Source organism: Isoptericola sp. NPDC056618, assembly GCF_042792715.1.
GTDB lineage: Bacteria > Actinomycetota > Actinomycetes > Actinomycetales > Cellulomonadaceae > Isoptericola > Isoptericola nanjingensis.
The window spans coordinates 1-55,711 of record NZ_JBHTVZ010000015.1 but is presented as its reverse complement, the minus strand read 5'-3'; the positions used below and the strand labels follow the sequence as shown (position 1 = coordinate 55,711).

General features: G+C 75.2%; 49 protein-coding genes (1 of these 49 cut by a window edge). 34 read left to right on the top strand and 15 right to left on the bottom strand.

Annotation, left to right across the window (positions count from 1 at the left end):
• Together ACFQ8T_RS16465 and ACFQ8T_RS16460 are read left to right on the top strand one after the other, a co-directional pair.
• Window positions 1-1,612 carry the 3' portion of a molybdopterin oxidoreductase family protein gene (locus tag ACFQ8T_RS16465; RefSeq protein WP_430547559.1) on the top strand. It extends 659 nt beyond the left edge of the window, so the window shows 1,612 of its 2,271 coding nt (coding positions 660-2,271); its start codon lies beyond the left edge, outside the window; it ends in the stop codon at window positions 1,610-1,612.
• Window positions 1,609-3,282, top strand: a complete 1,674-nt coding sequence (locus ACFQ8T_RS16460) for an FAD-dependent oxidoreductase (protein WP_430547558.1) — start codon at window positions 1,609-1,611, stop codon at window positions 3,280-3,282. The genes ACFQ8T_RS16465 and ACFQ8T_RS16460 overlap by 4 nt, the downstream gene beginning before the upstream one ends.
• Here ACFQ8T_RS16460 and ACFQ8T_RS16455 read toward each other — a convergent pair.
• Window positions 3,249-3,986, bottom strand: coding sequence for a class I SAM-dependent methyltransferase (locus tag ACFQ8T_RS16455; protein WP_430547557.1), 738 nt, complete (start codon window positions 3,984-3,986; stop codon window positions 3,249-3,251). The two genes, ACFQ8T_RS16460 and ACFQ8T_RS16455, sit on opposite strands and share 34 nt — an antisense overlap.
• Here ACFQ8T_RS16455 and ACFQ8T_RS16450 point away from each other — a divergent pair.
• The 5 genes from ACFQ8T_RS16450 to ACFQ8T_RS16430 all read left to right on the top strand — a co-directional run bounded on the left by ACFQ8T_RS16450 (window position 3,985) and on the right by ACFQ8T_RS16430 (window position 9,715).
• Window positions 3,985-4,482 carry an AAA family ATPase gene (locus ACFQ8T_RS16450; RefSeq protein ID WP_430547556.1) on the top strand — a complete coding sequence of 166 codons (498 nt, stop codon included), beginning with the start codon at window positions 3,985-3,987 and terminating at the stop codon, window positions 4,480-4,482. The genes ACFQ8T_RS16455 and ACFQ8T_RS16450 overlap by 2 nt on opposite strands.
• Before the next feature lie 176 nt (window positions 4,483-4,658).
• Entirely contained in the window at window positions 4,659-7,364 is a 2,706-nt protein-coding gene (gene nirB / locus ACFQ8T_RS16445) for a nitrite reductase large subunit NirB (RefSeq protein ID WP_430547555.1), read from the top strand.
• Window positions 7,361-7,771: a nitrite reductase small subunit NirD gene (gene nirD / locus ACFQ8T_RS16440; protein ID WP_430547554.1), complete on the top strand. Its 411-nt coding sequence runs from the start codon at window positions 7,361-7,363 to the stop codon at window positions 7,769-7,771. Before nirB ends, nirD begins: the two co-directional genes overlap by 4 nt.
• Window positions 7,768-8,571, top strand: a complete 804-nt coding sequence (gene cobA, locus ACFQ8T_RS16435) for a uroporphyrinogen-III C-methyltransferase (protein ID WP_430547553.1) — start codon at window positions 7,768-7,770, stop codon at window positions 8,569-8,571. The genes nirD and cobA overlap by 4 nt, the downstream gene beginning before the upstream one ends.
• Before the next feature lie 37 nt (window positions 8,572-8,608).
• Window positions 8,609-9,715 (top strand): uroporphyrinogen-III synthase, encoded by a 1,107-nt coding sequence (locus ACFQ8T_RS16430; RefSeq protein ID WP_430547596.1) that lies wholly within the window; start codon window positions 8,609-8,611, stop codon window positions 9,713-9,715.
• A 3-nt stretch (window positions 9,716-9,718) separates the two neighbouring features.
• Here the strand turns inward: ACFQ8T_RS16430 and ACFQ8T_RS16425 are convergent, their stop codons facing one another.
• Genes ACFQ8T_RS16425 through ACFQ8T_RS16410 form a run of 4 tightly spaced genes read right to left on the bottom strand, consistent with a single transcriptional unit; the run spans window position 9,719 to window position 12,765 of the window.
• Window positions 9,719-10,774 carry a sulfate/molybdate ABC transporter ATP-binding protein gene (locus tag ACFQ8T_RS16425; RefSeq protein WP_430547552.1) on the bottom strand — a complete coding sequence of 352 codons (1,056 nt, stop codon included), beginning with the start codon at window positions 10,772-10,774 and terminating at the stop codon, window positions 9,719-9,721.
• On the bottom strand, window positions 10,771-11,553 hold the full coding sequence (locus tag ACFQ8T_RS16420; protein ID WP_430547551.1) for an ABC transporter permease: 783 nt from the start codon (window positions 11,551-11,553) through the stop codon (window positions 10,771-10,773). Before ACFQ8T_RS16420 ends, ACFQ8T_RS16425 begins: the two co-directional genes overlap by 4 nt.
• A gap of 34 nt (window positions 11,554-11,587) precedes the next feature.
• A complete protein-coding gene (gene modA, locus ACFQ8T_RS16415) occupies window positions 11,588-12,361 on the bottom strand; it encodes a molybdate ABC transporter substrate-binding protein (protein ID WP_430547550.1) in 774 nt (257 codons plus the stop codon).
• Window positions 12,358-12,765 carry a molybdopterin-binding protein gene (locus tag ACFQ8T_RS16410; protein ID WP_430547549.1) on the bottom strand — a complete coding sequence of 136 codons (408 nt, stop codon included), beginning with the start codon at window positions 12,763-12,765 and terminating at the stop codon, window positions 12,358-12,360. Before ACFQ8T_RS16410 ends, modA begins: the two co-directional genes overlap by 4 nt.
• A 179-nt stretch (window positions 12,766-12,944) precedes the next feature.
• Here ACFQ8T_RS16410 and glp point away from each other — a divergent pair, with 179 nt between their 5' ends.
• From glp to ACFQ8T_RS16395, 3 genes are read left to right on the top strand one after another with little or no spacing between them, the layout of a single operon-like run.
• A complete protein-coding gene (gene glp / locus ACFQ8T_RS16405; protein WP_430547548.1) occupies window positions 12,945-14,234 on the top strand; it encodes a gephyrin-like molybdotransferase Glp in 1,290 nt (429 codons plus the stop codon).
• A complete protein-coding gene (gene moaC / locus ACFQ8T_RS16400; protein WP_430547547.1) occupies window positions 14,231-14,776 on the top strand; it encodes a cyclic pyranopterin monophosphate synthase MoaC in 546 nt (181 codons plus the stop codon). The genes glp and moaC overlap by 4 nt, the downstream gene beginning before the upstream one ends.
• Window positions 14,773-15,807: a molybdenum cofactor biosynthesis protein MoaE gene (locus ACFQ8T_RS16395; RefSeq protein WP_430547546.1), complete on the top strand. Its 1,035-nt coding sequence runs from the start codon at window positions 14,773-14,775 to the stop codon at window positions 15,805-15,807. The genes moaC and ACFQ8T_RS16395 overlap by 4 nt, the downstream gene beginning before the upstream one ends.
• Window positions 15,808-15,823: 16 nt before the next feature.
• Here the strand turns inward: ACFQ8T_RS16395 and map are convergent, their stop codons facing one another.
• Window positions 15,824-16,606, bottom strand: a complete 783-nt coding sequence (map, locus tag ACFQ8T_RS16390; protein WP_430547545.1) for a type I methionyl aminopeptidase — start codon at window positions 16,604-16,606, stop codon at window positions 15,824-15,826.
• Window positions 16,607-16,673: 67 nt separating this feature from the next.
• Between map and ACFQ8T_RS16385 the strand changes: the two genes are divergently transcribed.
• The 4 genes from ACFQ8T_RS16385 to mnmA all read left to right on the top strand — a co-directional run bounded on the left by ACFQ8T_RS16385 (window position 16,674) and on the right by mnmA (window position 21,817).
• Window positions 16,674-16,970, top strand: a complete 297-nt coding sequence (locus ACFQ8T_RS16385) for a helix-turn-helix transcriptional regulator (RefSeq protein WP_430547544.1) — start codon at window positions 16,674-16,676, stop codon at window positions 16,968-16,970.
• Between the two features lie 96 nt (window positions 16,971-17,066).
• Window positions 17,067-19,307 (top strand): PhoX family protein, encoded by a 2,241-nt coding sequence (locus ACFQ8T_RS16380; RefSeq protein WP_430547543.1) that lies wholly within the window; start codon window positions 17,067-17,069, stop codon window positions 19,305-19,307.
• A gap of 168 nt (window positions 19,308-19,475) precedes the next feature.
• Window positions 19,476-20,669, top strand: coding sequence for a cysteine desulfurase family protein (locus tag ACFQ8T_RS16375; RefSeq protein WP_430547595.1), 1,194 nt, complete (start codon window positions 19,476-19,478; stop codon window positions 20,667-20,669).
• Entirely contained in the window at window positions 20,666-21,817 is a 1,152-nt protein-coding gene (mnmA, locus tag ACFQ8T_RS16370; RefSeq protein ID WP_430547542.1) for a tRNA 2-thiouridine(34) synthase MnmA, read from the top strand. Before ACFQ8T_RS16375 ends, mnmA begins: the two co-directional genes overlap by 4 nt.
• On the opposite strand, the gene ACFQ8T_RS16365 is transcribed toward mnmA, so the two are convergent.
• Both ACFQ8T_RS16365 and ACFQ8T_RS16360 read right to left on the bottom strand, forming a co-directional pair.
• On the bottom strand, window positions 21,814-23,283 hold the full coding sequence (locus ACFQ8T_RS16365; protein WP_430547541.1) for a dihydrolipoyl dehydrogenase family protein: 1,470 nt from the start codon (window positions 23,281-23,283) through the stop codon (window positions 21,814-21,816). The two genes, mnmA and ACFQ8T_RS16365, sit on opposite strands and share 4 nt — an antisense overlap.
• On the bottom strand, window positions 23,280-23,849 hold the full coding sequence (locus ACFQ8T_RS16360; protein WP_430547540.1) for a hypothetical protein: 570 nt from the start codon (window positions 23,847-23,849) through the stop codon (window positions 23,280-23,282). Before ACFQ8T_RS16360 ends, ACFQ8T_RS16365 begins: the two co-directional genes overlap by 4 nt.
• 120 nt (window positions 23,850-23,969) lie before the next feature.
• On the opposite strand from ACFQ8T_RS16360, the gene ACFQ8T_RS16355 reads away from it, so the two are divergent.
• A complete protein-coding gene (locus ACFQ8T_RS16355) occupies window positions 23,970-24,536 on the top strand; it encodes a TetR/AcrR family transcriptional regulator (RefSeq protein WP_430547539.1) in 567 nt (188 codons plus the stop codon).
• Between the two features lie 23 nt (window positions 24,537-24,559).
• Here ACFQ8T_RS16355 and ACFQ8T_RS16350 read toward each other — a convergent pair whose 3' ends face one another.
• Complete coding sequence (locus ACFQ8T_RS16350) at window positions 24,560-25,372, bottom strand: TrmH family RNA methyltransferase (RefSeq protein ID WP_430547538.1); 813 nt, start codon at window positions 25,370-25,372, stop codon at window positions 24,560-24,562.
• Between the two features lie 30 nt (window positions 25,373-25,402).
• Window positions 25,403-25,897 (bottom strand): ester cyclase, encoded by a 495-nt coding sequence (locus ACFQ8T_RS16345; RefSeq protein ID WP_430547537.1) that lies wholly within the window; start codon window positions 25,895-25,897, stop codon window positions 25,403-25,405.
• A gap of 155 nt (window positions 25,898-26,052) precedes the next feature.
• Here ACFQ8T_RS16345 and ACFQ8T_RS16340 point away from each other — a divergent pair, with 155 nt between their 5' ends.
• The 6 genes from ACFQ8T_RS16340 (at window position 26,053) to ACFQ8T_RS16315 (ending at window position 33,642) form a co-directional block, all read left to right on the top strand.
• Window positions 26,053-27,102: a hypothetical protein gene (locus tag ACFQ8T_RS16340; protein ID WP_430547536.1), complete on the top strand. Its 1,050-nt coding sequence runs from the start codon at window positions 26,053-26,055 to the stop codon at window positions 27,100-27,102.
• A gap of 196 nt (window positions 27,103-27,298) precedes the next feature.
• The gene (locus ACFQ8T_RS16335) at window positions 27,299-28,045 is read left to right on the top strand and encodes an HAD family hydrolase (RefSeq protein WP_430547535.1); all 747 of its coding nucleotides are present in this window, start codon (window positions 27,299-27,301) and stop codon (window positions 28,043-28,045) included.
• Window positions 28,042-30,519: a glycoside hydrolase family 65 protein gene (locus ACFQ8T_RS16330; RefSeq protein WP_430547534.1), complete on the top strand. Its 2,478-nt coding sequence runs from the start codon at window positions 28,042-28,044 to the stop codon at window positions 30,517-30,519. The genes ACFQ8T_RS16335 and ACFQ8T_RS16330 overlap by 4 nt, the downstream gene beginning before the upstream one ends.
• 171 nt (window positions 30,520-30,690) lie before the next feature.
• Entirely contained in the window at window positions 30,691-31,701 is a 1,011-nt protein-coding gene (locus ACFQ8T_RS16325) for a LacI family DNA-binding transcriptional regulator (RefSeq protein WP_430547533.1), read from the top strand.
• Window positions 31,702-31,762: 61 nt separating this feature from the next.
• On the top strand, window positions 31,763-32,566 hold the full coding sequence (locus ACFQ8T_RS16320; RefSeq protein ID WP_430547532.1) for a ThuA domain-containing protein: 804 nt from the start codon (window positions 31,763-31,765) through the stop codon (window positions 32,564-32,566).
• Window positions 32,563-33,642: a Gfo/Idh/MocA family protein gene (locus ACFQ8T_RS16315; RefSeq protein ID WP_430547531.1), complete on the top strand. Its 1,080-nt coding sequence runs from the start codon at window positions 32,563-32,565 to the stop codon at window positions 33,640-33,642. The genes ACFQ8T_RS16320 and ACFQ8T_RS16315 overlap by 4 nt, the downstream gene beginning before the upstream one ends.
• Window positions 33,643-33,676: 34 nt before the next feature.
• Here ACFQ8T_RS16315 and ACFQ8T_RS16310 read toward each other — a convergent pair whose 3' ends face one another.
• Entirely contained in the window at window positions 33,677-35,905 is a 2,229-nt protein-coding gene (locus tag ACFQ8T_RS16310; RefSeq protein ID WP_430547530.1) for a prolyl oligopeptidase family protein, read from the bottom strand.
• A gap of 191 nt (window positions 35,906-36,096) precedes the next feature.
• Between ACFQ8T_RS16310 and ACFQ8T_RS16305 the strand changes: the two genes are divergently transcribed.
• Genes ACFQ8T_RS16305 through ACFQ8T_RS16285 form a run of 5 tightly spaced genes read left to right on the top strand, consistent with a single transcriptional unit; the run spans window position 36,097 to window position 40,087 of the window.
• Window positions 36,097-37,473, top strand: coding sequence for an ATP-binding protein (locus ACFQ8T_RS16305; protein ID WP_430547529.1), 1,377 nt, complete (start codon window positions 36,097-36,099; stop codon window positions 37,471-37,473).
• Complete coding sequence (locus ACFQ8T_RS16300; protein ID WP_430547528.1) at window positions 37,470-37,916, top strand: roadblock/LC7 domain-containing protein; 447 nt, start codon at window positions 37,470-37,472, stop codon at window positions 37,914-37,916. Before ACFQ8T_RS16305 ends, ACFQ8T_RS16300 begins: the two co-directional genes overlap by 4 nt.
• Window positions 37,913-38,263 carry a DUF742 domain-containing protein gene (locus ACFQ8T_RS16295; RefSeq protein ID WP_429766862.1) on the top strand — a complete coding sequence of 117 codons (351 nt, stop codon included), beginning with the start codon at window positions 37,913-37,915 and terminating at the stop codon, window positions 38,261-38,263. The genes ACFQ8T_RS16300 and ACFQ8T_RS16295 overlap by 4 nt, the downstream gene beginning before the upstream one ends.
• Entirely contained in the window at window positions 38,244-38,861 is a 618-nt protein-coding gene (locus tag ACFQ8T_RS16290; RefSeq protein ID WP_430547527.1) for an ATP/GTP-binding protein, read from the top strand. Before ACFQ8T_RS16295 ends, ACFQ8T_RS16290 begins: the two co-directional genes overlap by 20 nt.
• Window positions 38,858-40,087: a hypothetical protein gene (locus ACFQ8T_RS16285; RefSeq protein WP_430547526.1), complete on the top strand. Its 1,230-nt coding sequence runs from the start codon at window positions 38,858-38,860 to the stop codon at window positions 40,085-40,087. Before ACFQ8T_RS16290 ends, ACFQ8T_RS16285 begins: the two co-directional genes overlap by 4 nt.
• Window positions 40,088-40,132: 45 nt before the next feature.
• On the opposite strand, the gene ACFQ8T_RS16280 is transcribed toward ACFQ8T_RS16285, so the two are convergent.
• On the bottom strand, window positions 40,133-41,620 hold the full coding sequence (locus ACFQ8T_RS16280; protein WP_430547525.1) for a flavin-containing monooxygenase: 1,488 nt from the start codon (window positions 41,618-41,620) through the stop codon (window positions 40,133-40,135).
• A 144-nt stretch (window positions 41,621-41,764) separates the two neighbouring features.
• Between ACFQ8T_RS16280 and ligA the strand changes: the two genes are divergently transcribed.
• A complete protein-coding gene (gene ligA / locus ACFQ8T_RS16275) occupies window positions 41,765-44,158 on the top strand; it encodes an NAD-dependent DNA ligase LigA (protein WP_430547524.1) in 2,394 nt (797 codons plus the stop codon).
• 22 nt (window positions 44,159-44,180) lie between these two features.
• Window positions 44,181-45,293: a hypothetical protein gene (locus ACFQ8T_RS16270; RefSeq protein ID WP_430547523.1), complete on the top strand. Its 1,113-nt coding sequence runs from the start codon at window positions 44,181-44,183 to the stop codon at window positions 45,291-45,293.
• Between the two features lie 31 nt (window positions 45,294-45,324).
• Here the strand turns inward: ACFQ8T_RS16270 and ACFQ8T_RS16265 are convergent, their stop codons facing one another.
• Both ACFQ8T_RS16265 and ACFQ8T_RS16260 read right to left on the bottom strand, forming a co-directional pair.
• Window positions 45,325-46,203, bottom strand: a complete 879-nt coding sequence (locus tag ACFQ8T_RS16265; protein WP_430547522.1) for a dihydrodipicolinate synthase family protein — start codon at window positions 46,201-46,203, stop codon at window positions 45,325-45,327.
• A gap of 25 nt (window positions 46,204-46,228) precedes the next feature.
• The gene (locus tag ACFQ8T_RS16260) at window positions 46,229-47,410 is read right to left on the bottom strand and encodes an ROK family transcriptional regulator (protein ID WP_430547521.1); all 1,182 of its coding nucleotides are present in this window, start codon (window positions 47,408-47,410) and stop codon (window positions 46,229-46,231) included.
• Window positions 47,411-47,487: 77 nt separating this feature from the next.
• Here ACFQ8T_RS16260 and ACFQ8T_RS16255 point away from each other — a divergent pair, with 77 nt between their 5' ends.
• The 6 genes from ACFQ8T_RS16255 (at window position 47,488) to ACFQ8T_RS16230 (ending at window position 54,595) form a co-directional block, all read left to right on the top strand.
• Complete coding sequence (locus ACFQ8T_RS16255) at window positions 47,488-49,041, top strand: sugar ABC transporter ATP-binding protein (RefSeq protein WP_430547520.1); 1,554 nt, start codon at window positions 47,488-47,490, stop codon at window positions 49,039-49,041.
• Window positions 49,038-50,042 carry an ABC transporter permease gene (locus tag ACFQ8T_RS16250; protein ID WP_430547519.1) on the top strand — a complete coding sequence of 335 codons (1,005 nt, stop codon included), beginning with the start codon at window positions 49,038-49,040 and terminating at the stop codon, window positions 50,040-50,042. The genes ACFQ8T_RS16255 and ACFQ8T_RS16250 overlap by 4 nt, the downstream gene beginning before the upstream one ends.
• A 103-nt stretch (window positions 50,043-50,145) precedes the next feature.
• Window positions 50,146-51,207 (top strand): substrate-binding domain-containing protein, encoded by a 1,062-nt coding sequence (locus tag ACFQ8T_RS16245; RefSeq protein WP_430547518.1) that lies wholly within the window; start codon window positions 50,146-50,148, stop codon window positions 51,205-51,207.
• Window positions 51,208-51,274: 67 nt separating this feature from the next.
• On the top strand, window positions 51,275-52,468 hold the full coding sequence (locus ACFQ8T_RS16240; protein WP_430547517.1) for a Gfo/Idh/MocA family protein: 1,194 nt from the start codon (window positions 51,275-51,277) through the stop codon (window positions 52,466-52,468).
• A gap of 58 nt (window positions 52,469-52,526) precedes the next feature.
• A complete protein-coding gene (locus ACFQ8T_RS16235; protein ID WP_430547516.1) occupies window positions 52,527-53,528 on the top strand; it encodes a sugar phosphate isomerase/epimerase family protein in 1,002 nt (333 codons plus the stop codon).
• An 89-nt stretch (window positions 53,529-53,617) separates the two neighbouring features.
• Window positions 53,618-54,595, top strand: a complete 978-nt coding sequence (locus ACFQ8T_RS16230) for a sugar phosphate isomerase/epimerase family protein (protein WP_430547515.1) — start codon at window positions 53,618-53,620, stop codon at window positions 54,593-54,595.
• 75 nt (window positions 54,596-54,670) lie between these two features.
• Here ACFQ8T_RS16230 and ACFQ8T_RS16225 read toward each other — a convergent pair whose 3' ends face one another.
• Window positions 54,671-55,279: a GNAT family N-acetyltransferase gene (locus ACFQ8T_RS16225; RefSeq protein ID WP_430547514.1), complete on the bottom strand. Its 609-nt coding sequence runs from the start codon at window positions 55,277-55,279 to the stop codon at window positions 54,671-54,673.
• Window positions 55,280-55,711: the final 432 nt, after the last annotated feature.

The window sequence follows — 55,711 nt, the reverse complement described above, 5'->3', positions numbered from 1 at the left end:
GCTCGCCGGGCCCGGCGAGGGCGTGCACCTGCAGCCCGTGCCGGGCACGGACCTCGTGGTGCTGCTGGCGCTGCTGCACGTGCTGGTGGCCGAGCGCCTCGTGGACCGGGAGTACGTGGCGGAGCGCACCGCGGGGTTCGACGACGTCGCGCGGTCGGCCGCGGCCTGGTGGCCGGAGCGCGCGGAGACGGTGTGCGGCGTCCCCGCCGAGGAGCTGCGCCGGGTGGCCCGCCTGCTGGCCGCGGCGTCGCCGTCGCGCGGGGGGCGCGGGGCGTACGTGCTCACCGGGCGCGGCGTCGAGCAGTCGGCGCAGGGCACCGCCACCGTGACGGCGGCGATCTCCCTGGCGCTGGCGCTCGGCCTCCCCGGGCGCGTGGGCTCCGGGTACGGCTGCCTCACCGGCCAGGGCAACGGGCAGGGCGGCCGCGAGCACGGGCAGAAGTGCGACCAGCTGCCCGGCTACCGCAAGATCGACGACCCGGCCGGCCGCGCGCACGTCGCCGGGGTGTGGGGTGTGGACCCGGGGTCGCTGCCCGGGCCGGGGGTGCCCGCCGTCGAGCTGCTGACCTCGCTCGGCGCGCCCGGTGGCCCGCGCGCGCTCCTGGTGCACGGCTCGAACGTCGTCGTGTCGGCGCCGAACGCCGACCGGGTGCGCGAGCGCCTGGCCGCCCTCGACCTGCTGGTGGTGTGCGACGTCGTGCCGTCCGAGACCGCGCTGCTCGCCGACGTCGTGCTGCCCACCACCCAGTGGGCCGAGGAGGAAGGCACGATGACGAACCTCGAGGGGCGCGTGATCCGCCGGCGGCGCGCCGCCGCCCCGCCGGGCGACGCCCGGTCCGAGCTGTGGATCCTCGCGGAGCTGGCCCGGCGCCTGGGCTCCGACGTCGCGTTCCCGACCGACCCCGCCGTCGTGTTCGACGAGCTGGCGCGCGCGTCGGCGGGCGGCGTCGCCGACTACTCCGGGCTCAGCCACGCCCGCCTCGACGCGCACGAGGCCGCCGGTGGACCAGGGCTGTACTGGCCCTGCCCCGCCGCCCCTGCCGACCTGTCAGGACCAGCGCGGGGTATACCCGCCGCAGGTCCTGACACGCCGGGCGAGCACCCCGGGACGCCGCGCGTGTTCCTCGACCGGTTCGCGACGCCGGACGGCCGGGCGCGGATGGTCGCGGTGGACCACGCGGGCCCGTCCGACGACGTGCGCCCCGACGCGCCGACGTACCTCGTCACGGGGCGGGTGCTGCAGCACTACCAGTCCGGCGCGCAGACGCACCGGGTGCCCGAGCTGGAGCGGCTGGTCCCCGAGCCGTACGTCGAGCTGCACCCGCTGCTCGGGCTGCGGGTCGGCGTGCCGGACGGCGGCCGGGCGCGCCTGGCGTCGGCCCGCGGCGTCGTCGAGGCGACGGCCCGCTGGACCGACGCCGTCCGCCCGGACACCGTCTTCATGCCCTTCCACTGGAGCGGGGCGGGCAGCGTCAACCGCCTCACCACCGACGCCGTCGACCCCGTCTCCGCGATGCCGGAGTTCAAGGTCTGCGCGGTGTCGGTGACGCCCGCCGGCCCCGCCCCGGCCGCGACGGCCGAGCACGTCGAGTCCCTGGAGGTCCTCGCATGAGTCACGACCCGCAGCAGGGGCTGCGCGTGCCGCACCGGGTGGTCGTGATCGGTCACGGCATGGTGGGCGCGCGACTGGCGGACGAGCTGTCCCGGCGCGACGGCGACGGCGCGCTCGACGTCACCGTGCTCGGGGCCGAGCCCTACGAGCCGTACAACCGGGTGCTGCTGTCCGACGTGGTCGCCGGGCGCACGGACGTCGCGGCGATCGGCATGCCCACCGTCGACGACGGCCGCACCCGCGTGCTGCGGGGCACGGCGGTGACGGCCGTCGACCGGGACGCCCGCGTGGTCCTCACCGACGAGGGGACCCGCCACCCCTACGACCACCTGGTCCTCGCCACCGGTGCCGCCGCGCGCCTGCCCGACGTGCCCGGCCTCGGCACGGACGCCACGGCGCTGCCCGCCGGGGTGCACGCGCTGCGCACGCTCGACGACGCCCGCGAGGTGGTCGCGGCCACCGTGAACACCCCGCGCGCGGTGGTCGTCGGCGGCGGGGTGCTGGGCGTGGAGCTGGCGCTCGGCCTGGCCGGGCGCGGCCTGCCCACGACGCTCGTGCACGGCGCGGGCGCGCCGATGGACCGGCAGCTCGACGACCAGGCCGGCGCCGTGCTGCGCGCGAGCCTGGAGGCGGCGGGCGTGGCCGTGCGCACGGGGGTGCGGCCGCAGGAGGTGCTCGTCGTCGGCGGCCGGGCCGTCGGGGTGCGGCTCGACGGCGCCACGACCGAGCCGGGGGAGACGCTCGGCGCGGGCATGGTCGTCCTCGCGTGCGGCACCGCGCCGGAGACGGCGCTGGCCCGACGGTCCGGGCTCGCCGTCGAGCGGGGCGTCGTCGTGGGCCCGGACCTGGCGAGCGTGACCGACCCCCGGGTCTTCGCCGTCGGCGACTGCGCGCAGCCGCCGGAGGGGTCGCGCGGCCTCGTCGCGGAGGGCTGGGACCAGGCGCGGAGGCTCGCCGAGCACCTCGTGGCGCTCGCGGCGCGCCCGCGTCCGGCGGCACGGGGCGAGGGCCCGCGCGAGCACCTGCGGCTGCCGGGCGACGGCTCGGGGCCGTCGATGGCGGTGCGCCTCGGCACCCTGCTGTCCTCGCGCGCGCCGGGGGCGCGGGCGGGCGGCGTCGACGCCCGCGGGACCGACGTCGTCAAGGTCAAGGCAGGGCCGCTGAGCGTGGTCGCGATGGGCCGCTGCGGCTCCGGCCGCGTCCCGCAACCGGGGGAGCGGGCCGTGCGCCTCGGCGATCCGGCCGCGGGGCGCTTCGTCGAGGCCGTGGTGGCGGGCGGCGTCCTGGTCGGCGCGACGTGCGTGGGCGACGCCCGGGTGGCCGCCGACCTCACCGCCGCGTACACGCGCCGCACGCCCGTGCCCGCCGACCCGGCGTTCCTGCTGCTCACGCCCGTCATGCCGGCCGCCGAGCCGGCGTCCAGCCCCGAGCACATGCCCGACGACGCCACCGTCTGCCGCTGCAACGGCGTCACCAAGCACGACATCGCGGCCTGCGTCGCCGACGGCGCGACGACGCAGGACGACGTCGCCCGCGCCACGCGCGCCACCACCGGCTGCGGCAGCTGCTCCGAGGCCGTGTGCGGGCTGGTGGAGTGGCTGGGGGAGGCGCGGCAGGCGCGGTCGGAGACGGAGGATCAGGAGGCCGGGGAGGTCCACTCGAGCGTGTAGCGGAACAACAGCCGCTGCCGGAACCGGGCGCCCGGCAGGACGTGGTGGGCGGTGTCGCGGACCTCGCCGTACGTCTCGCGCGAGTCGCGCAGGGGGACGACCGGGCCGTCGTCGCCGACGTGCTCGGGGAGGACCGTGCGGGGGCGGACGAGGCTCTTGGCCAGCCCCACCACAGGGTTCGCGAACGACGAGACCAGATCGACGGCGAGGTCGCGCGGCGCGCCGATCCGCGCCAGGCCCACCACCAGCAGCCGCCCGCCGGGCGCGAGCACGCCGGCGGCGTGCCGCAGCGCGGGCTCGAGGTCCAGGTGGTGCAGCGAGGCGACCATCGTCACGACGTCGAACGACCCGTCGGCGGGGACGTCCTCGAACCGGCCGTGGCGGGCGGTGACACCGGGGTCGCCGGCGAACCGGGCGCGGGTGGCCTCGACCATGGGCTCGTCCACGTCGAGGCCCACCACCATCGCGCCCGAGGCACGCAGCCGGCCGACGAGGGTGCCGAGGCCGCAGCCGACGTCGAGCGCGCGGCGTCTCCGCCGCGGCAGCCGCCGCAGGATCCAGCCGTGGAAGTGGTCGTTGTGGTTCCACGGGTACCGGTCGTTGAGCCGGCCGAGCCATCGCCCGACGGCGCGGACCAGCGGGTTCGTCGTCGTGCGCGGATCGAGCTGCGTCGTCGGCGTCGTCGTCGGCATCGTCGTCGGCATGGACAGCGAGGGTAGCGTCACGACCGTGCCGAACCTCGTCCTGCTGTGCGGTCCCGCCGGCGCGGGCAAGTCCACGCACGCCCGCCGCTTGGCGGCCGACGGCTACGCCGTCGTGTCCGTCGACGAGCTCGCGTGGGCGGCCGGGCACCCGGCCGTGCACCCGCTGCCCGACGACGCCGCCCGCCGGGTGGCGGACGCGCTGCGCGCCCGGGTCGAGACGCTCCTGGACGAGGGTCGCGACGTCGTCGTCGACTCGTCGTTCTGGTCCCGCGCGTCCCGGGAGGAGTACCGGGCGCTCGGCGCGGCGCACGGCGCGGACGCGCTGGTCGTGCACGTCGACACCCCGCGCGACGTCGCCCTCGCGCGCGTCGCCGCCCGGGCCGCCGCGCACCCGCACGACGTCGTCCTGACCCCCGAGGTCGCGGCGGCGTACCACGACGGCTTCGAGGTCCCGACGCCGGACGAGGGCCCGATGGAGGTCGTCGCCGGAGTCTGACCTTCCAGCAAGGGATCCTCTGCGTCATTCAGCCCGATGGCGCGAGAGATCGCTTGCTGGAAGGCGTTCGAGGGGCCGACCCTCTCGCGCGGCATGTTTCGCGCGTGAGGCAGATGTTCCCGTGAGGTAACCGTGGCCTGACGGCCGCGACACGGCGGCTTCCTAGCGTCAGCGCCATGAACGAGACGCAGGGCACGCCCCCCAGCACCCGGCCGGACCCGCGGCACGTCGTCGTCGTGGGCGGCGGCATGGTCGCGCAGCGCTTCGTCGAGGCGCTGCGGGCGCGCGACGACGCCGGCGCCTGGCGCGTGACCGTCTTCGCGGAGGAGCCGCGCAAGCCGTACGACCGGGTCGGGCTCACGCGCTACTTCGAGGTGCGCGACGCCGAGGACCTCACGCTCGGCGACCCGGCGCTGTGGGACGACCCGTTGGTCGACCTGCACCGGGACTGCGCCGTCGCGTCGATCGACCGCGCCGCGCGGACGGTCACCGACCGCCTCGGCCGCGTGCACGCCTACGACGAGCTGGTGCTCGCGACCGGGTCGAGCGCCGCGATGCCGCCCATCGACGGCAACGACCTGCCCGGCGTCTTCGTGTACCGCACCATCGACGACGTCGCGGCGCTGCGCGGCTGGGTCGAGTCCAAGCGCGAGGCGGGGCGCGTCGAGACGCGGGGCGGCGTGGTCGAGCGGCCGGTGCGCGGCGCGGTCGTCGGGGGCGGCCTGCTGGGGCTGGAGGCCGCGGGCGCGCTCAAGGCGCTCGGCGCGCAGGCCACGGTGATCCAGTTCGGCACGCACCTCATGGACGTGCAGATCGACCTGGGCGGCGGGCACGCGCTCAAGCGGCTCATCAACGACAAGGGCATCTCGGTGCGTACCGACACCGCGACCAAGGCGATCCGCCCGCACCGCCGCACCGGGCACGTGGGCCGCATGGACTTCGCCGACGGCGGCCGGCTGGACGTGGACGTCGTCGTGATGGCCACGGGCGTGCGGCCCCGCGACGAGCTGGCCCGCGCGGCCGGCCTGGAGGTCGGCGAGCGCGGCGGTGCCGTCGTCGACCTCACCTGCCGCACGGCCGACGCGCACGTCTGGGCGATCGGCGAGGTCGCCTGCATCGAGGGCCGCTGCCTCGGCCTGGTGGCGCCCGGCAACACGATGGCGGAGGTCGTGGCCGACCGGCTGCTCGGCGGCGAGGCCACGTTCCCCGGCGCGGACACGGCGACCAAGCTCAAGCTCTCGGGCGTCGACGTCGCGAGCTTCGGCGACGCGCACGGCCGCACCGAGAAATCGGTCGAGATCGTGTGGGCCGACCCGCTGCGCGGCGTCTACAGCAAGCTCGTCATGGCCGACGACGCGCGGACCCTGCTGGGCGGCGTCTTCGTCGGCGACGCCGGTCCGTACGCGTCGCTGCGCCCGATGCTCGGCGCGGAGCTGCCGGGCGACCCGTCGGCGTTCCTGCTGCCCGAGGGCGCGGGCGGCGCGCCCTCGCTCGAGCTGCCCGACGACGCGAACGTCTGCTCGTGCAACAACGTCTCGGCGGGCACGATCCGCGGCGCGGTGACGGAGCACGACTGCACCGACGTCGCCGGCGTCAAGGCGTGCACCCGCGCCGGCACCACGTGCGGGGCCTGCCTGCCGCTGGTCACCAAGCTGACGAAGACGGAGCTGGCCAGGGCCGGCGTCGAGGTGAGCAACGCGCTGTGCGAGCACTTCGAGCTCTCCCGCGCCCAGCTCTTCGACGCCGTGCGCGTGGCCGACCTGCACACGTTCAGCGAGATCATCGCCAGGTTCGGGCGGGTGCCCGACGGCGCGAGCGACGCCGGCCGCGGCTGCGACATCTGCAAGCCCACGGTCGCCTCGATCCTGGCCAGCCTCGGTAACGGGCACATCCTCGCGGGCGAGCAGGCCACCCTGCAGGACACCAACGACCACATGCTCGCCAACATGCAGAAGGACGGCACGTACTCGGTCGTCCCGCGCATGCCGGGTGGCGAGGTGACGCCCGAGGGGCTGATCGTCGTCGGGCAGGTCGCGAAGGACTTCGGCCTCTACACGAAGATCACCGGCGGCCAGCGGATCGACATGTTCGGCGCCCGCGTCGAGCAGCTCCCGGAGATCTGGCGGCGGCTCGTGGACGCCGGCTTCGAGTCCGGGCACGCGTACGGCAAGTCGCTGCGCACCGTGAAGTCGTGCGTCGGGTCCACCTGGTGCCGGTACGGCGTGCAGGACTCGGTGGGCATGGCCGTCGAGCTCGAGCTGCGGTACCGCGGGCTGCGCTCGCCGCACAAGCTCAAGCTCGGCGTCTCCGGCTGCGCCCGCGAGTGCGCGGAGGCCCGCGGCAAGGACGTCGGGGTCATCGCCACCGACCAGGGCTGGAACGTCTACGTGGGCGGCAACGGCGGCCAGACGCCGAGGCACGCGCAGCTCCTCGCCGAGAACCTCTCGTCCGCCGAGCTGCTGCGCACCGTCGACCGCTTCCTCATGCTGTACATCCGCACCGCCGACCGGCTGCAGCGCACCGCGCCGTGGGTGGAGGAGTACGAGGGCGGGCTCGAGGCGATCCGCCAGGTGGTGATCGAGGACTCCCTCGGCATCGGCGCGGACCTCGATGCCGCGATGGCGCAGCACGTCGAGGGGTACGAGGACGAGTGGAAGGCCGTGCTCGACGACCCGGAGAAGCTGGCCCGGTTCGGCTCCTTCGTCAACGCCCCGACCACGCCCGACCCGGCGCTCGCGTACGTGCCCGAGCGCGGGCAGAAGCGCCCGGCCACCGCGGACGAGGTCGCCTCCGGCGCCGACGGCCCTGTCGACCCCGACCTCGTCTCCGCCCTCACCAGCCCCGTCCTCGTCGCCGGCCCCACCCTGGAGGTGCGCGCATGACCGCCCTGACTCCGAGCACCACCGCCACGACCCTCGTGGACGGCCCCGGCTGGACCGCCGTCTGCCCGCTGGGCGCGCTGGTCCCCGAGCGCGGCGCCGCCGCCCTGGTGACCGGCTCGGACGGCGAGGAGCTGCAGGTGGCGCTGTTCCGCCTGCTGGACGGCACGGTCTGCGCCGTGCAGCAGCTGGACCCGTACTCGGGCGCGAACGTCATGTCGCGCGGCATCGTCGGCACCCGCGGCGGCACGCCCACGGTGGCGTCCCCGGTGTACAAGCAGGTCTTCGAGCTGCACACGGGCCGCTGCCTCGACGCGGCGGGCAAGGAGCCGCGCGCGGGGCTGGCGGGGGACCTCGCGTCGTTCCCGGTCGTCGTGTCCGACGGCGTCGTGCACGTGGGGATCGGATGACGACGCCCGGCGCGACCCTCGGCCGCGTCACCCTGGTCGGCGCCGGTCCGGGCGCCGCGGACCTGCTCACGTACCGCGCGTGGCGCGCGCTGACCACGGCCGACGTCGTCGTCACCGACCGGCTGGTGCCGCGCGAGGTGCTCGACGACCTGGACCCCGGCGTCGAGGTCGTCGACGTCGGCAAGACGCCGGGCCGGCACACGCTGCCGCAGGAGGAGATCGACGCGCTGATCGTGGCGCGCGCGCTGACCGGCCAGCGCGTGGTGCGCCTCAAGGGCGGCGACCCGTTCGTCTTCGGCCGCGGCGGCGAGGAGGTCGCGGCCTGCCGGGCCGCCGGGGTGCCGGTCGAGGTGGTGCCCGGGGTCTCGTCCGCGCTCGCCGCGCCCGCGCTGGCCGGGGTGCCGTTGACGCACCGCGGCACGACGACGGCGTTCCACGTCGTCACGGGCCACACCCGCGACGGCGCGGCGGGCGGCGACGTGCTCGACGACGTCTCCGTCGCGTGCGTGACCTCGCGGGCGGCGACGCTGGTCGTGCTCATGGGCGTGGCCGCGCTGCCCGGGATCGTCGCCCGCCTGCTGGACGCGGGCGCCGCGCCGGGGACGCCCGTCGCTATCGTGGAACGAGGTTCGCTGCCCGACCAGCGGGTCACGCGCGTCGCCCTCGACCTGGCCGCCAAGCGTGCCGAGGAGGTCGGGGTCCGCGCGCCGGCCGTGGTCGTGATCGGCGACGTGGCCCACGAGGAGCTGCTGGAGGTCGCGCGTGACGCAGGAGGAGCCGCAGGGCAGGTCGGTGGCTGATACCGCGCCGGGCCCACGGCCGGCGCTGGGGCAGGTGATGGCGGGCTGCACGGTGCTGGTCACGGCCGACCGCCGCTCGGGCGAGCTGGCCGCCGCCCTGGAGCGCCGCGGCGCCGCCGTCCGGCACGCTCCGGCGCTCAGCATGATCCCGCACGTGGACGACGACGCCCTGATCGCGGCGACGCGCGCCCTCGTCGCCGACCCGCCGGACGTCGTCGTCGCGACCACCGGCGTCGGGTTCCGCGCGTGGATCGAGGCCGCCGACGCGCACGGGCTCGCCGACGACCTGCTCGCCGTCCTGGGCCGGTCGCGGATCGTCGCGCGCGGTCCCAAGGCGCGCGGCGCCATCCAGGCCGCGGGGCTGCAGGCCGACTGGGTCGCGGAGTCCGAGACGTCCGCCGAGGTCGCCGAGGTGCTGCTCAGCGAGGGCGTGAGCGGGCTGCACGTCGCCATCCAGCACCACGGTGCGGGCGCCGACGGGCTGGACGTCGTGTTCGAGAAGGCGGGCGCCCGGGTGTCCGCGCTGGTCGTGTACCGGTGGGGGCCGCCGCCCGACCCGGCCGCCGTCGAGGCCTCCGTGCGCGCCGCCGCGGCGGGCGAGATCGACGCGGTCGCCTTCACGTCCGCGCCCGGCGCCGAGGCGTGGCTGAGCGCCGTCGAGACCCAGGGCCTGCGCGACGCGGTCGTGGCGCGGTTCGTCGACGGGTCGATGGTCGCCGCCGCCGTCGGGCCCGTCACCGCGCGCCCGCTGGAGTCGCGCGGCATCCCGACCCTGCAGCCCGAGCGCGGTCGGCTCGGCGCGCTCGTGCGGTCGATCGTCGGGCACTACGAGCACCTGGAGTCGGTGGCCCTCGCCACCGTCGCCGGGCCGCTCGTCATCCGGGCGCGTGTCGCCGTCCTGGACCAGCAGGTGCTGCCCCTGTCGCCGACCGGCGTCGAGGTGCTGCGGCTGCTCGCCTCCGCCGGCGGCGACGTCGTGCCGCGCGAGCGCGTGCTCGACGTGCTGCCCGGCAGCTCCCGCGACCCGCACGCCGTCGAGGTCGCCGTCGCCCGCCTGCGCGACGCCACCGGTCGCCGCGAGCTGGTCAAGACGGTGGTCAAGCGTGGCTACCGGCTAGAGCTGGCGCACGACGAGGCGCTCTGAGGGTCAGGCCGGGTAGACGTCGACCTCCGCGGCCTTGACCGTCAGCCACACCCGCGCGCCGGGCACGAGGGCGAGCTCGGCGGCGGACTGGGGCGTGACGTCGGCGGCGAGGCGGTCGGTGCGCACACGCACCAGGTCGCCGCGCGGCTCGAGGGACCGCACCGTGGCGCGGAACGCGTTGCGCGGGGAGCCGTGCCGCTCGTCGAGGTACACGGCGACGGCGGCGGGTCGGAAGACGGCGGTCGTCGGCGTCCCCGCGGCGATCCCGTCGGCCGGGGTGCGGCCGTGCACCACCTCGCCCGCGGGGGTGCGCACGCCGTCGCCGGTCCACGACCCGGCCAGGAGGTTGAGCCCGGCGATCTTCGCCGCGAACGCGCTGCGCGGCCGGCTCAGGACCTGGGCGGTCGGGCCGTGCTCGACGACGCGCCCGCCCTCGACCACGGCCACCTCGTCGGCGAGCAGCAGCGCGTCGAGGACGTCGTGGGTGGTGATCACCGCCGTCTGCCCCTCGAGCAGGTGGCGGAGGGTCTGGCGCAGCTCGGGCGTGACGTCGACGTCGAGCGCGGCCATGGGCTCGTCGAGCAGCAGCAGCCGCGGTTCGGCCGCGAGCGCCCGCGCGACGGCGACGCGCTGCGCCTGCCCGCCCGACAGGGTCGAGGGCGCGCGGTCCGCCAGGTGCGCGAGCCCGACCTGCTCGAGCCGCCGGCCTGCCGCCGCATCGGCCGCGCGCCGTCGGGCGCCCTGGGACCGCGGCCCGAACGCCACGTTCTGCCGCACGGACAGGTGCGGGAAGAGCAGCGGCTCCTGCGCGAGCAGCGCGACGTGCCGGTCGTGCGGCGCCACCCAGGTGCGGACGCGGCCGCCGGCGGCGCGCACGAGGGGGCGGCCGTCGAGCACGATCTCGCCGTCGTGCGGGCGCAGCGTGCCCGCCGTGAGGCCGAGCGCCGTCGACTTGCCCGCCCCGTTGGGGCCGAGCAGGGCGAGGGTGCGGCCCTCGGGGACGTCGAGCTCGACGTCGAAGCCGCGGGCGGGCAGCGTGGCGGCGAACGTCAGCGTCACAGCAGGCTCCGGTCCCGCCGCGTGGCGGCGATGACGAGGACGGCGACGACGACGAGCAGGAGGGACAGCGCGACGGCGGCGTCGGGGTCGGTCTCGCGCTGCAGGTAGATCTCCAGCGGCAGGGTGCGGGTGACGCCCTGCAGGCTGCCGGCGAACGTGATCGTGGCGCCGAACTCCCCGAGAGCGCGGGCGAACGACAGCACCGCCCCGGACAGCAGGCCCGGCCACACGAGGGGGAGGGTCACGCGGCGGAGCACCGTCGTCGGGCGCGCGCCGAGCGACGCCGCGACCACCTCGTAGCGTGCGCCCGCCGTGCGCAGGGCGCCCTCGAGGCTCGTCACGAGGAACGGCAGCGCGACGAACGTCTGCGCGAGCACCACCGCCGTCGTCGAGAACGCGACCTGCACGCCCGCCACCTCGAGCGTCTCGCCGAGCAGGCCGCGCCGACCGAACGTGTAGAGCAGCGCGATGCCGCCCACCACGGGCGGCAGCACCAGCGGCACCATCACCAGCGAGCGCAGCAGGTCGATGCCGGGGAAGCGGCACCGCGCCAGCACCAGCGCCATCGGGACGCCGAGCACGAGGCACGCCACCGTGCTGGCCGCCGACGTCTGCAGGCTCAGCAGCAGCGCCGCCCGCGCCGACTCGCTGGTGATCAGCGACCAGTAGCTCGACCAGTCGACCCGCGTCGCCATCGCGACCAGCGGCAGCAGCACGAACAGCCCGCCCACCGCGGCGGGCAGGAACGCCCAGCGCGGCAGGCCGACGGCGGTCCCCACGCTGGTCGAGCCTGTCGAGTTCCGCACGGTTCCCCTACGGGGCCGCGAAGCCGAACCCGGCGAGGGTCTGCCGGCCGTCGTCCGACAGGACGAGGTCGACGAACTCCTGTGCCAGCTCCGCCTGCCTCGCGTCGGCGACGGGCGCGATCGGGTACGTGTTGACGGCCTCGGACGCCTCGGGGAGCTCGACGCCCTCGACGTCGGCCCCCGCGGCGGCGACGTCCGTGACGTACACGAGCCCGGCGTCCGCCTCGCCCGCGATCACCTTGCCGAGGACGTCGGTGACGCTCTGCTCCTCGCTCACCGGCCGCAGGTCGAGGCTCGCGGCGTCGGCGACCTTCGCGGACGCGGCACCGCACGGCACCTCCGGCGCGCACAGCACGAGCCTCACGTCCGGGGAGGCGAGGTCCTGGAGGGACTCGACGCCGGCCGGGTTGCCCGGCGGGACGGCGATCTCCAGCGCGTTGGTGGCGAAGTCCCGCGGGTCGGTCACCAGGCCGTCTCCGACGAGCTTGTCCATGTTCGCGGTGTCCGCGGAGGCGAAGACGTCGGCGGGCGCGCCCTGCTGGATCTGCGCCACCAGGTCGGACGACCCCGCGAAGCTGAGCTGGACGTCCACGCCGTCGTGCGCCGCCTCGAACTGCTCGGCGAGGTCCTCGAACGAGCCTTTCAGCGACGCCGCCGCGAACACGGTGAGCGTCGTCGTGCCGCCGTCGTCGCCCGACGCCGGCGCGCCGCAGCCCGCCAGCGCCGTCACCGCGGCGCCGATCGTCAAGGCCGCGGCCCCGGCGGCGACGTGCTTCCTCATGCGACTCCCTTGTCCTCTGCCTCGATCACGACCGTCGTCGACTTGATGACCGCCACCGCCACGGAGCCGCGCTCGAGACCGAGGTCGCGCACGGCCTCGCTGCTCATGAGCGACACCACGCGGAACGGGCCGCACTGCAGCTCCACCTGCGACATGACCGGGTCGCTCCGGATGTCCGTGACGAGCCCGACGAAGCGGTTGCGCGCCGAGCTCCTCATCCCGCCGGGCAGGGCCGGGACGGTCGCGTGCTCGCGCGCCACCATCGCCACCTCGTACCCGTCGACGACCTTGCGGCCCGACGCGTCCGTCGTGGACCCGAGCAGCCCGCGGTCGATCCACCGGCGCACGGTGTCGTCGCTGACGCCGAGGTACACGGACGCTTCCGAAACTCGCATGTGCGGCACGATCAGCAGCATAGTCCCGCACATGCAGGACGAGGGAGCTGAGTCTGCTGCACCGTCGAGGGTGACCGCGCCCGTGTCCGGAGGGGGACCTGAACCCCCGCGCCCCGGACGAGCGCGACGGGGCGGGCCTCCGTGACCTGCTGAGGACCGTGGGCGGCGCGGGACATAGGCTGACGCCCGTGCATGACGACGTGACGCGGCGACGGTCGGTGGCCGACCACGCGGCCGCGGTGGCCGAGGCGGTCGAGCCCGCCCTGGCGGCGGCGCGCGGGCGGGCGTCCGCGCGGATCGACGTCGCGACCCTGCTGACGCAGGTGGGCGCCGGGGCCGGGCTGTCGCCGCGCGTGCTGGCGCGTGACGCCGTGGCCGCCGTCGCGCTGCCCGGCTTCGACAACTCCCAGATGGACGGGTACGCGGTGCGTTCCGCGGACCTCGCCGGCGCGTCCGTCGGCGACCCGGTGGCGCTGCCCGTTGTCGCCCCCGTCCCCGCCGGGACCCGGCCGCCGGCGCTGGACCCGGGCACCGCGGCGCCCGTGATGACCGGGGCGCCCGTGCCCGCCGGGGCCGACGCCGTCGTCAAGATCGAGGACGCCGACCCGCCGCGCTTCCCGGACCCGGCCACGACCGCGGAGGTCCGGTTCGCCGCTCCCGTCACGCGCGGCACGTTCGTGCGGACGGCTGGCTCCGACGTCGCGGCCGGCGACGTGCTGGTCCCTGCGGGCACGCCGCTCGGAGGCCCGCAGCTCGGGGCGCTCGTCGCCGCGGGCGTCACGACCGTCGAGGTCGCGGCCCCGCCGCTCGTGCTGCTCGTCTCCACCGGCTCGGAGCTGGCCCCGGCGGGAGCACCGCTCGGCCCGGCGCAGGTGCACGACGCCAACGGCGCCGCGCTCACCGCGGCGCTCGGGCAGGCGGGCGCCCGGGTCACGACCCGCGTCGCGCCGGACCGGCCCGACGCTCTGCTCCGGGTGCTCGCCGACGCGGCGGGCGACGTCGCCCTCGTCGTGACGACAGGCGGCGTGTCCGCCGGGGCGTACGAGGTGGTGCGGCAGACCCTCACCGACGCCTGGTTCGGGCACGTCGCCGTCCAGCCGGGCGGGCCGCAGGGCCTCGGCACGGTCACCCTCGGGTCCGGACGGGACGTGCCGCTCGTGGCGTTCCCCGGCAACCCGGTGAGCGCGTACGTGTCGTTCGAGCTGTTCCTGCGCCCGGTGCTCGCCGCGGCGACGGGCGCGTCGCCGGCCCGCCGGGCCACCGGCCGCGCGCCCCTCGCCGAGCCGCTCGACTCGCCGCACGCGCTCCATCAGGTGCGGCGGGGCGCGCTCGACCCCGACGGCCGTGTGCGCATGACCGGCGGACCCGGCTCGCACCTGCTGACCCACCTCGCCGCCGCGACCGTCCTCGTGCACGTACCGCCCGGCGTCGCGCGCCTCGACGCCGGCGACCTCGTCGACTACCAGGAGCTCCGTTGACCGACCCGACGCCCGACCCGCACGACCCGAACCAGGGCCTGACCCACTACCGCGCCGACGGCGCTGCCCACATGGTCGACGTCTCCGCCAAGGACGTGACGAAGCGGGAGGCCACGGCGACGGGCGTGCTGCGCACGCGCGCGGACGTCGTCGAGCGGATCGCCTCCGGCGACCTGCCGAAGGGGGAGGCGATCGCCACCGCGCGCATCGCCGGGATCCTGGGCGCCAAGCGCACGCCCGACCTCGTGCCGCTGTGCCACCCGCTGCCGATCTCCGGCGTGGAGATCGACGTCGTGCCCGCCTCCGACGGGTCCGGCACGGTCGGGATCTCCGCGACCGTGCGCACCACCGGCCGCACCGGCGTCGAGATGGAGGCGCTCACCGCCGTCACCGTCGCCGGGCTGACGCTCTACGACATGATCAAGGCCGTCGACAAGGCCGCCGTGCTCACCGACGTGCAGGTGGTGGCGAAGTCGGGCGGCAAGTCCGGCGACTGGGCGCGCGCGGCGGCCACCTCCGAGGCGGGCCGGGAGGACGCATGACCGGCACGCACGAGCACCACGGGGGCGCTCACGCACAGCGGCGCGTCGCCGTCGTCGTAGCCTCGGACCGCGCGGCGGCGGGGGAGTACGAGGACCGCTCGGGCCCGGCGGCCGTCGCGTGGTTCGCGGCCCGGGGCTGGCGCACGTCGTCGCCCGTCGTCGTGCCCGACGGCGAGCCGGTGCGCGAGGCGCTCGCCGCGCTGCTCGCACCCGGGACGGGGGAGGCGCCGGACGACGTGCCGCACCTGATCGTCACCAGCGGCGGCACGGGGCTCGGCCCGCGCGACCGCACCCCGGAGGCGACCCGCGCCGTCCTGGACCGCGAGGTGCCGGGGATCGCGGAGCTCGTCCGCGCGCGCTCGACCGCGCCGACCGACCCCGCGAAGCGGGCCGTCCCCGCGGCGGCGCTGTCCCGCGGCGTCGCCGGCGTGGCCCGCCGCACGCTGGTGGTCAACCTGCCGGGCTCCGTCGGCGGCGTGACGGACGGCCTCGACGCGCTGGCCGACGTGCTGCCGCACGCCGTCGACCAGCTCGCCGGCGGCGACCACCCCGGGCAGGTGGGCCAGGAGCCTGACGCGCCCGCGGATGTCGCCGTGCTGCGCGCCGACGTCGTCGACTCGCCCCTGGACCCGCTGGTCGCGGAGCTCGGGGCGCTGGTGCGCGACGACGCGTGCGGCGCGGTGGCGACGTTCGCCGGCTACGTGCGCGACCACGACGGCGGGCGCGGGGTCGCACGGCTGCACTACGAGGCGCACCCGGACGCGGCGACGGTGCTGCGGACGGTGGCGGAACGCGTCGCGCGCCGCACCGCCGCGGCGACGGGGGACCGCGTCCGCGTCGCCGTGGTGCACCGCACCGGCGACCTGGCGATCGGCGACGTCGCGGTGGTGGCCGCCGTGGCCGCGGGGCACCGGCAGGCGGCGTTCACCGCGGCGTCGGACCTGGTCGAGGAGCTCAAGGCCGAGGTGCCGATCTGGAAGGAGCAGGGCTTCGACGACGGAACGTCGGAGTGGGTGGCGTCGCTGGGCTGAGCGCTCGGGCGGTCGTTCAGGCGACCGCGTCCCGGGGCAGGGTGAGGATCTCGGCCCCGTCGTCGGTGATGGCGATGGTGTGCTCGCTGTGCGCCGTGCGGCAGCCGGTCGCGCTGCGGAGCGTCCAGCCGTCGGCATCGGTGACCAGCTCGTCGGTGTCCGCCATGACCCACGGCTCCAGCGCGAGGAGCAGGCCGGGCCGCAGCCGGTACCCGCGGCCGGGCCGTCCGGTGTTGGCGACGTGCGGGTCCTGGTGCATCGTCGACCCGATGCCGTGGCCGCCGAACTCGGTGTTGACCGGGTACCCCGCGCCGGCGAGGACGGTGCCGATGGCGTGGGAGACGTCGCCCAGGCGGACGCCGGGCCCGGCCGCGGCGATCCCCGCGGCCAGGGCGCGCTCGGTGACGTCGATCAGGGCGAGGCTCTCCGCGGGCCGTGACGACCCCACGACGACGCTGATCGCGGCGTCGGCGGCGACCCCGTCCCGGAGGACGGCGAGGTCGAGCGTGAGCAGGTCGCCGTCGGCCAGCGCGCGGTCGTGCGGCATGCCGTGGAGCACGGCGTCGTTGACGGCGGTGCACAGGTGGTGGCCGAACGGCCCCCGGCCGAAGGGCGGCGCGTAGTCGACGTAGCAGGACCGCGCGCCCGCCTCGGCGATCAGCTCGGCGGCCCACCGGTCCAGGTCGAGGAGGTTCGTGCCGACCGTGCTGCGGCGGCGCAGGGTCTGCAGGATGTCGGCGACGAGCGCACCGGTCTCCCGCGCCCGGGCCAGCTCGACGGAGTTCAGGATCTCGATCATGCGGTGCGGCCTCCTCGGTATACCTATAACAATACCGGCCATGTTATCCCGGTATTAGAGTCGGATCATGGTCCGGCTGCCCCTCACCCCCGCCGAGGTCGAGCGCGGGCGCCGCCTCGGCGCCCTCCTGCGGCGCGCCCGGGGCGAGCGCTCGATGCTCCAGGTCGCGCTCGACGCGCGGGTGTCGCCGGAGACCCTGCGGAAGATCGAGTCCGGGCGCGTCGCGACCCCCGCGTTCCCGACCGTCGCCGCGATCGCGGACGTCCTCGGCCTCTCCCTCGACGACGTGTGGGCCGAGATGGCCGGCCCCGACCGCGCCGTCGACGAGGCCGGCCACCCTGCGCGTCATTCCCTGTTCACCTGAGGGTCGGCGTCACGACGACGTGACGCCATCGGTGCTCCCTACCGTCGGGCTCGTCACCCCCGGTCCCGTCACCGCCCTATCTCAGGAGTGCCACCGATGACGATCGCCCCCGAGTCGCGCCCGCTGCTGGAGCTCGCGGCCACGCCTCACAGCCCGCACTACGCGCGCGGCAAGCGCAGCCCGGTCACGTGCCGGCTCAAGTGCGCCGACGCGTGCTCGCACCCCGCGCCCAACGAGTCCGCCAACGAGTACTTCCGCGACGTCGCGGCGCGGGCGCTGTCCCGCCGCGTCATGCTCGGCGGCCTGGCCGCCGCGGCCGCCACCGTCGTCGTCGGCACCCAGGTGGCGGGCGCGCCCGGAGCGAGCGCCGTCACGGCCGCGGGCCGTGGCCACGGCGCCGGCAAGGGCCTCGCCTTCGGCGCCATCGCGCCCCAGGACGCCGGCGTGGACGCGTTCGTCGTGCCCGAGGGGTACGAGTGGTCGCCGATCATCCGCTGGGGCGACCCGATCCTGCCCGGCGGTCGCGCGTTCGACGCCGCGCACCAGACGCCGGAGCAGCAGGCCAAGCAGTTCGGCTACAACGTCGACTACCTCGACATCCTCCCGGCCGACCCCGACGACGTGCAGCCGCGCGGGGGCAGGACGAAGCGCGGGCGGCGCGGCCTGCTCGTCAGCAACCACGAGTACACCAACGCCGGGATCATGTTCGACGAGTCGTACGACGCCGCCACGCGCCGTGCGATCGAGCGCGCGGCCTGGGGCCTGTCGGTCGTCGAGGTGCGCCGCGACCGCGAGGGCTCCCCGTGGAGCTACTCCCGGATCAGCCGCTACAACCGCCGCATCACCGTGGACACGGAGTTCCGCGTGGACGGCCCGGCGGCGGGCTCGTACCTCATGAAGACGGTCGAGGACCCGACCGGCACCCGCGTGCGCGGCACGCTCAACAACTGCGCGGGCGGCACGACGCCGTGGGGCACCGTCGTCTCCGGCGAGGAGAACTACAACGCGAACTTCCGCGTCAACGGCAAGGACCCGCGCGACGCGCGCTACGGCCTCAAGGACGCCGCCACGAGCTACGGCTGGGAGCTCGACGACCCGCGCTTCGACGGTCGCAACCCCGGCTACGAGTACGAGAGCCACCGCTTCGGCTGGATCGTCGAGGTGGACCCGTACGAGCCCGACGAGGCGCCGGTGAAGCACACGGCGCTGGGCCGCTTCAAGCACGAGGGCGCCAACGTCATCCTGTCCAAGCGCGGGCACGCCGTCGCGTACATGGGCGACGACGAGCGCTTCGACTACGTGTACAAGTTCGTGTCGAAGAACCGCTTCCGCGAGGGCAGCAGCCGGTGGGCCCGCCGCCACAACAAGACCCTGCTGTCCGAGGGCGACCTGTACGTCGCCCGGTTCCGTGGCGACTCCCCGGCGTCCGAGATCGACGGCACGGGCGCGGTCCCGTCCGACGGCGCCTTCGACGGCACGGGCGAGTGGGTGGCGCTGGTCAAGGACGGCGAGTCGCAGGTGCCGGGCATGACCACCGAGGAGGTGCTGGTCTTCACCCGCCTCGCGGCCGACGCCGTGGGCGCCACCAAGATGGACCGCCCCGAGGACGTCGAGCCCAACCCGCTCACCGGCCGCATCTACGTGGCGTGCACCAACAACACCGACCGCGGCAAGGCGGACAAGGAGGGGGCCACCGAGCCCAACCCCCGCACCACCAACCGTGACGGGCACGTCGTCGAGATCATCGAGGACGGCGGCGACCAGACCGCGACGACGTTCACGTGGAACCTCCTGCTCGTCGCGGGCGACCCGTCGGTGAACGGCTCGACGTACTTCTCGGGCTTCCCCGCCGACAAGGTGTCGCCGATCTCCTGCCCCGACAACCTCGCGTTCGACGCCGAGGGCAACCTGTGGATCTCCACGGACGGCGCGCCGTCGACGATCCAGAAGTGCGACGGCCTGTTCAAGGTGACCCTCACGGGCCGCCAGCGCGGCCGCGTCGAGCAGTTCCTGTCCGTGCCGCGCGACGCCGAGACCTGCGGGCCCGTCGTCGACTCGCGCGACGGGATGGTCTACGTCAACGTCCAGCACCCGGGGGAGGACGGGACCTTCGCCGCGCCGAACTCCTACTTCCCGGACTACCTCGCCGAGGGCGAGCGGGCCCCGGCCGGCGCCTGGCGCGGGCCCCGCCCGTCCACGATCCAGGTCTACAAGACCGGGCGGGGCGAGCACCCCGGGAACGGCCACGGCAACGGTCACGGGAACGGCAACGGTCACGGCAAGGGCGGCGACGGCTGGGACGGCCCCGGGCCGTTCCCGTGGCCGCGCCACCGCTGACCCGCAGCGGACGGCCGCAACGAGCGTGCTGACTTGATCCTCATTCCGCCCGAATGAGGATCAAGTCAGCACGCTCGTTGCCGAGCCGGGGAGTTCGTAGACTGGGGGACCGTGACCACCCCCGAGGCGCCCGCCGGTGCCTACCTCGACCACGCCGCCACGACCCCCATGTCGCGGGCGGCGCTCGAGGCGTACGTGGCGGAGGCCGGCCGGACCGGCAACGCGAGCTCGCTGCACTCCGCGGGGCGCGCGGCGCGACGGGCCGTCGAGGAGTCGCGCGAGTCCGTCGCCGCGTCGCTGGGCTCGCGGCCCAGCGAGGTGATCTTCACCGGCGGGGGCACCGAGTCCGACAACCTCGCCATCAAGGGGATCTTCTGGGGCCGACGCCGCACGGACCCGCGCCGCACCCGCGTGCTGGTGTCCGCCGTCGAGCACCACGCGGTGCTCGACCCGGCGTTCTGGCTCGCGGGGCACGCGGGCGCGGAGATCGTGCTGCTCCCCGTGGACGGCGACGGCCGGCTCGACCTCGCGGCCCTGCGCGCCGAGCTGACGGAGCACGGCGATGAGGTCGCGCTCGTCTCGGTGATGTGGGCCAACAACGAGGTGGGCACGCTGCAGCCGGTGCGCGACGTCGTGCGGCTCGCGCACCAGCACGGCGTCCCCGTGCACACCGACGCGGTGCAGGCCGTGGGCCAGGTCGAGGTCGACTTCGCGGCCTCGGGCGTCGACGCGATGACGGTGACGGCGCACAAGCTCGGCGGGCCGATCGGCGTGGGCGCGCTGCTCGCCCGCCGCGACCTGCCGCTCGAGGCGGTGCTGCACGGCGGCGGCCAGGAGCGCGGGGTGCGCTCCGGCACGCTCGACGTGCCCGCGATCCGGTCGTTCGCCGTCGCGCTCGCGGAGACCGTCGCCGCCCGGCCCGAGCGCGCGGCGGCCCTCGGCGCCCTGCGCGACCGGCTCGTCGCGGGCGTGCGCGCCGTCGACCCGGAGGCGGTGCTGCGCGGCCCCGACCCGGCGTCGGGCCCGACCGCCGGCGACGGCGCCGCCGCGCGGCTCCCGGCCAACGCGCACTTCACGTTCCCCGGAGCCGAGGGCGACTCGCTGCTCTACCTGCTGGACTCCGCGGGCGTGCAGGCCTCCACCGGGTCGGCGTGCCAGGCGGGCGTGCCGCAGCCGTCGCACGTGCTGCTCGCGATGGGCGTGCCGGAGCTCGACGCCCGCGGCGCGCTGCGCTTCTCGCTCGGCGCGACGTCGACCGCCGAGGACGTCGACCGCCTCGTCGCCGCGCTGCCCCAGGTGGTCGAGCGGGCCCGCGCGGCGGGCCTCGTGTCCGCGCCGGCCGGGGCGGGGGGCACGGTATGAGGGTGCTGGCCGCCATGTCGGGCGGCGTGGACTCGGCCGTCGCCGCGGCGCTCGCCGTGGAGGCGGGGCACGACGTGGTCGGCGTGCACATGGCGCTGAGCCGCAACCGCGACCAGTTCCGCACGGGTTCGCGCGGCTGCTGCTCCATCGAGGACGCGGGCGACGCGCGCCGCGCCGCGGACGTGCTCGGCATCCCGTACTACGTCTGGGACCTCTCCGAGAGGTTCGAGGAGACCGTCGTCGCGGACTTCCTGTCCGAGTACGAGGCCGGCCGTACCCCGAACCCGTGCGTGCGCTGCAACGAGCACATCAAGTTCGAGGCGCTGCTCGACAAGGCCACCGCCCTCGGGTTCGACGCCGTCGCCACCGGCCACTACGCGCGGGTCGTGACGCGCGAGGCCCCCGACGGCACCGTGACCCGCGAGCTGCACCGGTCGCCGAACGACGAGAAGGACCAGTCCTACGTGCTGGCCGTGATGGGGCCGGACCGGCTGGCGCGCGCGATGTTCCCGCTCGGCGGCTTCGCCTCCAAGGCCGAGGTGCGCGCGGAGGCCGAGCGGCGCGGCCTGTCCGTGAGCGCCAAGCCGGACTCCTACGACATCTGCTTCGTGGCCGACGGCGACACCCGCGGCTTCCTGCGCGACCGGCTCGGCTCCCGCCCGGGCGAGGTCGTGGACACCGACGGCGCCGTGGTCGGCGAGCACGACGGCGCGTACGCGTTCACGGTCGGCCAGCGCAAGGGCCTGGGCCTCGGCCGTCCCGCCGCCGACGGGCGCGCGCGGTACGTGGTGGACGTGCAGACGTCGACCAACACCGTCGTGGTCGGGCCGGCCGAGCTGCTCAGCGTCGACCGGATCGGCGCCGGGAAGGCCGTCTGGCTCGCCCCTCCGCCCACCGCCTGGGTCGACGACGTCGAGGTGCAGGTCCGCGCCCACGGCGCGCCGGTGCCCGCGCGGGTGCGCGCGACGACCGGCACGCCGGGGCAGGACGGGGCCGTGGCCGACGACGGCGTACCCGGCATGGAGCTGCACCTCACCGGCACCCCGCTGCGCGGCGTCGCCGCCGGCCAGTCGATGGTCGTCTACCGCGGCACGCAGGTGCTCGGCCAGGCGACGGTGGCCGACGCCTGGCGCGGGCGGGGCGGCTAGGCGGCCCCGGCGACCACCGGGACCGCGTCCCGCCCGTACGCCTCGAGGAGCCGCAGCCAGACCTCGCTGACGGTCGGGTACGCGGGGACGGCGTGCCACAACCGGTCGAGCGGCACCTCGCCGGCGACGGCGACCGTCGCGGCGTGCAGCAGCTCGCCGACGTCGGGGCCCACGGCGGTGAAGCCGACGAGCACCTGCCGGTCCTCGTCGACGACCATGGCGGCCCGTCCCGTGTAGCCGTCGGCGTGCAGGGCGGCGCCGGCGACGGACCCGAGGTCGTGCTCGACGGTGCGGACGCGGAGTCCCGCCGCCGCCGCGGAGGCGGAGGTGTGCCCGACGGTCGCGACCTCCGGGTCGGTGAAGACGACCTGCGGCACGGCCCGCAGGTCGGCCGTGGCGGCATGCCGGCCCCAGGGGGACAGGTCGACCGCGGCGCCGCGGGCCCGGGCGACGATCGTGTCGCCCACGGCCCGGGCCTGGTACTTGCCCTGGTGGGTCAGCAGCGCGCGGCGGTTGACGTCGCCGGCGGCGTAGAGCCACCCGTCGCCCACCGGGGCGCCGTCGGGGCCGAGGACGCGCAGGGAGTCGTCCACGCGCAGCCAGTCGCCGGGGGCGAGCCCGAACCGGTCCAGGCCGAGGTCGTCGGTGCGCGGCCGACGGCCCGTCGCGACCAGCACCTCGTCGGCCTCGACGGCGGAGCCGTCGGCGAGGACGAGGCGCACGACCCCCTGAGCGTCGCGGTGGGCGCGCACGGGCTCGGTCCGGAGGTGCTGCACGACGCCCGCCGCCTTCAGCGACCGGGCCACGAGGTCGCTCGCGAACGGCTCCACGGCGGGCAGCAGCCCGTCCCGGGCCACGAGGGTGACCTGTGCCCCGAGGGCCGCGTACGCCGTCGCCATCTCGGCGCCGACGACGCCGCCGCCGACGATCGCGAGCCGCGCGGGCACGGCCGGCGCCGCGGCGGCCTCCCGGCTGGTCCACGGGGCGACGTCGGCCAGCCCGGGGATCTCCGGCAGCCGGGCGCTGCTGCCCGTGGCGACCACCACCGCGTGCCGCGCCTCGAGGGTGGCCGCCGACCCGTCGGCGCCGGTCACCTCGACCGTGCGGGCGCCTGCGATCCGCCCGGTCCCGCGGACGAGGGCGATGCCGGCCCGCTCCAGCCAGGCGACCTGTCCGCCGTCGTCCCAGCGGGCGGCGAACTCGTCGCGGCGCCGCAGCACGGCCGCCGGGTCGAGCTCGCCGGTCACGGCGGCGCGCGCCCCGGGCAGGCTCCGGGCGGCGCGCAGCGCGGCGGCGTCCCGCAGGAGAGCCTTGGTCGGCATGCAGGCCCAGTAGGAGCACTCCCCGCCGACGAGCTCGCGCTCCACGACGGCGGCCGTGAGGCCGCCCTGCACCACGCGGTCGGCGACGTTCTCCCCGACCGGTCCGGCACCGACGACGACGACGTCGTAGACGGCCGCGGTCATCGTGCGGCCCTCGCGACGCGGTGCAGCCGCAGCGCCGAGACGAGGAAGAAGATGCCGCCGAGGGTCGCGTACCCGGCGAGCGAGGTCAGCGCCGCGTCCGGGCCGCCGGCCATCATGACGAACCCGCCGCCGGCGAGCACGGAGATGCCGCCGCTGAGGATCATGGCCCACTGGCCCCCGAGCCGGTAGCGGCGGACGGCGACGACCAGCTGCACGATCCCGGCGGTGATCGCCCAGGCGCCCCAGACGCGCAGCACGGCGGGGATGCCGGAGGTGACGGCGAGGCCGAGGGCGGCGGCGGTCAGCAGGCTGAGGGCGACGTTCACGCGGAGGCCGACGGCGGGGCGCGCGGCCTTCGAGGCCCGCAGGTCCACGACCGCCGCGGCGACGTCGAACAGCGGGTACAGCACGAGCAGCGCCGTGGTCACCGGGCCGATGCTCGACGCGGTGACGACAAGCAGCACCGCCCAGACGACGGCGAAGCCGAACCGGACGAGGTAGAGGTTCCGCAGTGCGGTGGCAGGAGTGGCGGCGGTGGCGGTGGGGGGTTCCACGGTGGTGGTCATGGCTCATTCCTTCGAGAGGGACGGAGGTAGACTGACTAGTCACTCTACCGAGCAGGACCGTACACAGGGCCGGACGTCGAGCGCAAGGGGAAGGCCGGTGGCCGGGCAAGGAGGACACGTATGATCGCGACCGTGCAGGGGTCCGTACGAGAGCGCCTGGTCGAGGCGGCGAACGAGCTGTTCTACGCGCACGGGCTGCGGGCCGTGAGCGTCGACAAGGTCATCGACCGCGCCGGGACCACGAAGGTGACCTTCTACCGGCACTTCAAGAGCAAGGACGACCTGGTGGTCGCCTATCTCGAGCACCGGGCGGCGCTCGAGCGCGAGGGGGTGGACGCCGCGATCGAGCAGGGGCGCGGCGACGTCGACGCCACCCTGCGCCTGCTCGCGGACGGCACCGGGGCCGTCGCGTGCAGCCCCGGGTTCCGCGGCTGCCCGTTCATCAACGCCGCCGCGGAGTACCCGGACGCCGCCAGCCCCGTCCGCCGGGCTGTCGACACCCACCGTCGGTGGTGGGAGGACGCCTTCGCGCGACTGGTCGCCCCGCTCGCCCCGGCCGACCCCGCCGCCGTCGCCGAGGACCTCATGCTCCTGCGCGACGGTGTCATGGTCGCGGGCTACCTCGGGGACCCCGCCCGGGTCGCCGACTCGTTCCTGCGCAGCTGCCGCGCCGTCGCGCGCCCCTGACCGCCCGGCCGGCCGTGGCGGGCTCAGCCCCGCGCGAGCCGCTGCCGGTGGGCCTCGTACAGCACGATCGACGCGGCGTTCGAGGCGTTGAGCGAGCTCGCCGACCCGGCCATGGGGATCGCCACGGTGACGTCGGCGGCCTCGCGCCACCCCCTCGACAGCCCGGCGGTCTCGTTGCCGACGGCGAGCAGCACCGGGCCCGTGAGGTCGACGTCGGCGGGCGCGGCGTCGCCGTCCTCGTCGGTCGCGACGACGGTCACCGGGCGCCCGGCGGCACGGTGCGCGGCCAGCCAGTCCATGACCTCGCCGTGCGAGGCCGCCCGGACGACGGGCAGCGCGAAGAGGGAGCCGGTGGTCGCGCGCACGGCCTTCGGGTCGTAGGGGTCGGCGGCGTGCCCCGTGACGACGAGGCCGTCGGCGCCGAACGCGTCGGCGGACCGCACGACCGCGCCGACGTTGCCCGGCTGGGTGGGGCGGTCGAAGACGACGCCCAGGAACGACGGCCCCACCGGGACCCGCGCCAGGTCGTCGGCGGGCATCGCGACCACGGCCAGCAGCTCGCTGGCGCCCTCGTCCTTCTCGGCGAGCTCGGCGAGCAGGTCGGGGGACATCGCGATCGTCTCGGCGCCCGTGGCCTGCAGCATCTCCTGGGCCCACGACGACAGCCGGCGGTCGGTCTCGTGCAGCAGCGTGCGCACCTGCCAGCCGTGCTCGACCGCCATCGTGATCGGGCGCACGCCCTGCACCAGGAACTCCCCGGCGCGACCTCGCTTGGTGCGGTTCGTGAGCAGCGTCTGCAGCTGCTGGAAACGGGCGTTGCGCACGGTGATCCGCATGGGCGCAGTCTCCCACGGCGGCGGTGGCGCTCAGCGACGCAGCTCGTGCTCCCACCACACCTGGTCGCGCATGACCCAGTGCTCGGCCTCGAGCCCGTCCGCGACGCGCACCAGGTGCATCTCGCGCACGGTGAAGCGCCGGTGCGAGGGCGCGACGCCGAGGAAGAACCCCGCGTGCAGGGCGCTGAACGCGACGTGCAGCGACACCAGGTCGCCCTCGGTGACGGCGTGCAGCACCTCGACGCGCTGCTCGTCGAACGCGTCGTGGAACCAGTGCATGGTGGCGACGAGCGCGTCGGGGCCGCCGGCGCAGCCCGGCAGCACGTCGTGGTTGCGGAACCCGGGCGCGAGCTGGCGCCGCAGCACCGCCTCCGCGCCCGACGGCATGGCGTTGGCGTGCACACGCATCGCGACCGCCCGCGGGGTGGACAGCACGGTCGACGACCCGCCCGAGGGGTGCGCGAGCGGCGACGTGGGGGCCCGGCCCGCGGGTGCCGCGGGCGCCTGGTCGAGGATGACGGACATCGGGACTCCTTCGTCGGACCGTTACCGTGCTCCTACCCTTCGAGAGCGGCGACCGGCCGTGCCATGACGGGGTGGGAGAGGTGACATCGGGTGACATCGGGCGACAGCGTGGCGGACGTCGTGGGCGAGCGGCCGGCCGGAGCGGGGGCGGACGCGTGACGGCGGTCTCCGGGCACGGCCCGTGGCCCGGCGGCGCGCGCGACGAGCTCGTGGCGCAGCAGACCGTGCTGGACGACCTGGCGTCCCTGCCGACCGGCGTCGACCCGGTCCCGTTCCTCGCCCAGCTCACCGGTCGCGGGCCGGGGGCCGACGCCGTCGGCCGGACGGCGGCGCTGCTGGCGGAGATGCCGGTCGAGCTGGGCCCGCACGGCTGGAAGCTGACCGACCACCCCGGCGCCGACCTGCGCCGCGCGGAGTCGCTGCTGCGCGAGGACCTGTCCGCGCTGGCGGTGGCGGCCGTGGGGCACGACGGCCCGCTCGCCGTCGAGCTCACCGGCCCGTGGACCCTCGCCGCCCAGCTGTGGTCGGCGCGCGGCGACCGCGTCCTGGCCGACGCCGGCGCGCGCCGCGACCTGTCGCTCGCGCTGGCCGAGGCGGTCCGGCGGCACCTGGCGGACGTGCGCGCCCAGGTCCCCGGCGCGACGCCGGTCGTGCAGCTCACCGAGCCCCTGCTGGGCCAGGTGCACGCGGGCGTGCTGCCCAGCTTCTCCGGCTACTCCCGCCTGCGGGCGGTGCCCGGGCCGGACGTCGTCGAGGGGCTGCGGCCCGTCGTCGACGCCGCGCACGAGGCCGGTGCCCGCGTCGTCGTGCACCTCGGCGCGACCTGGGTGGGCGTGCCGCCCGTGGCGCTCGCCGGGGCGGACGCCGTCGGGCTGGACCTCGCCGACGTCGGCGGCGCAGGGGAGGCGGCGGGCTGGAACGAGCGCGCCTGGGAGCTGCTCGCCCGCGCGACCGAGCGGGGCATGGGCCTGTGGGCCGGGCTGCCGCCCGCCACGGTCTCGCAGTGCTCCGGGCCGCAGCTCGGCGAGCTCGTCCGCCTGGTCGCCGAGCCGTGGGGCCGGATCGGGCTGCCCGCGGCCGGGCTGGCCGACGTGACGCTCCTCGCCGCGCCGCGACGGAGCCTCGCCGACGTCGACACCCGTCGCGCGGAGCTGGCGAACCTCGGGCGGGTGGCGGAGGCGCTCGCGGAGCGGGCCGCCGCCTGACCGTGCCGGACCGGAGCTGCGCTGACCCGGCCTGAGCGGGACCGAACCGGGACGGTCGTGGGACCGATCCGCGAAGATCTCACCGAGGCGCGGCGCGTGCTCCCGGAGCGCCCCCGTGACTGCGTAGGCTGAACCCCGGCGTCGGCCCGCAGGGGGCACGGTGCCCGCACCCGACCCCGACCCGCGAAGGACGCCCGTGACCAGCCTCCGAGCCGTGCTGTTCGACCTCGACGGCGTGCTCACCCCGACCGCCGAGGTGCACATGCGGGCGTGGGAACGCCTGTTCGCGCCCTACTGCGAGGCCCGCGGCCTCGCGCCGTACACGTCCGCGGACTACTTCGCGCACATCGACGGCAAGCCGCGGTACGACGGCGTGGCGACGTTCCTCGCCTCGCGCGGCGTCGAGCTGCCGCGCGGCACCGCCGACGACGCGCCCGGGGAGGACACCGTGTGCGCGCTCGGCAACCGCAAGGACGCGATCGTCAACCGGATGTTCGACGAGGAGGGCATCGCCCCCTACCCGGGCTCGGTGCGTTTCCTCGACGCCGTGACGACCGCGGGCGCGCAGGTCGCCGTGGTCTCGTCGTCGCGCAACACGCCCGCCGTGCTCGCCGCGGCCGGGCTCACCGAGCGGTTCGAGGTCGTCGTGGACGGCAACGTCGCGGCGCGCGAGCACCTGCCGGGCAAGCCCGCGCCGGACACGTACCTCCGCGCCGCCGAGCTGCTCGGCGTCCCGGCCGCCGAGGCGGTCGTCGTGGAGGACGCCCTGTCCGGCGTGCAGGCCGGCGCGGCCGGGCCCTTCGGCCTGGTGCTCGGCGTCGACCGCGGCGTCGGGGCGCAGGCGCTCGCCGCGCACGGCGCCGACCGCGTCGTCGCCGACCTGGGCGAGCTGGACGCGTCGATCCTGGACGAGCCCGCCGACCGGCAGGAGGGTCGGGCATGATCCGCCGCACCGCCGACGAGCAGCGGTCGGTGGACCGCCTGCGCTTCCCCGCCGAGCCGTGGCGCCTGGTGGAGGCCGAGTTCTCCGCGGAGGACCTCGGGGTCACCGAGTCCCTCTTCGCGGTGGGGAACGGCTACCTCGGGATGCGCGGCAACGTCGAGGAGGGACGCGAGTCCCACTCGCACGGCACGTTCGTCAACGGCTTCCACGAGACGTGGCCCATCCGGCACGCCGAGGAGGCGTACGGCTTCGCCAAGGTCGGCCAGACCATCGTCAACGCCCCGGACACCAAGGTGATCCGGCTGTACGTGGACGACGAGCCGCTGCTGCTGCCGGTGGCCGACCTCATCGACTACGAGCGCGCGCTCGACCTGCGCGACGGCGTCCTGCGCCGCGAGATCCTGTGGCGCACGCCGTCGGGCAAGCGGGTCAAGGTGGCCTCGGAGCGCATGGTGTCGTTCGTCGAGCGGCACCTGGGCGTCATGACGTTCGAGGTCACGCTGCTCGACGCCGACGGGCCGGTGGCGATCTCGTCGCAGATCCTCAACCGGCAGGACGGGCAGGACGAGTACCACGTGCCCGCCGCGTCGCTGGGGGAGGGCTTCGACCCCCGCAAGGCGGAGGCGTTCGCCGGCCGGGTGCTGCAGCCGCAGACCCGGTGGGGCGACGACGAGCGGCTCGTGCTGTCGTACCGCTGCACCAACTCGGGCATGACGCTCGCCGTCGCGGCCGACCACCGCCTGGAGGCCGTGGACGAGTGGGACGTGCGCACGCAGGTCGACGACGACCTCGCCAAGCACGTGTTCCGCGTCGACGCGAAGGCGGGGCACACCATCCGCCTCACCAAGGTGGTCACGTACCACACGTCCCGCGGCGTCCCCACGCGCGAGCTCGTCGACCGGTGCCGCCGCACCCTGGACCGGGTGCGCGCCGGCGGCATCGAGGAGCAGTTCACGCACCAGCGCACCTGGCTGGACGACTACTGGGCCCGGTCGGACGTCGAGATCGAGGGGCGCCCGGAGATCCAGCAGGCGGTGCGCTGGAACCTGTTCCAGCTCGCCCAGGCGACCGCGCGGGCCGAGGGCTCCGGCGTCCCCGCCAAGGGCCTGACCGGCAGCGGCTACTCGGGCCACTACTTCTGGGACACGGAGATCTACGTGCTCCCGTTCCTCACGTACACGAGCCCGCGGTACGCCCGCAACGCCCTGCGGTTCCGCTACCAGATGCTCGACGCCGCGCGGCGCCGCGCCAAGGAGCTGTCGCAGAAGGGCGCCCTGTTCCCGTGGCGCACCATCAACGGCGAGGAGGCGTCCGCCTACTACGCGGCGGGCACCGCGCAGTACCACATCGACGCGGACATCAGCTTCGCCCTGGTGCAGTACGTGCGCGCCACGGGCGACACGGACTTCCTGCGCCGCGAGGCGGTGGACGTGCTCGTCGAGACGGCGCGCATGTGGGAGGACCTCGGCTTCTGGCGCGCCAACGGCGACGACAACTTCCACATCCACGGGGTGACCGGCCCCGACGAGTACACGACCGTGGTGAACGACAACCTGTTCACCAACGTCATGGCGCGGTTCAACCTGCGGGCCGCGGCGTTCGTCGTGGAGGCGATGCGCGAGGACTTCCCGGAGGACTACGCGCGCCTCGCGGACCGCCTGTCCCTGGGCGTGCACGAGACCACCGAGTGGACCCGGGCCGCCGACCACATGTCGATCCCGTACGCGGAGAGCATCGGCATCCACCCGCAGGACTCCCACTTCCTCGAGCGGGAGATCTGGGACCTGGCCGCGACGCCGGTGACCAAGCGCCCGCTGCTGCTGCACTACCACCCGCTGGTGATCTACCGGTACCAGGTGCTCAAGCAGGCGGACGTGGTGCTGGCGCTGTTCCTGCAGGGGCAGCACTTCTCGGCCGAGCAGAAGCTGGCCGACTTCGAGTACTACGACCCGCTGACCACCGGCGACTCGACGCTGTCCGGCGTCGTGCAGTCGATCGTCGCGGCCGAGGTCGGGTACCACGAGCTCGCGCTCGAGTACTTCGTGTCCTCGCTGCTCGTGGACCTGGCGAACCTGCACGACAACGCGGCCGACGGCGTCCACGTGGCGTCGGCGGGCGGCACCTGGTCGGCGCTCGCGTTCGGCTTCGGCGGCATGCGGGACCACGACGGCGTGCTGTCGTTCGACCCGCGCCTCCCGCAGGGCTGGGAGGCCCTGACCTTCCGCGTGCAGTGGCAGGGGTCGCGCCTGCGCGTCACGGTGCGGACGGACGAGCTCGAGCTCGTCGCCGAGACCGGCGAGGGCGCGAAGGTCTTCGTGCGGGGCGAGCAGGTGGCGGTCACCGCGGACGAGCCGGTCGTCGTCGCCCTCGACGGACAGGGCCCGGTGCGGCCGGGGCGTCCCAGCCTGCGCGCCCTGTCCGGCAACCGCCGCGACGACGGCACCCTCATCACCGCGACGGTGCCGCACTCCTGAGCCGCCGGTCGAGCCCGCCGGGACCGCCGTCCCGGCGGGCCCGACCCGCGGGCCCCGCCGACACCCTTGCGGCCCCGGCGGCGCGTCGCTAGTGTCGTCGACCATGCGCGTCGATGCGCATCGATGACCTTCGCCGGGATCCGGCGACGTCCGCCGACGACGGGAGACGACGTGCCGAAGGGGCCGACCAGCGCCGACGTCGCGCGCGAGGCCGGGGTGTCGCAGTCGACGGTCTCCTACGTCATGAGCGGCAAGCGCCCGATCTCCCCGGAGACGCGGCGGCGCGTCCAGGAGGCCATCGACCGCCTGACCTACGAGCCGCACGCCGGGGCGCGGGCCCTGGCCGGGCACCGCACCAGCACCGTCGCGGTCGTGGTGCCGGTCGACCCGGACTCCAGCGTGCAGCGCCTCATGGTGTTCGTCGAGGAGATCCTGCTGGCCGCGCGGCGGCGCGACCACGACGTGCTCCTCGTGACCGCCGACGAGGGCCCGGCGGGGCTGCGCCGGGTGGCGGGTCGCTCGCTGTGCGACGCCCTCGTCGTCATGGGGGTCGGCACCGACGACGACCGCGTCGACGTGGCGCGGGAGCTGCCGCTGCCCGTCGTGTTCATCGGGATCCCGGACGACGCCGAGGGGCTCGACTGCCTCGACTTCGACTTCGAGGCCGCGGGCGGGCTGCTCGTGGCCGAGCTCGCCGACCTGGGGCACCGGACGGTGGACGTGCTGGGCTGGGGGCCGGACGTCACCGCGCAGGGCATCAACTTCGTGCCGCGGTTCGAGCGCGGGGCGCGCGCGACGGCCGCGGAGCGCGGCGTCGAGCTGCGCTGGCACGGGCCGGCCGGCGAACCGGACGTGGGGCGCGTCGTCGACGACGTCCTCGCGTCCGGCGAGGGGCCCGGCCTCGTGCTCGCGACCGCGATCCCTGCGACGTTCCGCGCGCTGGCGGACCGGGGCCGCCGGCCGGGTCGGGACGTCGACGTCGTCGGTCTGGCCCTCGACGCCGAGGCCGAGCCGCACGGCCTCACCGCCACGTCGCCGCGGCCGCGCGACGTGTCGCGGCGCGTGATGGAGCGCGTCTTCGCCCTGCTCGACGGTGACGCACCACCCGGCGGCGAGCGGGAGCTCGCGCCCGCGGTGCTGGTGCGGCGCACGTCGACACGGACCACGCCGGTCGCCGGCTGACCCGGCCCGACCCGCCACCACCCTCCGCCGCACCGACCCGCCACCACCCGAAGGAGAGACCATGACCGCACCGATCCGCGTCACCGTCTGGGGCGAGAACCGCCACGAGCAGCTCGAGCCGTCGGTCGCCGCCCGCTACCCCGACGGCATGCACGGCGCCGTCGCGCAGGGCATCGAGGAGAACCTCGGCGACGGCGTGCGCGTGCGCACCGCGACGCTCGACGACCCCGAGCACGGGCTCACCGAGGAGGTGCTGCGCGACACCGACGTGCTCACCTGGTGGGGCCACGCCGCGCACGGCGAGGTCGCCGACGAGGTGGTCGAGCGGGTGCACCGGCACGTGCTGGAAGGGATGGGTCTGGTCGTCCTGCACTCCGGGCACTGGTCGAAGATCTTCATGAAGCTCATGGGCACCACCTGCACCCTGCGCTGGCGCGCCGAGCACGACCGGGAGCTGGTGTGGACGATCGACCCGACGCACCCGATCGCCCAGGGCATCCCGCACCCCATGATCATCGAGGAGGACGAGATGTACGGGGAGTTCTTCGACGTCCCCGCCCCGGACGAGACCGTCTTCCTCAGCACGTTCTCCGGCGGCGAGGTGTTCCGCTCCGGCATCACCTACCGGCGCGGCTTCGGCAAGATCTTCTACTTCCGCCCCGGTGACCAGGAGTACCCGACGTACTTCCACGACGGGGTCCGCAAGGTCATCTCCAACGCCGTCGGGTGGGCCGTGACCGTGCGTCCCGAGCGCACGGCCCCCACGCTGCTGCGCTACGAGACCGAGGACTTCTACCGCGGCCAGGGCTACGGCGGCGCGCTGAACGACGAGGCCCGCGCCGCCGCCGCGGAGGCCGGGCTGTGAGCACCCCGCTCGTCCTCGTCGGCGCCGGCGGCATGGGTCGCGCGTGGCTCGCGGCGATCCGGGCGGAGGCGGGCGCCGAGCTCGCCGGCGTCGTCGACCTCGACCTCGACGCCGCCCGCGGGGCGCTCGCCGACGCCGGGCTCGCTGACGTCCCGGTCGGGACGGACGCCGTCGCGCTCGCCCGGGAGACCGGTGCGCGCGCCGTCGTGAACGTCACCGTCCCGGCCGCGCACCACCCCGTGACCACGGCCGCGCTGTTCGCGGGGCTGCCCGTGCTGGGCGAGAAGCCGGTGGCCGAGTCGGTGCCGCGCGCGCTCTCGCTCGTCGCGGCCGCGGAGGTGACCGGGGAGCTCTTCGTCGTGAGCCAGTCGCGCCGCTACAACCGGCAGCTCTTCGCCTTCCGGGAGCAGGCCCGCACCCTCGGCGACCTGGGGGTGCTCACCACCGAGTTCTTCAAGGCGCCGCGCTTCGGCGGGTTCCGCGACGCGATGGCGCACCCGCTGCTGCTCGACATGGCGATCCACCCGTTCGACACCGCCCGGTTCCTACTGGGTGCCGAGCCCGTCTCGGTGTACTGCGAGGAGTTCAACCCGTCGTGGAGCTGGTACGACGGCGACGCCGCGGCGACCGCGGTCTTCGAGATGACGGGCGGCGTCCGCTACTCCTACACGGGCAGCTGGTGCAGCCCGGGCCAGGAGACGTCGTGGAACGGGGCCTGGCGGCTCTCGGGACGGGACGGCACGGCCGTCTGGGACGGCGACCACGACCCCGTCGTCGAGGGGCCGCGCGACGCGGCGGAGGGTGCGGACCCCGGCGACGGGATCGCCGGGTCGCTGGCGACCTTCCTCGCGGCGCTCGACGGTGGTCCCACGCCCATGGGCGAGGCGCACGAGAACGTGCTCAGCCTCGTCATGGTGGCGGCGGCGGTCGAGTCGGCCGCCACGGGCGCGAAGGTCCTCGTCGACGACCTGCTCGAGCGCGCCTACGCCGAGGCCCTCGCCACGGAGACGCGGGAGGACGTGCGCGCGCAGCTCGCGTCGTGGACGTCGGTGCGCGCGGCCCTCGGGCCAGCCTGACGCGGGTCCCGGCGGGCCGCCGGGACCGGGCCGGTCAGGCGAGGCGCTCGCGCAGGAACGTCCAGGCCAGGGCTGACATGTGCGCGGCCTGCGCGTTGTTGGCGGCGCCGCCGTGGCCGCCCTCGACGTTCTCGTAGTACGTGACGTCCGCGCCGGGCCCGCCCGTGGCCAGCATGAGCGCCGCCATCTTGCGCGCGTGGCCCGGGTGCACGCGGTCGTCCTTGGTCGACGTCGTGAACAGGACCGGCGGGTAGGCGCGGCCGCCCTCGAGCAGGTGGTAGGGCGAGAACGTGCGGACGAACTCCCAGTCGTCGGTGTCGGGGTCGCCGTACTCCGCCACCCACGACGCGCCCGCGAGCAGGTGCGAGTACCGCTTCATGTCGAGCAGCGGCACCTGCACCACGACCGCGCCGAACAGGTCGGGGTACTGCGTGAGCATGTTCCCGGCCAGCAGCCCGCCGTTGGAGCCGCCCTGCGCGCCGAGGTGCTCGGGCGTCGTGATGCCGCGGGCCACGAGGTCGCGCGCGACGGCCGCGAAGTCCTCGTACGCCTTGTGCCGCCGCTCGCGCAGCGCGGCCTGGTGCCACGCGGGGCCGTACTCGCCGCCGCCACGGATGTTCGCGACGACGTACACGCCGCCGCGGGCGAGCCACGCCCGCCCGACCGTGCCGGAGTAGCCCGGCAGCAGCGGGATCTCGAAGCCGCCGTACCCGTACAGCAGCGTCGGCGCGGTGCCCGGCGTCGTCGGGTCGGCCGGGTCCACCAGGTCCTCGCGGCCCACGACGAAGTACGGCACGCGCGTGCCGTCGTCGGAGGCTGCGAAGTGCTGCACCGCGACCATGCCGTCGGCGTCGAAGTACGCCGGCGCGGCCTTGAGCGGCTCGGGCGCGCCGGGCTCCGCCCCCGGCCCGACGACGGTCGCCAGCGCGAGGGTGGACGGCGTGAGGTAGCCGGTGGTCGTGACCCAGACGTCGTCGCTGTCGAGGGGGTCGACGGCACGCGCGCCGACGGTGAGCAGCCCGCCGCCGAGCGGGAGCTCCGAGCGGGTCCAGGGCACGCCGGCCGCAGTGCCGGGGGACGCGTCGGCGGGCGGGGTGAGCACGTGGACGGCGTTCTTCACGTCGTCGAGCACGTTGACGACCAGGTGGTGGCGCGTCCACGAGGCGCCGACCAGCGACGTCGACGGCGTGGGCTCGAACAGGACGGTGAGGTCGCGCGAGCCGGCCAGGAACGCGTCCGCCGGCGCGGCCAGCAGCGAGCCGGCGGCGAACGTGGTGCCCGCCGGCGCCCAGTCGTCGCGCAGCTCGACCAGCAGCCACTCGCGGTGGAAGCCGACCTCCGCGGACTCGGGCACGTCGATCTTCACCAGCCGCTGCTCGGGCGTCCCGACCGCATCGACGAGGAACGTCTCCGACCGGTAGAAGGCGATCGAGCGGCTCACGAGGTCGCGCTCGAAGCCCGGCGTGCGCGAGCGGCGCGCGGAGATGTACATGTCGTCGTCGGTGCCCTCGTAGACGACGACGGCGTCCTCGATCGGCGTGCCGCGGCGCCAGAGCTTCGCGATGCGCGGGTATCCGGACGGCGTCGTCGTGCCCGGGCCGAAGTCCGTGAAGGCGTACACCGTGTCCTCGTCGGCCCAGGCCAGGCCGCCCTTGGCGCCGGTGCGGCCGTCGTCGCGCGCCGTGTCGCGCTCGAAGCCGCCCTCGGAGGCGGGGACGAACCGCTTGGCGACGAGGTCGAACTCGCGCGTGACATCCGCGTCCGAGCCGCCGGGGGAGAGGTCGACCAGCGCCCGGCGCCAGGGCTCGCCCGCCGCGAGCTGCTCGGGCGTCGGGCGCAGCAGCGACGCGCCGTGCCACACCCAGCTCTCGCCCTCCGCCGCGGCGAGCGCGTCGAGGTCGAGCACGGTCTCCCACTCCGGCGCGTCGGTCCGGTACGAGTCGAGGGTGGTGCGGCGCCACAGGCCGCGCTCGTGCGCGGCGTCGCGCCAGAAGTTGTACAGGTGGTCGCCGATCCGGGAGACGTCGGGGATGCGCTCGTCGGAGTCGAGCACCTCGCGGACCGCCGCCTCGGTCGCCGCGAACCCGGGGGCGGCACCCACGGTCGTGTGCGCGTGGTCGTTGCGGCCGCGCACCCACGCCAGCGCCTCGGTGCCGTCGACCTCCTCGAGCCACGCGAACGGGTCCGGCCGGGCCGGGTCGAGCGGGGACGGCGGGGCGGCGGGCGGGTCCGACGGTGCGGTGTCGACGTGCTCGGCGGTCATGCTCGGCACCCTAGCCGCCGGGCGCGCCGACGGGCGCGGGTGCCTTTCACCCGGGGGTTGCCCGTGGTAGAAACTCCTGGTCAGGGCATTGATCCCGCTATGGACGTTCCAAGGGTTTCGCGGAGAACGCCGCTTTCGGAGCGGCACGGTCACGTCCGCCGGGACCCGATCCTTCCACCCACGGGGGTGCGGTGAGCACGACGACCTCTGCCGGCTCGCGCGCGACGACGCGCGTGCCGGCCCAGCTCTGCGCGGCCGCGGCCGTCCTCTGCCTCGCGGCCGTGCCGGTGCTCGGCGACCGACTGTCGCCCGCAGGCTCGGCGTCGCTGTCCGGCGTCGCCGCGCTGCTCGTCGTCGTCGCGGTCGTGGCGCTGTCCCGCGCCGTCGCGCGCGGCGACCACGACCGGGCGGCGCTGCGGGCGGAGCGCGACGAGCTGGCGGCCGAGCTCGCGGCGGCCGCCGCAGCGCTCGAGGACGCGACGGCCGAGCTCGCGCGCACCCGGGAGGCTCGCGACGCCCAGCGCGCCGCCGTCGAGACCGCCGTCGTCGCCCTGGGGCGCAAGGTGCAGGCGTCGGCGCACCGCATCCAGGAGGAGGCGGCGCGCATGGTGCAGCGGCACGCGGCCGACCCCGACGTGCTGCAGACGTCCATGCGGATCGACCACGCCGCCGCGCAGCACGCCCGCCAGGCGCAGAACCTCGTCGCGCTCTGTGGCCGGCGTCCGGGGCAGACGTGGGACGACCCGCTCGCCCTGCCCGACGTCGTGCGTGCGGCCGCCGGGCGGATCACGGCGTTCCAGCGCGTCGAGGTCTCCGGCGACCCGGGGCTGGCCGTCGTCGGGCGTGCGGTCGAGCCGATCGTGCACGTCCTCGCCGAGCTGCTCGCCAACGCGACGCAGTGCTCGCCGCCCAGCACCCAGGTGCTCGTCGCGATCCGGCAGGTGCAGCGGGGCGCGGTCGTCGAGGTCGACGACTGCGGCGTCGGGATGGCAGCCCGCGAGCTCGAGCGGGTGCGTGCCGTCGCGTCCGGGGCGCGGCCCGTGGGCATCGCCGACCTGGGCGAGGTGCCGCAGACCGGCCTCGCGGTCGTCGGGTCGTACGCCCGCGCCCTCGACCTGCGGGTGGACCTCACGGAGTCCGTGTACGGCGGCCTGCGCGCCGTGGTCATGGTGCCGGCCGAGCTCGTCACCGCGGCGGCCGCGGCTCCCGGCACGCTCGCCCCGAGCGTCGACGACCCGTGGCCCGGGCCCGCCCCGGAGGCCCCGGCCACGCCGGAGACGGCGGCCGCCCAGACCCACGGCAGGACGCCGGGACCGGACGGCGCCCCGGCCCTGCCGCAGCGGCGCTCGCGCCGCGGCCCCGCCACGGGGACCCAGCGCTCGGTGCCCGCCGCGCCGCCGTCCGCCCCGACCGCGGCCGTCCCGGCGCAGACGGCGGAGGAGGCCGGCGCGTGGATCGGCGCGTTCTTCTCCGCCGACCGCGACGCCACCACCGACGGCGCCCCGACCACCGACCACCCCAGCCAGCAGCCGTCCGCCGTGCCGGACGTGACCTCGGAGGACTCATGACGACCCCGACCACCGACGCGACGCCCGCGCTCGCGCACCCGGACAGCTGGATGCTCGACCTCGTCGCCGGGGTGCGCGGCGTGCGCCACGTCGTCGTGCTCAGCTCGGACGGCCTGGTGAAGGTCCGCACGGACGTGACGCCCCCGGACACGGCCGACAAGGTCGCGGCGGCGTGCGCCGGCCTCGTCGCACTCGGCATGAGCATGGGGCGGGAGTTCGGCGCCGGCGACGCGCTGCGCCAGGTGCTCGTCGAGTTCGACGGCGGCTTCCTCTTCGTGCGCGGTGCGGGCGACGGCTCGCGGCTGGCGGTCGTCACCGATGCGGCGGTCGACCCGGGGCTCGTGGCCCAGCAGATGCAGGCCCAGGTGCTGATGATCGGCGAGCGGACGCTCGGCACGGACGTCCTGCGCCCCGCCGTGCCCGCCGACGGGGAGACGCGATGACGGACGGCTACCGCGACCACCCGGTGCGCTCGTACGTCCTCACGGGCGGGCGCGCGCACCCGAGCCGCAACACGCTGCGGCCGGAGACGCTGCTGTGCGCGGTGGACGACGGCCGCGAGCTGCCCGTCGGCGCGGGCCGGCACGAGCGCGCACTGCTCGAGACCTGCCGCGGCACGCTGGCCCTCGCCGAGCTCGCCGCGTACCTGCGCCTGCCCACCAGCCTGGTCGCCGTCCTCGCCTCCGACCTGCTCGACGCCGGCTACCTGGCGGTCCGGTCGCCGGCGACCCACGACCTGCCGGGCGTCGACCTGCTGGAGGAGGTCCTCGATGGTCTCCGTCGGTTCTGAGGCGCCACCCGTCGACCCGGCCTCCCTGCACCTCGCGTCCACCGTCGAGCGGTCGGTCAAGGTGCTCGTGGTGGGCGCGTACGGCGTGGGCAAGACGACGCTCATCGGCGCGGTGAGCGAGATCCCCGTGCTGAGCACGGAGGAGACGATCACGGCGGCCAGCCTGGGCGTCGACCCGCGGCTGGGGGAGAAGACCACGACGACGGTCGCGATGGACTTCGGACGCGTCACGGTGGGCGGCACCACGGCCCTCTACCTGTTCGGCACGCCCGGGCAGAAGCGCTTCTGGGACCTGTGGGCGGGGCTGGCGGACGGCGCGGTGGGCGCCCTCGTCGTCGTGGACACGCGCCGGCTGGAGGACAGCTTCGAGGTGCTGGACCAGCTCGAGGAGCACACGGCGCTGCCGGTGACCATCGTGGTCAACGAGTTCCCGGACGCGCCGCGGCACACCACCGACGCGGTGCGCGCCGCGCTCGACCTGCCGGCGGACACCCCCGTCGTCGCGGGCGACCTGCGCGAGCGACGCCAGGCCGTGGAGGCTCTCCAGGCGCTCGTCGCGCACGCGGTGCGTCTCGCGCGCGCGGGCGAGGCCGCATGAGCCTCACCGGGGCGGTGCGCGTGGTGCGGCTCGAGGACGTGGCCGACCGGCCGCTGCTCGCCGACCTGGCGGGCGCGCCCGACCCGGCGGCCCGGTACGAGGCGCTGCGCTCGCGCTGGGGCGCCCTCGCGCCCGTCGACCTCGGGCCGGGCGTGCCGGCGTGGCTCGCGCTCGGCCACGCCGAGGTCTCCGCCGTCCTGCGCAACGAGGCGATGTTCTCCCGCGACGCGCGGCACTGGCGGTACGAGGCGGAGGGGCTGGTCGGTCGGCGCTCGGCGACCCGCGCGCTGCTCGCGCCGCGCGACGGCGCCCATGACCGCGACGGTGCGGAGCACCGGCGGCTGCGCACGCCCCTGGCCGACACGCTCGACGCCGTCGAGGACCGGCGGGTGCGACGCACGACGGACGTCGCCTGCGCGTCGGCGCTGGACCGCCTGGCCGCCCGCGGCACGGCGGACATGGTCGCGGAGTACGCCGTCGACGTCCCGGTGCGGGTGCTGGCCGACCTGCTCGGCATGACGCTCGCGGACGCGCGCCGGATGCACGAGCTCACCGTCGCCCAGCGCTCCGGCACGGACGACGCCCACCCGGCGTCCGTCGAGGCGGAGGACCTGCTCGCGGGCTTCGTCGCCGGGCGTCGCGCGGAGCCGAGCGACGACCTCACGTCCGCGCTGCTCGCGCACCCCGCGCACGAGAACGACCTCGAGGTGATGGCCGCCGTCGGGCTCGTGTTCGCCACGGCGCACGACGCCGAGATCGCGTGGATCGCCACCGCGCTGCAGCGGCTGCTCGCCGACCCGGCGTTCGCCGCCCGCCTGCACGGCGGCCGCCTCTCGCTCGACGACGCGCTGGACGAGGTGGCGCGCGACGCGCCCCCGCTGCCGCACCTGCGGCTGCGGTACGCCCTCGCGGACGGCGAGCTGGGCGGTCAGGCGATCGCCGCGGGCGACGCCGTCGTGCCGGCGGTCGCGGCCGCCAACGCCGACCGCACCGTCCGCGCCGCGGACCCGTGGGAGCAGGTCGACGCGCGCTTCCACCTCACCTGGGGGACGGGCGCGCACGCGTGCCCGGCGCACCGGACGGCGCCGCTGATCACCCGGACCGTCGTGGGGCACTTCCTCGCCCGGGTCGCGGACATGGAGCTCACCGTCGCGCCGGCCGACGTCGAGCCGGTGCGCTCGGCGTGGGTGCGCTACCCGCGGGAGCTGCCCGTCCGATTCCGGTGACCGGCGGACCGGCGGACCCTGACGGGTCGGCCGGCCCGCCCGCGGTCAGCCGATCCGTGCGCGCAGCCGGCCGGGCAGGTGCCGGTACGCCTTGGGGTCCACCGGCAGCAGCCACTGGCCCGCGCGGGTGGCCGCGGGCAGCTGCAGGTCGAGGTCCGTCAGCATCTCGTCGATCTGGTGCAGCGAGAACGGGATGACGTTGGTGCCGCGCGCGTGCTTGCCCTCGGTGCGTTTCTCCATCCATTCCACGCGGCTCGCGACGAGCTCGCGCCGCTCCTCGACGGGCGGCACGTCGACGGCGTCGGCGAGGTGGGCCGCGGTCCACAGCGCGGCGACCTCGGCCGACAGCGGGCTGAACAGCGACGAGTTGTACCCGGCGAAGGTCAGGTGCGGCACGTCGTGCGGCAGCACCTGCCGGTAGAGCTGGAAGTTGCCGCGGTCGTCGAGCAGGCGTGCCTGCAGGTCGTCGTCGAGGAACGGCACGCGCTGGTGGAAGCCGGTGCCGCACACCACGAGGTCGGCGCGGACCGTGGTGCCGTCGTCGAGCACGGCGACGGGGGCGCCGTCGTCGTCGACGGCGAGGCGCTCGATCTCGGACTCGCGGTGCACGTCGATCCTGCCCTCGGCCACCTGCTCGAAGAAGCCGTCGGTGGCGAGCGAGACGGTGGAGCGGGCGATGTCGGCGAACTCGCCGCGCGGCACGAGCCCGAGCTTCTCGAGGTGGAACTGCCTGACGGACACCGCGCCGACGCTGGCGAGCATCGACTTCCGCACGCCGTCGCCCGGGCCGTGCAGGAACTTCTCCATGCCGCCGGACAGCGTCTCGTAGCGGAACAGGCCCTCGCCCATCCGGGTGAGCAGGAGGTACTTGTAGTTGAGCGCGTTGCCGAGCCGCTTGGGCAGCTTCCACAGCAGGTGCCGCGCGACGACCTGGGTGCTCGCGGCGACCGGGGCGATCTCGGCGGCGACGTCGCACGCGGACTTGCCGTACCCGACGACGACGACGTGCTTGCCGCGCGCGTCCTCGAGGGACGTGAGCTGGCTCGAGGCGACGACCTTGCCGCCGGCGCGCAGCAGCTGCGCGAGGCCCTCGAAGCGCGGGATCACCGGGTCGGAGAAGATGCCGTTCGCGACCACGACGTGGTCGAAGCGCTCGGGCTCGCCGACCGGCTCGCCCGCGTGGCGCGCGGTGACGAACCAGGCGTCCTCCGCGGGGGTCAGCTCGGCGCGCACCACCTCGGTCGACAGCCGGAGCGCGCCGCGCAGGTCGTGGAGGTCGACGTACCGCTCGAGGTACGCCTGCACCTGCTGGCCGCTGGGCCACTCGGGGTAGTCCTTCGGCATGGGCAGGTCGGAGAAGGCGTACGAGCCCTTGTTGTTCTGCGTGGTGAGGCCCGAGTAGCGGCGGCTCGCGCTCCACACGCCGCCGACGTCGGGGGCCTTGTCGAGCACGGTGACGTCGTGCCCGAACTCGCGGAGCACCTTGGCGCTGGCCAGGCCGGCGAAGCCGGCGCCGACGACGGCGATCTTCATGGGCGTCCTTGCTGTCGGTCGAGAGGGGGCCAAAACGCCAGAATCGTAGCGGTTCGGACAGCATCGGGACAGGCCTTCTCGCAGGTCGGGCCGCTCGAGGTGCCCGACCCGGCCGGTGTCGGCGGCACGCGGCAAGATGGGCCCGTGACGGACACCGAGAACACCCTGCTCGACGAGGCCACCGCACAGCGCCGCTGGGCCGAGCTGGTCGCCCTCGTCGAGGAGGACCAGCGCGCCTACTACGAGGACGACGCCCCGCGGGTGTCCGACGCCGAGTACGACGCGCGGATGCACGAGCTGGAGGCGATCGAGGCCGCGCACCCGGCGCTGCAGACCCCCGAGTCGCCGACGCAGCGGGTGGGCGGCGCGGCCGCCGCCGGGTTCGCGACGGTCGAGCACGTCGAGCGCATGCTCAGCCTCGACAACGTGTTCTCCGTCGACGAGCTGCGGGCGTGGGACGCCCGCGTGGCCCGCGACCTGGGCGCCGAGCACGTCGGCTACCTGTCGGAGGTGAAGATCGACGGCCTCGCGATCGCCCTGCTGTACGAGAAGGGCCGCCTGGTGCGCGCGGCGACCCGCGGCGACGGCCGCACCGGCGAGGACGTCACGCAGAACGCGCTCCGGATCGCCGACATCCCGCGACGGCTGGCGGGCGACGGCCACCCCGACCTCGTCGAGGTCCGCGGGGAGGTCTTCATCCCCGTCGCGTCGTTCGAGCGGCTGAACGCGCTGCAGGCAGAGCTCCGCGACCGCGTCGTCGCCGAGTCCCGCGCGCGGCACGACGGGCGCGCGACCTCCGCCCGCCCGTTCGACGAGGAGCGTGCCCGGGTCGCCGCCCTCCGCCGCTTCCCGCAGTTCGCCAACCCGCGCAACGCGGCGGCCGGCGGGCTGCGCCAGCTGCTCGACAAGAAGGAGGGCATGGAGCTCGAGGCCGGGGTCGCCCGCGTGGAGTCCCTGCGCCTCTACGTGCACGGGATCGGCGCCCTGCAGTGGACGGCGGGGGAGCACACCGAGCTGGCCCGGCAGTCCGAGGCGTACGAGCACTTCGCGCGGTGGGGGCTGCCGGTCTCGCCGCACAACCGCGTGGTCGAGGGGATCGACGGCGTCGTCGAGATGATCGAGTGGTTCGGCGCCCACCGCCACGACATCGAGCACGAGCTGGACGGCATCGTCGTCAAGGTCGACGCGCTGGGCGACCAGCAGCGGCTGGGCGCGACGAGCCGCGCGCCGCGGTGGGCCATCGCCTACAAGTACCCGCCGGAGGAGGTCACCACCCGCCTCGTGGCGATCCAGGTGGGCGTGGGCCGCACCGGCCGCGCGACGCCGTACGCCGTGATGGAGCCGGTCCTGGTGGCGGGGTCCACGGTGCGGCAGGCGACGCTGCACAACCAGGACGTGGTGAAGGCCAAGGGCGTGCGCATCGGCGACATGGTCGTGCTGCGCAAGGCGGGCGACGTCATCCCCGAGATCCTCGGGCCCGTCACCGCGCTGGCCGACGACGGCTACCCGCGCGAGGAGTTCGTCATGCCGGAGCGGTGCCCCGAGTGCGGCACCCCGCTGCGGGCGATGAAGGAGGGCGACGTCGACCTGCGCTGCCCGAACGCCGAGTCCTGCCCGGCGCAGGTGCGCGGGCGGGTGGAGCACATCGGCTCGCGCGGGGGCCTGGACGTCGAGGTGCTCGGCGAGGTGACGGCGTCCGCGCTCACCCAGCCCGAGGTGCCCGAGGTCCCGCCGCTGCGCACCGAGGCGGGCCTGTTCGACCTCACGCTGGACGAGCTGCTGCCCATCGAGGTCGTCGTGCGCGACGCCGAGACCGGGCTGCCCAAGATGGACGACGACGGCGTGGCCCGTCGCCGGACGCCGTTCCGGAAGAAGGTCACGTCCACCAAGGCCCGTCGAGCCGAGGCCGAGGCGGCGGGGGAGGCCCTGCCGGAGTGGGAGCCGACGGCCGCGGCCACCAAGCTCCTCGACGAGCTAGAGCTCGCCAAGACCAAGGACCTGTGGCGCATCCTCGTCAGCCTCAACATCCGGCACGTCGGGCCCGTGGCGGCCCGGGCGCTCGCGGGCTGGTTCGGCTCGCTCGACGCGGTCCGCGCGGCGTCGCGCGAGGAGCTGGCCGCCGTCGAGGGCGTGGGTCCGATCATCGCGGACGCGCTGCTGGCCTGGTTCGACGTCGAGTGGCACCGCGAGATCGTCGACCGCTGGCAGGCGGCCGGGGTGCGCACCTGGATCCCGGACCACCCGGGGCCCGAGGCGATGGCGGCACAGGCGGACGAGGGGCCGACCGGCCCGCTCGCCGGCCTGACGGTCGTGGTGACGGGCTCGCTCGAGGGGTACAGCCGCGACGGCGCCAAGGAGGCCGTCCTCGCCGCGGGCGGCAAGGCGGCGGGGTCGGTCTCGAAGAAGACGGACTACGTCGTCGTGGGCGAGAACGCCGGATCGAAGGCGGCGAAGGCGGAGGAGCTCGGCCTGCCGATCCTCGACGAGGCCGCGTTCACCCGGCTGCTCGAGGGCGGTCCCGCGGCGCTGGACGGCTGACGCCCGGGGCTACGATGCGCGGGTGCCGGACACGCTCTCCTTGAATCAGACCGCCTCGACCCTGACCCTGCGCGGCGCCCACCTCGTGGGCTCCGTGAACCTGCCCTCGGCGCGGGACACCCTGCGCACCGTCGCGACGCGGCTCGGCGCGCACGCCCGCCGCATCCCCGACGGCGAGGTGGGCGAGCGGTTCCACTGGATCCTGTTCCAGGGCACCCGGTTCGAGGCGGTCGACGGGCTGGCCCGCGTGGGTGACGCGCCCGTCGTCGTCGCCGGCTTCGACGTGCGGCCGCACGTGCTGGACGGCACGGTGCCGGCGGACGAGCTGCGGTTCGGGCCGCTGGGCTACGCGGAGGCGGCGCGCGCGTCGTACGCGGACTTCGTCGCCCTGCGCGCGGAGGGCGTGATCGCGCCCGGCACGCGGTTCCAGGTCTGCCTGCCCTCGCCGCTCGCGGCCGTGACGACCTTCGTCGCGCCGGCCGACCGCGCCGCGGTGCACCCGGTCTACGAGGCTGCCCTGGTGCGCGAGCTCGAGGAGATCCTCGCGGCGGTCCCGGCCGAGGACCTCGCCGTGCAGGTCGACCTCGCCTCCGAGTTCGCCTTCGTCGAGGGTGCGAACCTCGGCGGCGGCGCCGCGCGGGCGTGGTTCGACGCCGGCGCCGGCGGGGACGAGGGCGTCGTCGCGGGGTGCGCGACCCGCGCGGCGCGGTTCGCGGCGCACGTGCCGGACGGCGTCGAGCTCGGCTTCCACCTCTGCTACGGCGACGTGGCGGAGAAGCACTTCGTCGAGCCGGCGGACACCGGCCACCTGGTGGAGATGGCGAACGCCCTGGTCGCGGCGCTGCCGCGCCCGATCACCTGGGTGCACCTGCCCGTGCCGATCGACCGTGACGACGTCGCGTACGTCGCCGCGCTCGGCGATCTCGCGCTGGACCCGACCACCGAGCTCTACCTCGGCGTCCTGCACCACGAGGACGGCGTCGAGGGCGCCGCGCGCCGCCTCGCCGCCGCCGCGCAGGTGCTGGGTGGCCGGACCGTCGGCGTCGCGACCGAGTGCGGCTTCGGTCGCGGTCCGAGCGAGCGCACGGCGGGACTGCTGGACCTGCACGTCGCGGTGCTCGAGCGCGCGGGCTGACGTCCGTCGGCGCGGGGCACAGGCGGCGCGGTCAGGGGCGGCGCGCGACGACGTCCCGCAGCGCCGCCTCGTCCGCGGGGGTGAGCGGCACGAGCGCGTCGCGCGGCGGCGCGGTCGGCGTGCCCAGCAGGGCGGCGACGGCGTGCAGCGCCGTCACCGGCCGACCCGTCCCGGCCACGGCGTGCGCGACGCCGAGCAGCCAGGCCCGCGCGTCGTCGGCGCCCGCGCCCCCGCGGACCCGGGCCTGCCGGACGGCGACGTACTCGGCCGGGGCGAGCGCGGCGAGCCCGGTGTGCCAGGCGTCCGCGGGCTCGGCCCCGCCGACCAGCGCGGTGTCGCCGCTGAGCCCGACGGCGACCCCGGTGGCCCGGAGCTCGGGCACGCGCCCGCCGGGCCGGGACGGCAGCGAGGCCGGGTCCTTGACCGCGACCACGGAGCCGTCGTCGCGCAGCGTCGCGAGCAGGTCGGGGGAGACGTCCACCCCGAGCTGCACGGGCTTGTTGTAGAAGCACACCGGAGCGCCGGGGACCGCGGTCGCGACCCGCGCGAACAGCGCGCGCACCTCCGCGTCGTCGAGCGGCAGGTACGCGAACGGGGTCAGCACGAGCCCCGAGGCGCCGGCGTGGATTGCGGCCCGGGCCCGTGCGACGACCCGGTGCGCCGACTCCCCGGCGGTGCCCACGTGCACCGGCGCGCCGCCCGCGGCCGCCACGGCGCCCCGGACCACGGCGTCGCGCTCGTCGTCGTCGAACGAGACCCCGGAGCCGGACGTCGCCAGCACGACGACGCCGTCCGCGCCGGCGGACACGGCCGTGGCGACGAGGGCCTCCAGGCCGTCCAGGTCGATCGACCCGTCCTCGGCCAGCGGCGTGATCGGATAGGCGAGGAGGCCGGTGAACGCCGAGGTCATGCGCGGCATCGTACGGACGGCGCGCTCAGGCCGTGAGCGCGTCCACCGCCTCGGGGGACAGCGCGTGGTCGGCGGCCATCGCGGCGGCGCCGAGCACGCCGGCCTGCGCGCCGGTGCGCGCGACGGCGATGCGCAGGTGCTGGGTGGCCAGCGGCAGGGACCGCCGGTAGACCACCTCGCGGATCCCGGCGAGCAGGTGCTCGCCCGCCTCGGCGAGGATGCCGCCGAGCACGATGACGGACGGGTTGAGCAGGCTGACGGTCGCGGCCAGGACGCTGCCGATCTCGCGACCGGCCTGGCGCACCGCGCGGCCTGCGGTGACGTCGCCGCCGCGGACCAGCGCGACGACGTCCGAGGGCCCGGACACGTCCAGGCCCTCGGCGCGGAGCCGGACCGCGAGGGCCTGCGCGCTCGCGATCGCCTCGAGGCAGCCGACGTTGCCGCAGCGGCAGACGATGTCCTCCGCCCCGGGCACGGCGATGTGCCCGACGTCGCCCGCGGCGCCCTGCGCGCCGCGTCGCAGCGCGCCGTCGGCGATGATGCCCGCGCCGATGCCGGTGGCGACCTTGACGAGGATGAGGTCGGGGACGTCGGGCCAGGCGATGCGGTGCTCGCCGAGCGCCATGATGTTCACGTCGTTGTCGACGAGCGCCGGCGCGTCGAAGTGGCCGCGGAGGATGCCGGGCACGTCCGCGTCGTCCCAGCCGGGCATGATCGGCGGGTTGTTCGGGTGCCCGGTCGCGTGCTCGACGGGGCCGGGCAGGCCGACGCCCACGCCGGCGAGGTCGCCCAGCGAGCGGCCCGCGGTCTCGAGCAGCTTGCGCCCGGTGTCCGCGACCCAGCCGAGCACGGGCTCCGGCCCGTCGGCGATCGCGAGGGGCGCGTCGAGCTCGGCGAGCACGGTGGACGCGAGGTCGGTCACGGCGAGCCGGGCGTGGGTGGCGCCGAGGTCGACGCCCAGCACCACCTGCGACGACGGGTTGAACGCGAAGGTGGCGGGCGGGCGTCCCCCGGTCGAGGTGGCCTCGCCGGCGGGGGCGATGAGGCCCGCCGCCATGAGGGCGTCGATCCGCCCGGCGACGGTGGACCGGGCCTGCCCGGTGAGGGTCGCGAGCTCGGCTCGGGTGCGGGCCCGGCCGTCGCGCAGGAGCTGGAACATCTCGCCGGCCCCGGGGGTGCGAGGCCCGATCGCTGCGCCTTCCGTCATGACCGTAGTCAATCACGATCGAATAACACCCGTCTTTTGCTTGACGATCGACAGAAGTGCGTCCTAGGTTCGGACGCATGGTCGACGTGGACCGCGACGACGCGGCACCGCCGGAGGGCAGCGACGCCCCCGCCCCTCTGCTGCGCATGGAGGGCATCGTCAAGCACTTCCCGGGCGCCAAGGCGCTCGACGGGGTGGACCTCGACGTGCTGCCGGGCGAGGTGCACTGCCTGCTCGGCCAGAACGGCGCCGGGAAGTCCACGCTCATCAAGGTCCTCGCGGGGGCGCACCAGCCCACCGCCGGCCGGATCGTGCTGGACGGCGAGGAGGTCGTGATCCCGCACCCGGTCGCGGCCCTGCAGCGCGGGGTCGCGACGATCTACCAGGAGCTCGACGTCGTCGACGGGCTGACCGTCGCGGAGAACGTGTTCCTCGGCCACGAGCTCGACCGCGGCGGGTTCACCCAGCGGCGCGAGGTCGCGGCCCGCACGCGCGAGCTGCTGGCGCGGCTCGGCCACCCCGAGATCGCGCCCCACCGCGAGGTCGGCCAGCTCTCGGCCGCGGGCAAGCAGGTCGTGTCCATGGCGCGCGCCCTGTCCCACGACGCGCGCGTCATCGTCATGGACGAGCCGTCCGCCGTGCTCGACGCCGGGGAGGTGCGCAACCTCTTCCGCGTGGTCCGCGCGCTCACGGAGCAGGGCGTCGCGGTCGTGTACATCTCCCACCGCCTGGAGGAGATCCGCGAGATCGGCGACCGCATCACGGTCCTCAAGAACGGGCGCACGGTGGGCCGCGACCTCCCGGCGGCCACCACGCCCACCACGGAGCTCATCCGCCTCATGACCGGGCGCAACGTCGAGTACGCGTTCCCGGAGCGCCCCGGCGTCCCCGACGGGGCCCCGGTGGTGCTCGACGTCGAGGGGCTCGGTCTCGGGGGCACGTTCGACGACGTCTCGTTCCAGGTCCGGGCGGGGGAGATCGTGGGGCTGGCCGGCCTCGTGGGCGCGGGACGGTCGGAGATCCTCGAGACGCTCTACGGCGCGCGGCGGCGGACGGCGGGCAGTGTGGCGGTGAACGGCCGCACCCTGCGCGCAGGGTCGGTCGACGCCGCGGTGGCAGCCGGCATCGGGCTGTGCCCCGAGGAGCGCAAGAGCCAGGGCCTCGTCCTCGACGAGCCCGTCTACCGGAACGTCACCCTCTCCACGTTCGCCCGGTTCGCCCGCGGCGGCTGGCTCGACGAGCGCGCCGAGCGCGCGGCGGCGCGCGAGCAGGTCGCTGCCCTCGACCTGCGGCCCACGGACGTCGACCGCGCGGCCCGCACCCTGTCGGGCGGCAACCAGCAGAAGGCGCTGCTCGGCCGGTGGCTCGTCCACGGCTGCGACGTGCTGCTGCTCGACGAGCCCACCCGCGGCGTCGACGTCGGCGCGCGGTCGGAGCTCTACTCCCTCGTGCGCCGGCTCGCCGACGCCGGGACGGCGGTGGTCGTCGTCTCCAGCGAGATCCCCGAGGTCCTCGGCCTCGCCGACCACGTGCTCGTGGTCTCCGAAGGGCGCGTCGTGCACCGGGCACCCGCGCAGGACATCGACGAGCACGGCGTGCTCGACCTCGTCATGGAAGGAACCACCGCATGAGCACCCAGGTGGAGTCGCCGTCCGCCGGCACGTCGCGGCCCTCGTGGCTGTCGGGCCCGGCAGGCCGCACGATCGGGCTCGTCGTGGCCCTGGTCCTCGTCGCCGTGGTCGGCGTGATCACGGGCGGCGAGCGTTTCGCCAGCCTCGACAACGTCATGACCATCCTCCGGCTGGCATCGGTCACCGGGGTCCTCGCCATCGGGATGACCTTCGTCATCACGGCCGGGGGGATCGACCTCTCGGTGGGGTCCCTGACCGGGCTCGCCTCGGTGTGGGCCAGCACCCTCGCCACGCAGACGATGGCCGAGGACGTGCACTGGACCGTCATGGTGCTCACGGCGCTCGCGGTCGGCACCGCGGCGGGCGTCGTCAACGGCCTGATCATCGCGTACGGCAAGGTCGTGTCGTTCATCGCGACGCTGGCGATGATGATCGCCGCCCGTGGCCTCGCGGAGATGATCTCGGGACGCCAGACCCAGGTCGTCAGCGTGGACGGGTTCCTGGACTTCTTCCGCGCCGACGTCATCGGCGTGCCGGTGCTCGTGTGGATCTTCGCGGTGGTCGCCGTCGCCGGGTGGTTCCTGTTCAACCGGACCACCTTCGGACGGCGCACGGTGGCCGTGGGCGGCAACCTCGAGGCGTCGCGGCTCGCGGGCATCAAGGTGCAGCGCCACCTGCTGTACGTCTACGCGCTGTCCGGGCTGACCGCCGGCATCGCGGGCGTGATGATGCTGGGCCGCACCACGGCGGGCACCTCCACGAACGGCCTGTACTACGAGCTCGAGGTGATCGCGGCCGTGGTCGTCGGCGGCACGCTGCTCATCGGCGGTCGCGGCACGATCGTCGGCACCGTGATCGGCGTCCTCATCTTCGCGATGCTGACCAACGTCTTCACGATCAACAACCTGTCGATCTCGGCCCAGAACGTCGCCAAGGGCGCGATCATCGTCGTCGCCGTGCTGCTCCAGCAGCGCTTCGCCCGGCGTTCCGCGTCCACCTGACGCGCCGCCGCTCTGTCCCTCCCCGCACGTCCCTGCAGCACCCAGCACCATCCCGCACCGGGCCACCCGCCCGGGTCGGCCGGACCGAATCGAGGATGATCACATGTCCGCACGCACCCTGCTCAACAGTCCCGCCCGGCGCAGCGCCGCGGTGGCCGCGGTGGCCGTGTCCGCCGTCCTGCTCACCGCCGGCTGCACCAGCAACGAGCCGCCCGAGGACGAGAGCTCGGCGGCGCCGCAGGTCGCGGCCGAGGGCAACGACGAGCCGGGCGACACGGTCGTCATCGGCTTCTCGGCCCCCGCCGCCGACCACGGCTGGATGGGCGCCATCACCAAGTCGGCGGTCGACACCGCCGAGCAGTACTCGGACGTCGAGCTCCGGCAGGCCGAGGCGACGAACGACGTCAACGTCCAGATCAGCCAGATCGAGCAGTTCATCAACGACAAGGTCGACGCCATCGTGCTGCTGCCGTTCGACGGCGCCGCCCTCACGGAGGTCGCGACCAAGGCGATGGAGGCGGGGATCCCGGTCATCAACGTCGACCGCGAGTTCTCCAGCCCGTTCGCCGCGCGCGCCACGGTGCTCGGCGACAACTACGGCATGGGCGTGAGCGCCGGCACCTACATCTGCGAGCAGCTCGGCGACAACCCGGACGCGGTCGTCGCGGAGATCCAGGGCATCGAGTCGCTGCCGCTCACCCAGGACCGCAGCAAGGGCTTCGAGGACGCGCTGTCCGACTGCGGGCTCGACGTCGACCGCCGGGTCGCGGCGGACTTCACGGTCCAGGGCGGGGAGACGGCGACGTCGAACCTGCTGCAGGCGGAGTCTCAGATCGACGCCATCTGGAACCACGACGACGACCAGGGCGTCGGCGTCCTCGCCGCGATCGAGAACGCCGGCCGCGACGAGTTCTTCATGGTCGGCGGCGCCGGCTCCCTCGACGTCATGGAGCACATCCAGGCGGACGACTCGGTGCTGAAGGCGACCGTCGTCTACCCGTCGACGCAGGCGGCCGACGGCATCAAGCTGGCCCGCCTGGTGGTGCACAACAAGAACATGGGAGACCTGGTCTCGGCCGGGGTCCCGCGCACCACCCAGCTGTACGCCCCGGTGGTCACGGCGGACAACGTCGACCAGTACATGTCCATCGGGTTCCGGTCCTGAGGTCGGGCCGGTCCCGCAGAGCACGCACGGAAGCACGACAGACGCACGAGGAAACGGAGGTCGCTCGATGAGCGAGCACGCCACGGCAGGGGGCACGCCGACGCTGGGCGTCGGGATGGTCGGGTACGCGTTCATGGGGGCCGCGCACTCGCACGCGTGGCGGACGGCGCCGCGGTTCTTCGACCTCCCGCTCGCCCCGCGGATGCGGGTCGTGGCGGGCCGCAGCGCCGACGGGGTGCGGGCGGCCGCCGACCGGCTCGGCTGGGACGACGCCGTCACCGACTGGCGCGAGCTCCTGACGCGCGACGACGTCGACCTCGTCGACGTGTGCACGCCGGGCGACACGCACGCCGAGATCGCCGTCGCGGCGCTCGAGGCGGGCAAGCACGTGCTGTGCGAGAAGCCGCTCGCCAACTCGGTGGCCGAGGCGGAGGAGATGGTCCGGGCGGCCGACGCCGCGGCCGCGCGCGGGGTGTACGCGGCGGTGGGGTTCACCTACCGCCGCGTCCCGGCGATCCAGCTCGCGCGACGCCTGGTCGAGCAGGGGCGGATCGGCGAGGTGCGGCAGGTGCGCGCGCAGTACCTGCAGGACTGGCTGTCCGACCCGGCCACGCCGCTGTCGTGGCGGCTCGACAAGGCGAAGGCCGGCTCCGGGGCGCTCGGCGACATCGGCGCGCACGTCGTCGACCTGGCGCAGTTCGTCACGGGGGAGCGGCTGGTCGGCGTGGCGGGCATGCTCGAGACGTTCGTGCGCGAGCGGCCGGTCCCGGCGTCGTTCTCCGGCCTCTCCGGGGAGGCGGGCGAGGGCACCGGCCCCGTCACCGTCGACGACGCGGCGATCTTCTTCGGGCGGCTGTCGGGCGGCGGGACGGCGACCTTCGAGGCCACGAGGTACGCGTGGGGCCGCAAGAACGCCATCCGGCTCGAGGTCAGCGGCACCCGTGGCTCGCTCGCCTTCGACTTCGAGGACATGAACCTCCTGCACTACTTCGACGCGGAGGACGACGCGGAGGTGGCGGGCTTCCGTCGCATCGTCGTCACCGAGCCGGAGCACCCCTACGGCGGGCACTGGTGGCCCGCCGGGCACGGGCTCGGCTACGAGCACGCGTTCACCCACCAGGTCGTCGACCTCGTCGAGGACCTGGCGGCCGGGAAGCAGCCGACGCCGTCGTTCGCCGACGGCCTCGCCGTGCAGCGCGTGCTCGACGCCGTCGAGCGCAGCTCCGACGCGGGCCACACCTGGGTCGACCTGCCCGGCTGACCACGTCCCGCCCGACGCCTCCACCCGCACCGCCGATCTCGACGAGGAGAACCGCACCATGGCACGACCGATCACCCTGTTCACGGGCCAGTGGGCCGACCTGCCCCTGGAGGAGGTGGCCCGGCTCGCCTCGGGCTGGGGCTACGACGGCCTCGAGCTCGCCTGCTGGGGCGACCACCTGGACCCGTGGCGGTGGGACGACGACGCGTACGTGCAGTCCCGCCTCGACCTGCTGGAGCGGTACGGGCTGAAGGTGTACGCCATCTCCAACCACCTCAAGGGTCAGGCCGTCTGCGACGACCCGATCGACGAGCGGCACCGCGACATCCTGCCGGACGTCGTGTGGGGCGACGGCGACCCGGAGGGGGTGCGGCAGCGCGCGGCGGAGGAGATGAAGCACACCGCGCGCCTGGCGGCGCGGCTCGGCGTGGACACCGTCGTCGGCTTCACGGGGTCGTCGATCTGGAAGTACGTGGCGATGTTCCCGCCGGCCACGGAGGCGATGGTCGAGGCGGGCTACCAGGACTTCGCCGACCGGTGGAACCCGATCCTCGACGTCTTCGACGAGGTGGGCGTGCGGTTCGCGCACGAGGTGCACCCGAGCGAGATCGCGTACGACTACTGGACCACCGTGCGCACGCTGGAGGCGATCGGGCACCGGGAGGCGTTCGGCCTCAACTGGGACCCGTCGCACATGGTGTGGCAGGACCTCGACCCGGTGAGCTTCCTCTGGGACTTCAAGGACCGGATCTACCACGTGGACTGCAAGGACACGAAGAAGCGGATGGGCAACGGCCGCAACGGCCGCCTGTCGTCCCACCTGCCGTGGGCGGACCCGCGGCGCGGGTGGGACTTCATCTCCACGGGGCACGGCGACGTCCCGTGGGAGGACGCGTTCCGGATGCTCAACACGATCGGGTACGCGGGGCCGATCTCGATCGAGTGGGAGGACGCCGGCATGGACCGTCTGGTCGGCGCCCCCGAGGCCCTGGAGCTGGTGCGTCGGCTCGCGTTCGACGCCCCGGAGGCCGCCTTCGACGCGGCGTTCTCGCAGCGCTGAGACCGACCTCCCGCAGCTCGTGACAGCTCGCGACAGCTCGCGACAGCGTGGCGCCGGGTGGTCCGGCGTCCTGATCGAAGGGGATCAGCATGACCAGTCGTACCGAGCTCGACCGCCGGACGTTCCTGCGTCTGGCGGGCTCCACCGTCGCGGTGGGTGCCGCGACCGTCACGTCCGTGGGCCTGGGCGGGGCGACGGCCTCGTCGGCGCTCGCGGCCGGCGGGGGACGCCGGCTCGTCCCGCCGGGCAAGCTGGGCATCCAGCTGTACTCGATCCGGGACAAGGTCAACGCGCTCGGGTTCCGGGTGGTCTTCGAGCGGCTCTCGACGCTCGGCTACCGGGAGGTGGAGTTCGCCGGGTACACGCAGGGCGCGGTCGGGGCGATCACGCCGGCCGAGATCCGCACGCTGCTGGACGACAACGGCCTCGTCGCCGTGGGGTCGCACCGGGGGATCGCCGACTATGCCCGGAACCTGGAGGCCGAGCTCGACATCGCCGAGACCCTCGGCATGGGGCACGTCGGCACGGCGAACGCGCCGACGAACGACCGCACCGTGGGCGGCTACCTCGAGGCCGCGGAGCAGTTCAACGGGTTCGGCGCGGCGGCCGCGGCGCGCGGGCTGAAGTTCTACCAGCACAACCACCAGCACGAGTTCGGCTTCGCGACGGACGACCCGGCGACACGGCTGTACGACGTCTTCCTGGAGAACACGGATCCGGCGGTCGTCTTCCTCGAGATGGACGTGTTCTGGGCGTTCGTCGGCCGGCACCTCTACCCGGGGTTCGAGCCGGTGGAGTACGTGCTGGACCACCGGGACCGCTACCCGCTGTTCCACCTCAAGGACGGGCGCGTGAACCCGCAGTCGTCCAACGGCTACGACATCGTCGAGTTCGGGGTGGGCGACCTCGACTACCAGGCGTTCCTCGGCGCGCTGAACGGGTCCGGGCGCCAGCACGGCATCTGGGAGCAGGACAACGCGTCGACGGTCGCCGAGCCGCCGTTCCCCGTCGACTCCTTCGCCAACGCGGAGCGCAGCGCCGACGCGATCCTCGCGCTGCGGGGCTGAACGGCAGGATCGACGACGGCGTGAGCGACGACGGCGGGCGGGCGACGCGTGTCGCCCGCCCGCCGTCGCGCGCGGTCAGGCCGGTCGACGGATCATGACGACGTCGTCGTGCCGCACGCCACCGACGTCGTAGGTCCGCGTCCCGGCGACCTCGAAGCCGTGCTTGCGGTAGAAGGACTGCGCCCGGGCGTTCTGCGCGTTGGTGCCCAGCCACAGGGGCGCGTCGCCGCCGAGCTCCGCGGCTGCCGATACGGCTGCGTCGAGGAGCCGCGCCGCGACCCCTCCGCCGAGCGCGTCCGGGTGCACGTAGATCTTGGAGAGCTCGACGTACGGCGCGGGCCCGACGACGGAGCGGAGCACGCGCTGCTCGTCGTCGCCGGAGGCCTCGCCGAAGGACACGAGCGCGTAGCCGAGGGGAGCCGTCGGACCGTCGGCGTGGGGGTCGAGCTCCTCGTCGACGGCGACCAGGAGAGCGTGCGTGTCGGACCGGACCCAGCCGCGCACGGCGGACGGGGAGAGGTGGGTGGCCACGTGCGCGGCCATCGTGGCGACAGAGGTCCCGGGCGGGCACGCCAGCGGGAACGTGAGCGCGGCGAGCCACGCGACGTGCGCGCTCTCGTCGGCACGGGCGGGCCGGACGGCGACGGACACCGGGGGCTGAGGGGCGGTCTGCGGGGTGCTCACGGCACGATTCTGGACCCGGTCCGGAGCCCCCGTCCGAGGGCGGGGAGGGGTGTGCCCCGCGTCACCGCGGACGGAGTTGGCCGGGCGCTCCGGAGCGTGTAATGTTCTACGACGTCAGCCCGACAGGGAGACGGACACCAGGGAGCACGATCCGGGAGACCGGAGCTCAGGTGGCCGACCGGGGCTGGAACTCACACCGAGGATCAGGTCGCATTCGTGCGCCCGAGCACCGGTGTGGGGGCTTTCCGACGATGTCGGGCAGTTCGATCGGCTGGAAACAGGCGGTCGGAACGGCCGAAAAAGTCTGGTAAGTTTGAGGGGTTGCCCCGGCGGGGTTGGAGCCGAGAGTGGTTCTGGTTCTGCGGTGTGCGTCGGTTGTTTGAGAACTCAACAGTGTGTTTGATAGTCAATGCCAAATTTTTGAACCCTTTG

What these genes read in the sequence shown, in the direction of transcription:
- ACFQ8T_RS16360 (WP_430547540.1), bottom strand. Translation starts at nt 23,849, where the DNA reads ATGACCACCACCGTGGAACCCCCCACCGCCACCGCCGCCACTCCTGCC.
- ACFQ8T_RS16235 (WP_430547516.1), top strand. Translation starts at nt 52,527, where the DNA reads ATGGCACGACCGATCACCCTGTTCACGGGCCAGTGGGCCGACCTGCCC.
- ACFQ8T_RS16350 (WP_430547538.1), bottom strand. Translation starts at nt 25,372, where the DNA reads ATGCGGATCACCGTGCGCAACGCCCGTTTCCAGCAGCTGCAGACGCTG.
- ACFQ8T_RS16265 (WP_430547522.1), bottom strand. Translation starts at nt 46,203, where the DNA reads ATGACCTCGGCGTTCACCGGCCTCCTCGCCTATCCGATCACGCCGCTG.
- ACFQ8T_RS16375 (WP_430547595.1), top strand. Translation starts at nt 19,476, where the DNA reads ATGTCGCGGGCGGCGCTCGAGGCGTACGTGGCGGAGGCCGGCCGGACC.
- nirB (WP_430547555.1), top strand. Translation starts at nt 4,659, where the DNA reads ATGAACGAGACGCAGGGCACGCCCCCCAGCACCCGGCCGGACCCGCGG.
- nirD (WP_430547554.1), top strand. Translation starts at nt 7,361, where the DNA reads ATGACCGCCCTGACTCCGAGCACCACCGCCACGACCCTCGTGGACGGC.
- ACFQ8T_RS16310 (WP_430547530.1), bottom strand. Translation starts at nt 35,905, where the DNA reads ATGACCGCCGAGCACGTCGACACCGCACCGTCGGACCCGCCCGCCGCC.
- ACFQ8T_RS16280 (WP_430547525.1), bottom strand. Translation starts at nt 41,620, where the DNA reads ATGAAGATCGCCGTCGTCGGCGCCGGCTTCGCCGGCCTGGCCAGCGCC.
- ACFQ8T_RS16255 (WP_430547520.1), top strand. Translation starts at nt 47,488, where the DNA reads ATGGTCGACGTGGACCGCGACGACGCGGCACCGCCGGAGGGCAGCGAC.
- ACFQ8T_RS16330 (WP_430547534.1), top strand. Translation starts at nt 28,042, where the DNA reads ATGATCCGCCGCACCGCCGACGAGCAGCGGTCGGTGGACCGCCTGCGC.
- modA (WP_430547550.1), bottom strand. Translation starts at nt 12,361, where the DNA reads ATGAGGAAGCACGTCGCCGCCGGGGCCGCGGCCTTGACGATCGGCGCC.
- ACFQ8T_RS16380 (WP_430547543.1), top strand. Translation starts at nt 17,067, where the DNA reads ATGACGATCGCCCCCGAGTCGCGCCCGCTGCTGGAGCTCGCGGCCACG.
- ACFQ8T_RS16345 (WP_430547537.1), bottom strand. Translation starts at nt 25,897, where the DNA reads ATGTCCGTCATCCTCGACCAGGCGCCCGCGGCACCCGCGGGCCGGGCC.
- ACFQ8T_RS16290 (WP_430547527.1), top strand. Translation starts at nt 38,244, where the DNA reads ATGGTCTCCGTCGGTTCTGAGGCGCCACCCGTCGACCCGGCCTCCCTG.
- ACFQ8T_RS16320 (WP_430547532.1), top strand. Translation starts at nt 31,763, where the DNA reads ATGACCGCACCGATCCGCGTCACCGTCTGGGGCGAGAACCGCCACGAG.
- ACFQ8T_RS16285 (WP_430547526.1), top strand. Translation starts at nt 38,858, where the DNA reads ATGAGCCTCACCGGGGCGGTGCGCGTGGTGCGGCTCGAGGACGTGGCC.
- ACFQ8T_RS16245 (WP_430547518.1), top strand. Translation starts at nt 50,146, where the DNA reads ATGTCCGCACGCACCCTGCTCAACAGTCCCGCCCGGCGCAGCGCCGCG.
- ACFQ8T_RS16385 (WP_430547544.1), top strand. Translation starts at nt 16,674, where the DNA reads ATGGTCCGGCTGCCCCTCACCCCCGCCGAGGTCGAGCGCGGGCGCCGC.
- ACFQ8T_RS16455 (WP_430547557.1), bottom strand. Translation starts at nt 3,986, where the DNA reads ATGCCGACGACGATGCCGACGACGACGCCGACGACGCAGCTCGATCCG.
- ACFQ8T_RS16300 (WP_430547528.1), top strand. Translation starts at nt 37,470, where the DNA reads ATGACGACCCCGACCACCGACGCGACGCCCGCGCTCGCGCACCCGGAC.
- map (WP_430547545.1), bottom strand. Translation starts at nt 16,606, where the DNA reads ATGATCGAGATCCTGAACTCCGTCGAGCTGGCCCGGGCGCGGGAGACC.
- ACFQ8T_RS16260 (WP_430547521.1), bottom strand. Translation starts at nt 47,410, where the DNA reads ATGACGGAAGGCGCAGCGATCGGGCCTCGCACCCCCGGGGCCGGCGAG.
- cobA (WP_430547553.1), top strand. Translation starts at nt 7,768, where the DNA reads ATGACGACGCCCGGCGCGACCCTCGGCCGCGTCACCCTGGTCGGCGCC.
- ACFQ8T_RS16230 (WP_430547515.1), top strand. Translation starts at nt 53,618, where the DNA reads ATGACCAGTCGTACCGAGCTCGACCGCCGGACGTTCCTGCGTCTGGCG.
- ACFQ8T_RS16240 (WP_430547517.1), top strand. Translation starts at nt 51,275, where the DNA reads ATGAGCGAGCACGCCACGGCAGGGGGCACGCCGACGCTGGGCGTCGGG.
- ACFQ8T_RS16460 (WP_430547558.1), top strand. Translation starts at nt 1,609, where the DNA reads ATGAGTCACGACCCGCAGCAGGGGCTGCGCGTGCCGCACCGGGTGGTC.
- ACFQ8T_RS16430 (WP_430547596.1), top strand. Translation starts at nt 8,609, where the DNA reads ATGGCGGGCTGCACGGTGCTGGTCACGGCCGACCGCCGCTCGGGCGAG.
- ACFQ8T_RS16395 (WP_430547546.1), top strand. Translation starts at nt 14,773, where the DNA reads ATGACCGGCACGCACGAGCACCACGGGGGCGCTCACGCACAGCGGCGC.
- ACFQ8T_RS16355 (WP_430547539.1), top strand. Translation starts at nt 23,970, where the DNA reads ATGATCGCGACCGTGCAGGGGTCCGTACGAGAGCGCCTGGTCGAGGCG.
- ACFQ8T_RS16295 (WP_429766862.1), top strand. Translation starts at nt 37,913, where the DNA reads ATGACGGACGGCTACCGCGACCACCCGGTGCGCTCGTACGTCCTCACG.
- ACFQ8T_RS16365 (WP_430547541.1), bottom strand. Translation starts at nt 23,283, where the DNA reads ATGACCGCGGCCGTCTACGACGTCGTCGTCGTCGGTGCCGGACCGGTC.
- ACFQ8T_RS16450 (WP_430547556.1), top strand. Translation starts at nt 3,985, where the DNA reads ATGGACAGCGAGGGTAGCGTCACGACCGTGCCGAACCTCGTCCTGCTG.
- mnmA (WP_430547542.1), top strand. Translation starts at nt 20,666, where the DNA reads ATGAGGGTGCTGGCCGCCATGTCGGGCGGCGTGGACTCGGCCGTCGCC.
- ACFQ8T_RS16250 (WP_430547519.1), top strand. Translation starts at nt 49,038, where the DNA reads ATGAGCACCCAGGTGGAGTCGCCGTCCGCCGGCACGTCGCGGCCCTCG.